Below are 55,969 nucleotides of genomic sequence, written 5' to 3'. Positions count from 1 at the left end.
GCCAAGGTCTCGGACATCATGATGATGCTGACCCCGGACGAGCTGCAGGGCGACATCTATCGCGACGAGCTGCACGCCAACATGAAGGAGGGTGCTGCTCTCCTGTTCGCGCACGGCCTCAACGTCCATTTCAACCTGATCGAGCCGCGCAAGGACCTCGATGTGCTGATGGTCGCCCCGAAGGGCCCCGGCCATACCGTCCGTTCCGAGTACCAGCGCGGCGGCGGCGTGCCGACCCTGATCGCGATCCACCAGGACGCGACCGGCAACGCCCATGACCTCGGCCTGTCCTACGCCTCGGCCAATGGCGGTGGCCGCGCCGGCATCATCGAGACGACCTTCAAGGAAGAGTGCGAGACCGACCTGTTCGGCGAGCAGGTCGTGCTCTGCGGCGGTCTGGTCGAGCTGATCAAGGCCGGCTACGAGACGCTGACCGAGGCTGGCTACGCCCCCGAGATGGCCTATTTCGAGTGCCTCCACGAGGTGAAGCTGATCGTGGACCTGATCTACGAAGGCGGCATCGCCAACATGAACTACTCGATCTCGAACACCGCCGAGTACGGCGAGTACGTCACCGGTCCGCGGATCATCACGGCCGAGACCAAGGCCGAGATGAAGCGCGTCCTGACCGACATCCAATCGGGCAAGTTCACCCGCGACTGGATGCTGGAGAACAAGGTCAACCAGACCTCGTTCAAGGCCACCCGCGCCCGCTACGCCGCTCACCCGATCGAGGAAGTCGGCGCCAAGCTCCGCGACATGATGCCGTGGATCAAGGCCAAGGCCCTGGTCGACAAGACCAAGAACTGAGCTGGCGCAGGCCCGCGCCGGCCATGGCAGGCGCGGACTTCCCGGATTGATTCAAGATGTTGCGGGGCTGATTCCGGAACGTCTCGCAATCGACTGATATCGGTAGATTTTTCCGTTTGCGGGCGGCGGTCGAAAGGCTGCCGCCCGTTTTCGTTGGGCGCCGGTTGGAACCCTCCGAAGGCCCGGGCGTTTTCCTTGCGGTGCATGGCCCGACAAGGCCTGCGAGACCTCAAGGAGACGGTCATGACGGTCGATACCCGACCCAGAGTGCCGGTCGAGGATCTGGACAAGGCCCGCGGCGGCGATGCGATTCCGCCGATGCGCGCGCCTGATCATAGCGATGCCGATCCGGCTGTGGAGACGCCCATCGAGGCACGGCAGGGCTTTCTCGGCCGGCCGGTGCTGATGGTGCTGATCGGCGGGCTCGTGCTCGTGACAGTCGCGTTGTTCGCCGTGGAGAAGCTGGTCTACTGAGTTTTGCGAAACCGTTCGTGTTTGCCCGCCACAGGGGAGGCAGTGATGGAACTCTTACGCATTCTTGAAACGCCGGTGGCGATCCGCGTCGTGATGGCGCTGTCGCTCGCAATGATGCTGGCGGTGATCCTCGGCCTGGCCTGAGGCACCTTCTCGATACGCCTGAAACGATAAAGCCCCCGGCGCCTGGCGCCGGGGGTTTTTTGTATCTGAAGGCCGATCAGAAGGTGATCTTGTCCTTGATCTCGGCCTCGACATTCGCGGGCAGGGTGCCCCGCTTCACGAGGTCGGCGAAATCCTTGAACTTCGCCTTGCCGCGCTCCTCGATGATCTTCTTGGAGCGGGCCTCGCCGATGCCCTTGAGCGTATCGAGCTCGGCGGCGGTCGCGGTGTTGATGTTGATCTTCTTGGCCTGGGTCGCGGCGGGCGTGGCGGCAGCCGGGCTCGCGGGCTTGGCGGCGGGCGCGGCCTGGGCAGCCGGAGCGGCAGGCGCGGTGATGGGCGCGGCGGGCTTGGCCGGGGCGGGGGCCTGCGTCGCGGTCTGGGCGAAGGCCTGGCCGCCCATGGCAGCGAGCGCGACGAGAGGGATCAGGAAACGAGACATCGTCATGACTTAAGACCTCGCGGGTCGGCCCGGATCGTCGCATCCGCCGGGAGCCGGGTCCCTCCGCCGGACGACGCTGGCGGCACGGGGCCGTTCAGCGTGTCGCGCCGGGCTTCACCATCGGGGTGTGCCGCGATGCGACGACGCGAAGAAGCGCCTTTCGGGTTGAACGCTCTCCGAATGGCGCGTTCACCGGGCAGTCAGGTTGCGGGCGCGCTCAGCGAGCGAGGAATTCGCTGAGGCGACCGACGCCGTAGAGCAGGCCGAAACCCCAGGCGAAGGAGGCCAGCCAGTTGGCGAGCTGGAACTGCCAGGCCGGCATCGCGACGATGCCGGCGACGATGGCAATGACGGCGCGCAGCGGCCCGAAGAAATGGCCGATCAGGATGCTGGCGATGCCCCATTTCTCGAAGAAGGCATGGCCGCGATCCAGCAATTGCGGGTTCTTGTTGAAGGGCCAGTAGTCGTGGACTCGCGGTCCGAGATAGATGCCCGCGATATACGACACCCAGAAGCCGCTGCCGGCGCCGAGCGATGCTGCCAGCGCCAATGGCACGAGACTGAGGCCCGAGGCGCCGGCGACGGCGCCGAAGGTGGTGAAGAACACGGTTGCCGGAACCAGCCAGGACAGAATCGCGACGCATTCGGCAAAGGCGACGGCGAAGACGATCGGGACGGCCCATTGTTGATGGGCCTGCATGAAGACGACGAGCGCCTTCATGGCTTGTTCGAGTTCGGCCATGGCGTTCGGCTCGGCTCCTGCGGGGGCGGGTCGGTTCCGCCATATGGCCGCGTCACCGGCGCGATGCAAGCGACGGCCCGCCGCAGGGGCATCGTTGCCTTCCCCGGACGATCGCCTATTAATTCCGCCAACGCGGAAAAGCTGACGGCCTGGCGCCAACGCTGCGCCTGACGGGGAAACGGATTTCATGGAGTTGCAGGATCGCCCGCACCAGGATGCGGGAGCAGGGCCGGGGCCGTCGGGCGATCCGGCGGTCAAGCTCGGCGGCATCGACATCACCTTCCACCTCGCTGATGGTGGCCGTTACCAGGCGGTCAAGGGCATCGACCTCAACGTTCATCCCGGCGAGTTCGTCTCGATCGTCGGGCCGACCGGCTGTGGCAAGTCCACCTTGCTCAATGCCGCGGCCGGCTTGCTCGCGCCCTCGGCCGGCGCGGTCGGCATCTTCGGCAAGCCGCTCTCGGGGCTGAACCGGCGCGCCGGCTATCTCTTCCAGCAGGACGCGCTGATGCCGTGGAAGACGGCGCTGGAGAACGTCAAGGTCGCGCTGGAGCCGATGGGCATTTCGAATCAGGAGGCGGATCAGCGTGCGCGGGAATGGCTCGGCCGCGTGGGCTTGCGGACCTTCGTCGACCGCTATCCGCACATGCTATCGGGCGGGCAGCGCAAGCGCGTCAGCCTCGCCCAGATGCTGATCCGCAATCCCGAGATACTGCTGATGGACGAACCGTTCGGGCCGCTCGACGCGCAGACCCGGCAGATCATGGGCAATCTCCTGCTCGATCTCTGGTCGCGCGACCGCAAGGCGCTGATGTTCGTGACCCATGATCTGGAAGAGGCGATCGCGCTGTCCGACCGGGTCGTGGTGATGTCGGCGGGGCCGGCGGCGGGGATCGTCGCCGACTACAAGGTCGACCTGCCGCGTCCGCGCGACATTGCCGATATCCGGCTGGAGAAGGCGTTCCACGAGATCCATCGCGACATCTGGGCCTCGCTGCGCGTCGAGGTGCAGAAGGCCTATGCGATGGGCGAGGGGCGCGAGCTCGTCGGGGGAGACGCGTCATGAAGCGGATGAAGCTCCTCTCGCTCCAGATCCTGGTGATGCTGGTCTTCCTGCTGGTCTGGCATGTGGTGACCACCACGAGCCTTTTCGGCGACGTGAAGACGATGCAGTTCTTCTTCTCGACGCCATCAGCCGTGCTGGCGCGCACCTTCAAGCAGCTCACCAGCGCGGAGATCTACTACCATCTCGGCATCACGCTGACCGAGACGGTACTCGCCTTCGTCATCGGCTCGCTCGCCGGCATCCTGTTCGGCTTCGCATTCGCGCGGCGCGAGCTGCTCTCGGCGGTGTTCGATCCCTATATCAAGGCGGCGAACGCCCTGCCGCGCGTCGTGCTGGCGCCGATCTTCGCGCTCTGGTTCGGCTTGGGCATCTGGTCGAAGGTGGCGCTCGGCTTCACGCTCGTCTTCTTCATCGTGTTCTTCAACGTCTATCAGGGCGTGCGCGAGGTCTCGCCGACGATCCTGGCCAATGCGCGCATGCTCGGCATGAACGAGCGGCAGCTCTTCAAGCATGTCTATTGGCCCTCGGCCCTGACCTGGATGTTCTCCTCGCTGCATACCTCGGTCGGCTTTGCGCTGGTCGGCGCGGTGGTCGGCGAATACCTCGGCTCCTCGGCGGGGCTCGGCTACAAGATTCAAGAAGCCGAGAGCGTGTTCGACGTCACCGGCGTGTTCGCGGGCATGCTGATCCTGGCGATCTTCGTGATCGCGATCGACTCAGCCGTGACGGTGGTCGAGAAGCGCCTGCTCGTCTGGCGCCCGGGGCAAAGCTCGACCACCACGACCTAACGTCATCTCCGCTTGATCGCCGGGCCGGGCAGGATCATGCTCGGCCCGAGCGCTGGCGGGGGCGGGTCATGGAACTCGACGTCAATGACCGCATCATCAAGGCCGCCAAGCCTGCGGACGTGATCGCGGCCATAGACGGTTATCGCGGCGAGGCCGACTGGTTCGTCAATCTCTCCGATGATGATGGGGATATCGAAGCCTTCGCCAGGGGCGGAGGCCGGTTCCGGCTGACCTATCATGACGGCAAGAGCCGCTTCGAGGCTGCGGACACCGTCGATGCCGCGGCACTGAAGGCGATGCTGCTCGCTTATCTGCGCGGCGAGAAAAGCTGGCGCGATGCGCGCGTCTGGCAGCGCAAGCCGTCCGGCAAGAAAGCCGCGGAGGCGCGGGGCGAGCCGCCGGTCTGGGCGATCGTCGCGGTCGTCGCCTCGATCGCGCTCATCTTCGTCATCTCCGAATTGCCGGATAGCTGGAAGGAGCGCCTGCCTTTCGCGAACTCGACCTTCGGCCCCGTCGTGCTGATCTTCCTGCCGATGGCGGTGATGCTGGTCGCGCTGATCGTCAATGGCGTCCTCAAGGTGCGGCAGGCCAAAGGCTGGGCGCAGGCGCAGGGGCGGATCACCCGCTCGCGCATGGCAAGCCGCAGCCCGCCGGCCGGCAGCACGATCGGCAAGACCGAGAACGTGCCGGATGTGAGCTACAGCTTCTCGGTGCGGGGCCGAAACTATCAGGGCAACCGGGTCAGCCTCGGCAATATCAGCGGCCCCTTCGCCGACGAGGCGCTGAAGCGCTACCCCGTGGGGGCGACGGTCACGGTCTATTACGATCCCGCCGACCCCGACAGCAACGTGCTGGAGCGCGGCGCGCCGAAGGGCATCGTCAAGGGCTGTGGCGGGGTGATCGCGTTCTTCGGCGTGATCGGCGCCGGCATCTACTGGGCGTTCACGCGGGGGCCGGCTGCCTTGCGTTCGGTGGCGCCGGATGCGGATGTACCGGTGACGCTCTTCGCCGCGGGCTTCGGGCTGGCGGCGCTGGTCTTCTTTCTGGCCTATCGGCGCCATCTCAGGCGGGCCAATGCCTGGCCGGTCGTTCCCGGCGAGATCGTCGAGAGCCGTGTCGAGGAGCGCGGATCGCTCGATTCCGGCCCGACGCGCCGTACCTATGTGCCTATCGTGGAGTTTCGCTACGAGGTCGGTGGCCAAAGCTATGCCAGCCGGCAGGTTGCCGTCGGGCTGGCGGTGTCCGGCTCGCGCTCCGTCGCCGACCGGGTGACTGGGCGCTATCCGCTGGGGGCCAAGGTCGAGGTGCATTACGACCCCGCCAACCCTTCCGACGCGGCGCTGGAGAACCCGACGCGGGCGAGCTGGGTTCTGCTGGGGATTGCGGCCGCCTGTTTCGCGGTCGCGCTCTATACCAGCCGCATCCTGCACTGAGGCGCCCGGCCCATACGCAAGGCGGGGTTGGCGGGCCGCCGGCTACTCACTACAACTGCGGGCAACAAGGCTTTCCAAACAAAGCACCGCAGGGAAGGAACACCGATGAATCGCAGACATCTGATGCTGGCGGCCGGCCTCGCGCTGGCGGCCCTGACAGCCCCGGCCTTCGCTCAGAATGCCGAGAAGCCGAAGCTTACGCTCGGCGTCGGCGGCAAGCAGCTCCTCTATTACCTCCCGCTGACCGTTGCGGAGAAGAAGGGCTACTTCAAGGATCAGGGGCTCGATGTCGAGATCAACGATTTCGGCGGCGGCGCCAAGTCTCTGCAGGCACTGGTCGGCGGCTCTGTCGATGTCGTGACGGGTGCCTATGAGCACACGATCCGCATGCAGGCGAAGGGACAGGACATCCGTGCGGTGATCGAGCTCGGGCGCTTCCCGGCCATCACCATCGCCGTGCGCAAGGACCTCGCCGACAAGGTGAAGTCCGCGGCCGATTTCAAGGGCCTCAAGATCGGCGTCACCGCGCCCGGCTCCTCGACGGCGCTGACGGCGCAATATGCGATGGTCAAGGCGGGGCTGAAGGCGACGGATGCCGCGATCATCGGCGTCGGCGCCGGCGCCAGCGCGGTCGCCGCGATCAAGCAGAAGCAGGTCGACCTGATCTCGCATCTCGATCCGGTGACCTCGAAGCTCGAGGCCGATGGCGACATCGTCTCGCTGATCGACACCCGCACCGAGGCCGGCACCAAGGCCCTGTTCGGCGGGTCGAACCCGGCGGCCGTGCTCTATCTCAAGAACGACTTCGCCGAGAAGAACCCGGTCACGACCCAGAAGCTGGTCAATGCGCTGATGAAGTCGCTGAAGTGGCTGGAAACGGCGAAGCCCGAGGATGTCGCGGCGCTGGTGCCGGAAGAATACCTGCTCGGCGACAAGCCGCTCTATCTCCAGGCGGTCAAGAACTCGCAGGAGAGCTATTCGCGCACCGGCATCTCGACGCCCGACGCGATGAAGAGCATGTACGACTCGCTCAAGCTGCTCGATCCGGAGCTGACCAACTCCAATGTCGACCTGACGAAGACCTTCATCGACAGCTTCGCCAAGAAGGCCGCTTCCGGCTCCTGATCGCATGTCCGAGCGCGATGGCTGTCTTTTGACGTCGCGCTCGCTCTGCGTTCCGTGCATGTTGCGCCGGATCGCGCTGGGGGAATCACGTGAGCGGCGAAGACGCCTTTCTGGACGGCGGTGGCGAGATGGCCACTGCCATTCGCGACCATGACTGGGATACGACGTCGCTCGGGCCGATCGCCGGCTGGCCGGCGGCGCTGAAGATCGCCGTCGGCATGATGGTCAATTCGCGCTTCCCCAAATGCATCGTCTGGGGCGCGGACCGGATCACGATCCACAATGACGCCTTCCGGCCGATCCTCGGCGACAAGCCGTATGCGCTCGGCCGCTCGTTCCGCGATGTCTGGACCGAGGTCTGGGACGAGATCGGCCCACTGATCGACAAGGCCTTCGCCGGCGAGGCGACCTTCATCGAGGATTTCCCGCTCACCATCGACCGCTACGGTTATGAGGAGGAGGTCTGGTTCACCTTCTGCTACAGTCCGATCCGCGACGAGGCGGGCCGCGTCCTCGGCGTGATCGACACGGTGATGGAAACCACCGGCAAGATGGAGGCGGAGCGCAACGGACGCCTGCTCAATGCCGAGCTCGCCCATCGCATGAAGAACACGCTGGCGATGATCGCCGCGATCGCCAGCCAGACCTTCCGCTCGGCCGAGACGCTGGAGGAGGCACAGTCGATCCTGAGCGACCGCATCGCGACGCTGGGCGAGGCGCACAGCATCCTGACCCGGTCGAGCTGGAGCAGCGCGCCGATCCGCGCCGTGATCGACGGGGCATTGGCGCCGCATCGCTCGGATATCGGCACGATCCGGATCGAGGGACCGCCGCTGCAATTGGCGGCCGATCAGGCGATGACGCTGGCGCTCGCCGCCAACGAGCTTGCCACGAACGCGGTGAAATACGGCTCGCTATCGGTCGAGAGCGGCGAGGTTTCGATCCGTTGGAGTGTTGGCCGGCCGCAGAGCGAGGATGCCTTCCGCTTCGAGTGGATCGAGAGCGGTGGACCGCCGGTGGTCAAGCCGCGGCGGCAGGGCTTTGGCTCCCGCCTGGTGGAGCGCGTCATGGCGCAGAAATTCCAGGGCGAGGTCGAGCTGGATTATCGGCCAGACGGCCTGCGCTACGTCCTGACCACGACAATGGCGCATGTCGCGCCGCGGGAATAGCGGCCCTGCGCGGGTGATGTAACGCTTCACCGCTTTCGATTTGCGCCTCGTGTGAGAGCGGTTAGGTTCGCGGTCCCACCGCGAACCGGGTATCGCTTCGGACCATGAATATTCTCTCGATCCAGTCCCATGTCGCCTATGGCCATGTGGGCAACGCCTCCGCGACCTTTCCGATGCAGCGGCTCGGTGTCGATGTCTGGCCGATCCATACGGTGCAGTTCTCGAACCATACCGGCTATGGCAACTGGAAAGGCCGTGTCTTCGATGGCGGCATGATCGACGAGGTGATGGAGGGCATCGCCGAGCGCGGCGTGCTCGGCAACTGTGACGGCGTGATCTCCGGCTATATGGGCTCGGCCGATATCGGCCACGCCATTCTTTCGGCGGTCGAGCGAGTGCGCGCCGCCAATCCGAAGGCGCTGTATTGCTGCGATCCGGTGATCGGCGATGTCGGCCGCGGCGTCTTCGTCAGGCCGGGCATTCCCGAATTCATGCGTGAGCAGGCCGTGCCGGCCGCCGATATCGTGACGCCGAACCAGTTCGAGCTGGAATTGCTGACCGATGTCGAGATCAAGACGATCGCCGATGCGCATCGCGCCGTGGAGGCGCTGCGCGATGCCGGCCCGAAGGTGGTGATGGTGACCTCGCTCGTGACGGAAGAGACGCCCGGCGACGCGATCGACCTGATGGCGTCGGACGCCAAGGGGAGCTGGCGGGTGCGCACGCCGAAGCTCGATGTCAGCGTCAATGGCGCGGGCGATGCGATCGCGGCTTTGTTCTTCACGCATTACCTGCGCGAGGAATCGGCGGCGACCGCGCTGTCGAAGGCGGCGTCCTCGATCTACGGTTTGCTGAAGCGGACGAAAGAAGCGGGCTCGCGCGAGATCCTGACGGTGGCGGCACAGGACGAATTCGTCGCGCCCTCGCAGGTCTTCGCGCCGCAGGCGATCTGAGCCGCCAGATGAAACTGCGCGTCGGCACCTTCAATGTCGAGAACCTGCTGACGCGGCATCGCTTCGAGCCGGGTGGGCGCACCGAAACGGCCGCCGCGATGTCGCTGTTTCATTTTCCGCGCGCCGACGAGCGCGATGCGGTGGAGCGCTCGCTCGCGGTGGCGCTGGAGGACGACAAGCGCCAGATGACGGCGCTCGCCATCGCCGAGTCGCAGGCCGACCTCTGGATGCTGCAGGAGGTCGATTCACTCGCCAGCCTGCAGGCCTTTTTCGCCAATTACGTCCATCGCATCGCCGACCACCGCTACGGCCATTTCGCGCTGATCGACGGCAATGACCGCCGCAGCATCGATATCGGCTTCGCCGCGCGGCGCGACCTGTTCGGGCCGGGACAGGTGACGGTGCGTTCGCACAAGGACCTGACCTTCGCGCAGGCCGGGGTGCATGATCGCGAGCTCGCCATGCTCGGCATCGGACCGCAGGCCAAGGTCTTCGCGCGCGATTGCCTGGAGGTCGAGCTGACGGTCGCGGGGCGGCGTCTCAGCCTGTTCGGCTGCCATCTCAAGTCGATGAACAATGGCCGCGAGGACGGGCGCACTGCGACGCTGCCGGTGCGCCGGGCGGAGGCGCGGGCCGTGCGCTGGCTGATCCAGCAGCGCTTCGGCGGCGGCTGGCGCGAGACCAACTGGATCGTGCTGGGCGATCTCAATGGCTATCGCTACGGGCTCGGGCCGCGCGCCGAAGTGGTCGACGAGGGCGCCAGCGGCATCGAGCCCTTACTCGACGATTTCGCTGTCGATCCGATGGAGACGCTGCCGTCGCATGAACGCTGGACGCATTTCCGGCGCTACTGGTCCGAGAGCCGGGAGCGGCTGGTCGACAGCCACATGCCGCTCGATCACATCCTGCTCTCGCCGGCGCTGGCGGCGGCCAATCCCAAGCCGGCCATGCAGATGATCCGGCGTGGCCTGCCTTACCGCGTGCCGCTCGATCCGCGCGAGCCGGACCGCTCGATGGCGAAGCTGGCGACCTGCGCCAACCGCTATCCGCGTGTCGGCTGGGATCGGCCAAAGGCCTCCGACCATTGCCCGCTGACCATCGATCTCGACATCCCCGAAGGCTGATCCGATGAAACGCCGCTTCGTCACGCTCGACGTCTTCACCACGCGCCGCCATGCCGGCAATCCGCTGGCGGTGGTGCTCAAGTCGGAAGGACTGGATACCGAGGCGATGCAGGCCATCGCCAAAGAGTTCAACCTGTCCGAGACGGTCTTCGTCGCGCCGCCGGAAAAGCCCGGGCATCGCGCTGCGATCCGCATCTTCACGCCTGGCAGCGAATTGCCCTTCGCCGGGCATCCGACGGTCGGGACGGCGGTCTGGCTTGCATTGACCGACGAGGCCGAGGGCAAGGCCGCCGACATGCTGGTGCTGGAGGAGAAGGTCGGACCGGTCTCCTGCGCCGTCTCGATCAAAGGCAGCCATGCCGGGCATGCCATTTTCACGCTGCCGCGGCTGCCGGAATGGGTGGGCGAGTCGGCGGAGACGGCAATCCTGGCAGCCGCGCTCGGCCTCAAATCAGACGATATCGGCTTCGAAAGCCATGTCCCGGCGATCTATTCGGCCGGCGTGCCATTCCATTTCGTTCCAGTTGCAACACGCGATGCCGTCAATCGCTCCCGCCCCGACATCGCCCGCTGGCCAGCGGCGTTCGGAGCTGCTGGGGCTTACCTCTACAGTCGCGAGACGGCGGAGATCGGGCATGATTTCCATGTGCGCATGTTCTGGCCGGGAACGGGTATCGGCGAAGATCCGGCTACCGGTGGTGCCGCCGCCGCTTTCGCCGGCGCGATCATGGCCTATGACAAGCCGAAGGATGGCGACCACCGCCTCGTCATCGAGCAGGGCTATGAGATGGGCCGGCCGTCGCAGATCACGCTGGAGCTGAGCGTGCGCGATGGCGCGCTGGTCTCGGCGCGCATCGGCGGTTCGGCGATCGTGGTCAGCGAGGGGGTGCTGTTGTGAGCGATGACGTCGGGAACAGCAGGATCATTCGGCTGTCGCGGGTCGATGCGAGGGTCGAGTCCTACGATTGGGTCTTCGCACGCGACAACGAGGCGTTGATCAAGGCGCATTGGGCGGAGGTCACCGTCGACAAGCCGACGATGTTCAATGGCCGCGTGATGCTCCAGCATCGCGCTGCGATCAACGACGGGGTGTTCGAGGCCGGCTATTTCGAGACCGATTATGCGGCTTTCCTGACCTGGCGCGACTTGGGCCATCCCGGCGCGATCGTTCGCAACGGCTTCGCCATGGCAGCGCTCAGGGCCAATGACGGCGCCTTTCTTTGCGGCAAGATGGGCGACCACACCGCCAATGCCGGCAAGGTCTACTTTGCCGCCGGCACGCCCGACCGCGACGATGCCCGCCCCGACGGCACGCTCGACCTCGCCGGCAGCGTCACCCGCGAGCTCGCTGAGGAGACGGGGCTGCGCGTCGAGGAACTTCAGGTGGGCGAAGGTTGGACGGCGCTGATCGAGCAGGGCCGCATCGCCTTCATGCGCGAGGTCATGATCGATTTGCCGGCCGACGAGGCGCGGGCGCTGATGCTGGAGCGGATGAAGCATCTCGCAGAAGAGGAGCTGTCCGACATCGTCATTGTGCGCGACCTCGCTGATACCGAAAAGCACGACATGCCGCCCTTCATGCGCAGCTATCTCGAACATATCTTCGAGGACACCTGACCCCGCCCGTTCCGCGAAAGTGACCCTATGAGCTCTGTCGAGACCAGCTATCCGGAAGCCTTACCGCTGCCGGCCGAAAATCCTTTCGCCACGCGCTGGGAGACGCCGTTCCGGCTGCCGCCCTTCGCCGCGATCAGGCCGGAGCATATCCGCCCGGCCTTCGAGGCGGCGCTCGCCAAGCACAAGGCCGAGATCGCGGCGATCGTGGCCGACAAGGCGGAGCCCGATTTCGCCAACACGATCGAGGCGCTGGAGCGAGCAGGCCGCGCGCTCAGCCGCGTCGGCGGCGTGTTCTACAACCTGACCGGCGCCGACACGAACGAGGCCTTGCAGGCGATCGAGCGCGAGATGTCGCCAATCACCTCGCGGCACTGGTCGGCGATCATGATGGACGAGGGGCTGTTCGCGCGCGTCGATGCGGTCAATGCCAGGCGCGACGCGCTCGGCCTGAGCCCGGAGCAGGCGCGACTTTTGGAGCGCAGCTACAAGGGCTTCATCCGCTCGGGCGCCAAGCTGAATGCCGAGGACAAGAAACGCCTCGCTGCGATCAACGAGCGGCTGGCGGGGCTCGGCACGCAGTTCAGCCAGAACGTGCTGAAGGACGAATCCTCATACGCGCTCTTCATCGAAGACGCGGCGGGTCTCGCCGGTCTGCCTGATTTCGTGAAGGCGGCGATGGCGCGCGCCGCGGCCGATCGCGGCAAGCCCGGCCAGCATGCGGTGACGTTGTCGCGCTCGATCATCGAGCCGTTCCTGACCTTCTCGACGCGACGTGATCTGCGCGAGGAGGCCTTCATCGCCTGGAGCAAACGCGGCGAGAACGGTGGCGAGAGCGACAATCGCGCGATCGTCGCCGAGATGGTGAAGCTCAGGGCCGAGAAGGCGAAGCTCTTGGGCTATCCCACCTTCGCGCATTTCAAGCTCGACGATGCCATGGCGAAGACGCCGGAGCATGTGCGCGGGCTGCTCGAACTGGTCTGGAAGCCGGCCAAGGCGCGCGCGGCGCGTGAGGCCGCCGATCTTGCGGCGCTGGCGCAGGACGAGGGCGAGAACGGGCCGATCCGGCCCTGGGACTGGCGCCACTATGCCGAGAAGGTCCGGCAGAGGACCTATGCGCTCGATGAAGCCGTGCTGAAGCAATATCTCCAGCTCGATCGCATCCGGCAAGCGGCTTTCGACGTCGCCGGCAAGCTGTTCGGGCTGTCCTTCGCGGAGCGGCCGGAGCTAAAGGGCTATCATCCGGACGTGCGCATCTTCGAGGTGACGGAGACCGCAAGCGGGCGCCATATCGGCCTGTTCGTCGGCGACTATTTCGCGCGCGCCTCGAAGCGTTCCGGCGCCTGGATGAGCGCCTTCCGCGGCCAGCGCAAGCTCGACGGCGAGACCCGGCCGATCATCGTCAATGTCTGCAATTTCGCCAAGCCGGCCGAGGGCAAGCCGGCGCTGCTCTCACTCGACGATGCGCGCACGCTGTTCCACGAGTTCGGCCATGCGCTGCACGGGCTGCTCTCGGATGTGACCTATGGCTCGCTGGCGGGCACGTCGGTCGCGCGCGATTTCGTCGAACTGCCCTCGCAGCTCTACGAGCACTGGTTCCTGACCCGCGAGGTGATGCGCGAATACTGCCACCATGCCGAGACGGCTGAGCCGATTCCCGAGGCGCTGATCGAGAAGATCGAGCAGGCCCAGACCTTCAACCAGGGCTTCGCCACGGTGGAGTACACCTCTTCGGCGCTGGTCGATCTCGCTTTCCACTCGCTGGAGGCGCCGGCCGAAGTCGATCCGCTCGCCTTCGAGGCGGCGGAGCTTGCCCGCATCGGCATGCCCGCCGAGATCACGATGCGGCACCGCACGCCGCATTTCACCCATGTCTTCTCAGGCGATGGCTATTCGGCCGGTTATTACAGCTATCTCTGGTCGGAGGTGATGGATGCCGACGCCTTCAACGCCTTCACCGAGACCGGCGACGTGTTCTCGCCCGCGGTCGCGGAGAAGCTGAAGCGCTACATCTATTCGGCTGGCGATACGCGTGACGCGGCGGAGGCCTACACGCTGTTCCGCGGGCGGTTGCCGACGCCGGATGCGCTGCTGGAGAAGCGGGGATTGGCGGCTTGAGCCGCCACACTCCGTCATGGTCGGACTTGTTCCGACCGTCCACGTCTTCCTTCGGCGAGAGCGATGTTCAAGACGCGGATGCTCGCCACAAGGGCGAGCATGACGGCGCTTCGTTTTAGCTCAGCCCGGATAACCGAACTTCGCCTTGGTCGCGCGGATCTGGCCGGTTGCGCTGGCATCGTTGCCGGCCGAGCAGGTCGAGCGGGCGCGCGAAATCTCACCGCTGACCCGGTCATGCACGCCCTTGGTGGTGTGACCGGTGGCGAGGTCGTTGTCGATCACCGCCTGGAAGCGCTCGACCTCACCGGAGCAGCCGCTGCCCGACGGCATGCGGAAGGTGTTCGGCGTCACGCCGGGCGCGGCCTGCGACGGCGGCGGGGCCGGGGGCGGGCCGCCGGACGGCGTCTGGCAGGCGGAGAGCAGGAGCGCGGCAAAGGCCGGGACAAGGACGGTTGAGGCGCGCATCTGGAAAGCTCCGGCGGATCGTGCGCGAAACATGACCGATTCCTCCGGCGTGGCAAAGCGGTGGCTCAGTCGCGCTCGGGCATGAACACCGCGACGAACGTGAAGAGGGCGGCGGCACCGGCCGCGAACCAGATCGCGTCGAGCCCGATCCGGCCATGGGCGACGGCGCCCGCGATTGCGCCGCTGAGCAGGCCGAGCCAGAGCACGAAATGGCGCAGGAAGGCGAGCTTCGGCCCGCCGAGCAGGGCGCCGGCGATGCGCTGGCCCATCTTCACCAGCGTGCCGGTCATGTAGGTTAGGCCGATCGTGACCTCGCCGTCGCGCTGGAAGACGCTGTTCTCCGCGCCCATCGCCATGGCCAGCACGCCGGCTCCGGCCATGCCGAAGCCGATCGAATCGAGGCCGGCCGAGATCAGCAGGGCGAGCGTGAGAAAGGCCAGCACCGCGGCCTTGCGTTGGCGCCCGGCGACATGGCCGGCAAGCGAGCCGCCGACCACGCCGATCACGAAAAGCCCGAGGATCGTCGCAGCGAGCAGGATTCCGCCGGCGTGGCGGCCGGCGAGTTCGATGGCGAAGCGGGTGGTGTTGCCGCTCATGAAGGAGACAAAGAATCCGCCGAGGCTGAGGAAGCCGAGCGCGTCGACGAAGCCGGCCAGGCCCGACAGGCAGAAGGCGAGGCCGATCACAGGGCGGTCATAGCGCATCATGGCGCGACGCTCCGGTGGTTCAGGCCGGTCCCCAGGTTGGCGCGACCGCCGGCCGAATCGCGCAGCGTCATCTTAATTCACAGAAGTTGCCTGTTCTTATTTCAAATCGGCATGCGACATATGCTTGCGCGGTGCCCCCTGCTTCGGTTACATCCTGTCCTGTCGATTTGAGGAACGCCCGTGGTTTCGACCGCCCGCCATGACCAGACGAAGGACTGCGCCGCTGCGCAGGTCGTCGGCATGCGCGCCCGCGCTCCGTTCTCGCTTCTTGGCCTTCTTCTCCTTAGCTGCCCCTGAGGGCCGGCCGGGCATGCTGCCTGGGCGCTCAGGGGAGTGACGAGAACCGCCGACAGAAAACCTTAGCGCCCGCTTTCCAAGACACTCCGCGGCGCGCCGACACCCGGAAGCAGAACCATGACCAACCCGACCCAGTCCGGCTCCGCCCAGAAGCCTTCGGACAAAGACCGCGTCCTGATCTTCGACACCACCTTGCGCGACGGCGAGCAGTGCCCCGGCGCCACCATGACCTTCGAGGAGAAGCTGGAGATCGCCGAGATGCTGGACGCCATGGGCGTCGACATCATCGAAGCGGGCTTCCCGATCGCGTCCGATGGCGATTTCGAGGCGGTATCCGAGATCGCCCGCCGTCTGAAGCGCGCGACCGTCGCGGGCCTGGCCCGTGCCATCAGCGTCGATATCGCCCGTGCCGGCGAGGCGGTGCGCCATGCCGTGAAGCCGCGCATCCACACCTTCGTCTCGACCTCGCCGATCCATCTGGAGCACCAGATGCGCAAGACGCAGGAGCAGGTGCTGGAGATCATCACCGCGACGGTGACGCAGGCGCGCAATCTGGTCGACGACATCGAATGGTCGGCGATGGACGCCACCCGCACGCCGATCGACTATCTCTGTCGAACGGTCGAGGCCGCGATCAAGGCCGGCGCGACCACGATCAACCTGCCCGATACGGTCGGCTACACCACGCCGGACGAGTATCGCGCCATGTTCAAGGCGGTGCGCGAGCGGGTGCCGAACGCCGACAAGGCGATCTTCTCGGCGCATTGCCATAACGACCTGGGTCTGGCCGTCGCCAATTCGCTGGCGGCGATCGAGGGCGGGGTGCGGCAGGTCGAGTGTACGATCAACGGCATCGGCGAGCGCGCCGGCAATGCTGCGCTGGAGGAGATCGTGATGGCGCTGCGCGTGCGCGGCGACGCGATGCCCTACGATACCGGCATCGACGCGACGATGCTGATGCGCGCCTCCAAGGCCGTCTCCAGCGCCTGCTCGTTCCCGGTGCAGTACAACAAGGCGATCGTCGGGCGGAACGCTTTCGCCCATGAGAGCGGCATCCACCAGGACGGCATGCTGAAGAACAACACCACCTACGAGATCATGACGCCGGAATCGGTCGGCGTGACCAAGACCTCGCTGGTGATGGGCAAGCATTCCGGCCGCGCCGCCTTCCGCTCGAAGCTGAAGGAGATGGGCTACGACCTGGGCGACAACCAGCTCGAGGACGCCTTCACCCGCTTCAAGGCGCTGGCCGACCGCAAGAAGCATGTCTACGACGAGGATATCGAGGCGCTGGTCGACGAGAACATCGCGACCGCCCATGACCGCATCAAGCTGGTCTCTCTGACCGTGATCGCCGGCACGCGCGGCCCGCAGCGCGCCACGATGAAGCTCGATGTCGACGGCAAGCAGGTCACCGAGGAGATCGAGGGCAACGGCCCGATCGACGCGATCTTCAACGCGATCAAGGCGATCGTCCCGCATGAGGTGACGATGGAGCTCTACGACGTCCATGCCGTGACCGAGGGTACCGATGCGCAGGCCGAGGTGTCCGTCAGGCTGTCGCGGGATGGCTCGTCGGTGACCGGCCGTGGCGCCGACCCCGATACGCTGGTCGCCTCGGCCAAGGCCTATCTCGCGGCGTTGAATAAACTGATCGCGCGGGGCGGGCGGCTGCACGCGCAGGCTGCGGAGTAAGGGAGGCGCCTTTCGGGGAAGGGCGCACCTGAGAAAAGGGTGTCATCCCGTGCGCGCCGCAGCGTGAAACGCTGCTGCGCAGACACGGGACCGCGTGCCGCCTGAGGCTCCTTTCCCGCGGCCCGCATAAGGGCGCGTCTTCCTGAGCACGGTCCCGTGTCTGCGCAGCGGCACTCCGCGCCGCAGCGCGCACGGGATGACGGCGCGGCATTGACCAGTTGATCGCGCGGCATATCACCCTTCGATTCCGGTGGATGACGCCGGTGCGATCTGGCGCCGGCTCGCTTTTTGCTCTCATCTGCGCTTCCGGTGCGGTCGCTCCCCCGGCGACCCTGGGGAGCGCGATGCCGATGGGCTATTTTCCGAACTGGACCTTGAAGACTTCCGGCGCGGTGATGCCGGATGAGCGGCTGCCGACCGGCCAGACGGTCGTGGCCGGCCTGCAGCATGTCGTCGCCATGTTCGGCTCGACCGTGCTCGCACCCGTGCTGATGGGCTTCGACCCCAATGTCGCTATCTTCTTCTCAGGGATAGCGACGCTGCTGTTCTTCGTGATCACACGTGGGCAGTTGCCGAGCTATCTCGGCTCCTCCTTCGCCTTCATCGGCGTCGTTATCGCCGCGACGGGCTATGCCGGCTCCGGACCCAATGCGAATATCGGCGTGGCGCTCGGCGGCATCATCGCCTGCGGCGCGGTCTATGCCGTGATCGGCCTGATCGTGCAGGGCGTCGGCACGGCCTGGATCGAGAAGCTGCTACCCCCGGTCGTGACCGGCGCGGTCGTGGCCGCCATCGGCCTCAACCTCACCTCGGTCGCGATCAGCATGATCTCGGCCAGCCCCTACACCAAGTGGATTGCGCTGTTCACGGTCGTTGCCGTCGCATTGGTCGCCGTCTACGGCCGCGGACTGCCGCAGCGCCTGCCTATCCTGATCGGCGGGCTTGCCGCCTATATTCTCTACGCATTGACGGCGTCGAGCTTCGGCGCGCCGGTGATCGACTTCGGCAAGATCGGGGCTGCCGCCTGGTTCGGCCTGCCGAAATTCGTGGCGCCGGTCTTCGACATGAAGGCGATCACCCTGATCGTGCCGGTCGCGATCATCCTGGTCGCCGAGAATCTCGGCCATATCAAAGGCATCTCGGTGATGACCGGGCGCAATTTCGACCGCCTGATCGGCCGCGGTTTCTTCGCCGACGGTCTCGGTACCATAATCGCCGGCTCCGGCGGCGGCACGGGCGTCACCACCTATGCGGAGAACATGGGCGTGATGGCGGTGACGCGGGTCTATTCGACGCTGGTCTTCGTCGCGGCCGGTGTCATCGCGCTGCTGCTCGGCTTCTCGCCCAAGTTCGGCGCGGTGATCGGCACGATCCCGGTGGCGGTGCTCGGCGGCCTCGCGGTCGTGGTCTTTGGCCTCATTGCCGCGACCGCGGGCCGGATCTGGGTCGAGAACAAGGTCGATTTCTCCGAGCCGAAGAATCTGATCACGGTCGCGACAGCGCTGATTCTCGGCGCCGGCGACCTTAAGCTGCCGATCTTCGGCTATGAGCTCGGCGGAATCGGTACCGCAACCTTCGGCGCGATCGTGCTCTATCACCTGCTGAATCGCCGTACGGCCTGACAATCCACAGCGCGGCGAAGCCATTTTCGCCGCGTTTGAAAAATCTGTCACAGATGGGTGGACAGGGGGCGGGGCCTTTGCTACACGCCCCCTGCCTGACGCGGCTGACGCCGCTGAACGGCGGCGCTTCGTGGCGTATGGGTGATTAGCTCAGTTGGTAGAGCAGCTGACTCTTAATCAGCGGGTCGTAGGTTCGAGCCCTACATCACCCACCACGGTTTCTCTTTTTAAATCAGATGACATTATGCCGTGACCAGCGATGGTCACGAGGGCAGGGCGCGACGATCGCGCCCTTTTTTGCCTTGAAGCGACAGATATCCAAGCCATCTTGACCCGCTGATTAAGAGTCAGCTGCTCGCGGCTGATGATCTCGGTTTATTCGCGTGCCTCGGGCAATCGTCGGTGCCGAAGCTATGCCTCCCGAGTGGCCTGGAGCCTTTCGATGGCTCGGGCGTTCCTGTCCGAAAGGACAGGTTTCACATGATGCAACTCGATCAAGGCCTTGCGGCAGCTCCCGGCAACACGCCAGCCATTCCGAACCCACCGCCCGAGGCGCCGCCACTGACGCCGGGCGAGGTTCCGCCGGCCCCTCCCGTCGAATCACCGCTGGACGAGGAGCCGCAGGGCATCCCGGTCGAGCCACCGCCGGAATTGCCGCCGAATGCGCCGCCGGAGGCTCCCCCGGCGACGCCGATCGACCTGCCGCCGGGGCGCGATCCGCGCCAGCCGCAGGAATAGCAGGGGTCAGAGCTTCGGCGCGTTGCCCGAGCCGATATCCCAGTAGAGCCCGGCCATGGCGACGAGGCCTTCGCGAGCGATGGCGGCCGGCAGATGCTCGTCCGGGGCGTGCTGCGAGCAGCCCGGATAGGAATGCGGCACCCAGATCGTGCGCAGCTTCAGGATTTCGGCGAAGATGTCGTTGGGCAGCGAGCCGCCGAGGTTGGGCAGCAAAGCCGGCTTCTTGCCGGTGCTCTGGGCGATCGAATCGATGGTGAAGCGGACCCAGGCATCGTCCGGATCGAGCCGCGTCGCGCCGAAGCGCTCGGTGCCGGGCATGATGATCTCGACCATGTCGAAGCCGTGGCGGTCGAGATGGCGGCGCAGCGCGGGGGCGACGTCGCGCGGATCGATGCCGACGACGAAGCGCAGTGCCACGCGCGCCCAGGCGCTCGGCGGGACGGCATTGACCGGGGTTTCCGGCACGCCGGACTTCATCGCGAGAACGTCGAAGGAGCACCAGCCGAAGACCTGCTCGGCCGGCGAGAGGCCGGGCTCGCCCCAGTTCGGGTCGATGGTCGGGCCGTCCGGTCCGCCGTCGATCTCGCAATCGGCGAGCGCGCGGCGCACGCCATCGGGCAGCTCCTTCGGCACCCATTCATGGATGCGGATCTGGCCGGTCGGCGACGTGATCGAGGCGATGGCATGGGCGAGCTGGATCGCCGGATCGGAGAGGATGCCGCCCCAGTTGCCGGAATGATGGCCCCCGTCGCGCGCCTTGATCTGTAGGTCGAAGGTGATCACGCCGCGAGCGCCCAGGAAGACGGTCGGGCGCTCGGCATTGAGGCGCGGGCCGTCCGAGGCGATCAGGATATCGGCCTTGAGCAGTTCGGCCTCGTCCTCGCAAAGCTCGCGCAGGCCGGGAGAACCGGATTCCTCGCCCATCTCGATCAGGTACTTGGCGTTGAAGCCGAGCTTGCCGCGGGTTTCCAGCACGGCGCGCAGGCCGTTGATGTTGATGAGATGCTGGCCCTTGTTGTCGACGACGCCGCGGCCATACCAGCGGCCGTCGCGTTCGACGAGCTTCCAGGGCGAGAGGCCCTCGCTCCATTGCGCATCGAGGCCACGGATGACGTCGCCATGGCCGTAGCCGATGATGGTCGGCAGGGCGGGATCCTCGATGCGCTCGGCATAGAGGAAGGGGCCGCGCGCCTTGGCATGGGTCAGGATGCGGCAGATGAAGCCGAGCGATTCGAGCAGGGGCTGCATCTCCTTGTCGAGATACTCGCCCAAGACCGGGGCGCGGTCCGGGTTCTGGCTTTCGGTGGGAATCGCGACGAGCCGGCCGAGATCGGTCTTCATCCGGCCTGAATCGAAATAGTCCTGGGCTTTCGCGATCGCCTGCGCGCGGGTCATGGTCTTGTCGTCTCCCAATAAGTGGCCGGCACAGTGCCGGTGGACGGAAGCCGGCGCCAGTGCCAAGAGAGCCGGGCGCGTTATGTCCACGGGGCAGGGCGGGCGCCTCGCAGACCGACCGGGCACTTCCAAACCGCATGACGATGATCCCGCATCCGCATCAGCTCGTCGCGCGTGACGCCATCCTGGTGGCGCGGAAGAAAGGCGCGGCCGGCTTCCTGCTGGGAGACCTCACCGGCCTCGGCAAGACGCTCTCGGCCTGGCTCGCGCTCTCGGCGATGCCGGAGCAGGAGGTGCTGGTCATCTGCCCGAAGGGGGCGATCCCGCAATGGCGCCGGACTATGGCGCTGTCCGGCCTGCCGGCGAAGCGCGTGACGCTGATGAATTTCGAGAAGACGAAACCCCTGCTCGCCCCCGTCGCCGACAGCAAGAAGCGCTCGACGCGGGCGAAGAACAACGAGATCGCCAAGCATGGCCGGCCGAAGCGCGTCTGGCCTCTTGTGGTGATCGACGAGGCGCATCGCATCCGCAATCCCAACTCGCAGCAGGGGCTGGTCTGCCGGCAGATGGCGGAGGCCGCCGATTTCACGATCTACATGAGCGCGACGGCCGGCCAGTCGCCGCATGAACTCTCTTATCTCGCGGGCTTGCTGGCGAAGGCTGCCGGCATGCCCTCGGCCGATCTCGACGGCTTTCGCGTGCTCATGAAGCGTTTGAAGATCGGTCGCGCCAAGGGCCGTTGGAAGAACTGGAGCTGGGAACCGAACGAGGCCGACCGCAAGGTGATGGCTGATCTGCTCTATCGCGGCGCGAACGCGATCGGCCTGCGCCGCCGGCCGGAGGAGATCGCGGGCTGGCCTGAGGTGCAGCGCGAGTTGGTGCCGGTCGCGCTCGATACGGCCGCGCGCAAGCTCTATGACGCGACCTGGCGTGAGTTTCGGAAGGAGTTGGGACTGGCCGGCGGCTCGACCCGCAAGCCGCAGGGCTGGGCCGCCGACCTGCGTTTCCGGCAGAAGGCGAGCCTGCTGCGCATCCCCGGCACCGCCGATTTCTGCGAGGACTTGCTGGGCAATGACGAGCAGGTTGCGATCTCCGTCGCCTTCCTCGAGACCAGCGCTATGCTGGCCGAGACGCTCAGAGGGCGGGGCTGGCGCACCGCCGAGATCAATGGCGAGCGCTCCGGCGTGCAGAACGAGGAAACGCGCATCGCTTTCCAGACCGGGCAGCTCGATGCGGTGATCTTCACCGTGACCGAGTCGATCTCGCTGCATCGCGGCGAGATGCCGGGCGGCGAACGCGAGCGGGCGCTCGTCATCCATGACATGCGCCATAGCGCGATCCAGCTCCAGCAGATCGAGGGGCGATGCCATCGCGACGGCCAGCACGCGACGATCTTCTATGCCTATGCCGAGGATACGGTGGAGGAGGCGATCGCCGGCACGGTGATCCAGCGCATGGCGGCGATGGAAGGGCTCGCCGGCGATGATACGCGGATACTGGAAGCGATCGCCGGGATCGTCGAGGGCCGGGCGGCGGCTTAACGCTCAGTTGCGGGCGCGCTGGCCCAGTTCCTTGGCGCCCTCGACCGATGAGCTGGTCAGCCGCACGATGCTGTTCCAGGCGTCGCGCGTATAAGCGCCCTGATTGACGACGGCGTCGTAGCCGACGACCAGAACGATGATGATCAGAAGCAGGCGGAACACGACCGGAAACCCTCCTCGATAGCGTCGCATCAACGCCGCGATCGTGGGAGGGTTCCGGTTTGCCGTGGGCTCAAGCCGCCGGCAGCAATTCCTTCAGCCGGAACAAGGCGATCTTCTCGACCTCGGCCAGCGCCGTCGCGGTTTCCTGCTCGGGCGTATTCTTCAGTCGCGCGTCGAAGGCGGCCAGGATCTGGGCCTTGGTCGCGCCCTTCACCGCCATGATGAAGGGGATACCGAAGCGGGCCTTGTAGGCCTCGTTCAGCGCGGTGAAGCGGACGCGCTCGTCGCTGGTGAGGCGGTCGAGCCCGGCGCCGGCCTGTTCCTGCGTCGACTCCGGCGTGAGTTCGCCTGCGGCGGCGAGTTTTCCGGCGAGGTCGGGATGAGCGGCAAGCAGGGATTTCTGCTGCTCGGCCGAGCCCTTGCGCATGCTGGAGACCATCGCTGCATGCAGGGTTTCGGCGGTGTCATGGCTCGCGCCGATGCCAGCGTCATGGGTGGCGTTCGCGATCCAGGGCGAGTGCTCCCAGACGCGGCCGAAGACTTCGGTGAAGAGCGCCTTCGGCAGCTTCGACGGGACATAGCCGCCCTGGGGCGGCTGCGTCCTGACCCAGTGGCGGGCGATGTCGAGCCGGGTGGCGACCCAGACCCTGTCATGGCTCTGCACATAGTCGAGGAAGCGGGCGAGCGCGGCGGCGCGGCCCGGCCGGCCGACGAGTCGGCAATGCAGGCCGATCGACATCATCTTCGGCGTGGTCTCGCCCTCGGCATAGAGCGTGTCGAACGAGTCCTTGAGATAGGTGAAGAATTGCTCGCCGGTGTTGAAGCCCTGGGGCGTGGCGAAGCGCATGTCATTGGCGTCGAGCGTGTAGGGCACGGCGAGCTGCGGCCCCTTCGGCCCGGAGAGCCAATAGGGCAATTCGTCGGCATAGACGTCGGCCGTGTAGAGGAAGCCGCCTTCCTCCATCGTCAGGGGAATGGTGTTCTCGGAGGTGCGGCCCTGGTAGCAGCCGAGCGGGCGTTCGCCGGCGAGCTCGGTCTGGATGCGGATGGCCTCCAGGATGTCCGCGCGCTCGCGCTCCTTCGGCGTGTCGCGATAGTCGATCCATTTCAGGCCGTGGGTCGCGATCTCCCAGCCGGCTTCCTGCATCGAGCCGACGATCTCGGGATAGCGGGCAAGCGCCGAGGCGACGGCGAAGACGGTGACCGGCATATTCCGCTCGGTGAACATCCGCCACAGTCGCCAGTAGCCGGCCCGGGAGCCGTATTCGTAGATCGACTCCATGTTCATGTGGCGCTGGCCCGGCCAGGGCGCGGCGCCGACGATCTCGGAAAGGAAGGCCTCGGAAGCCGCATCGCCATGGAGGATGCAGTTCTCGCCGCCTTCCTCGTAATTGACGACGAACTGGACGGCGATGCGCGCCTCGCCCGGCCAATGCGGATGCGGAGCCGCGCGGCCATAGCCCTTCATGTCGCGCGGATAGGTAGTCTGGGTCATGATGGTCTAGCTGCCGCGATAGGTGGAGTAGCTCCAGGGCGAGGCCAGAAGCGGGACATGATAGCGGCCCTCCGGCTCGGCGATGCCGAAGCGGACAGGGACGAGATCGAGGAAGGCGGGTTCGGGCAGGGCGGTGCCGAGGCCACGGAAATAGGCGCCGATCGCGAAGGTCAGTTCATAGCTGCCGGGCACGAGCGTTCCCGAGAGCAGGGCTGAATCGGTGCGGCCGTCGCTATTGGTCACGGCCTCGACCAGCCGCTCGCGCGAGCCATCGGCCTTGACCCTGTCCAGCGTCACCGCGATGCCGGCGCCGGGGCGCCCGTTGACCGTGTCGAGCACATGCGTCGAGAGATGTCCCATGCGGTCTCCTGAAGGCGCGGGTGCCGGATATGACCCGTTTCGGACGAGTGTAAAGCGCCGTACGGCGCGGTGAATATTGGCTTTTGCGATAAGATCATGTTCCCGGATGTCAATCCGCGAGGTCCATCCGGCGATTTCAGCGGCGACGAAAGCAGGCTATTTTGTTCCGGCCGGGACCTCGGGTGCCCGGCCTACCTCCAGCTCTCCCGGAGCGCAGCACGATGCTTGCAGCCTATCTGATGGAATGGGGCGGCATGATGCTGCGCTGGCTCCATGTCATCACGGCGATCGCCTGGATCGGCGCCTCGTTCTTCTTCATCCATCTCGATGCCTCGCTGAAGGCGGCCGACGACATTCCGCCCGGCACCGGCGGGCGCGCCTGGCAGGTGCATGGCGGCGGCTTCTACGAGATGCGCAAATACATGGTCGCGCCGGCCGTGATGCCGGCCGAGCTGACCTGGCACAAATGGCAGAGCTACTGGACCTGGATCTCCGGCTTCTTCCTGCTTGTCTGGGTCTATTACGCCCAGTCGGAACTCTATCTGATCGATCCGGCGGTGATGCAGCTCTCCCCCTTCGCGGCGGGGGCGATCGGCATCGCGGCGCTGGTGATCGGCTGGCTGATCTACGACCTGCTCTGCAAGTCGCCGCTCGGCAAGCATGACGTCCTGCTCGGGCTCGTCGGCTTCGGCTATGTCGTCGCGGCGAGCTGGGCCTTCGCCAATGTCTTCTCCGGACGCGGGGCGCTGATCCATACCGGCGCGCTGATGGCGACGATCATGACCGCCAACGTGTTCTTCAACATCATGCCCGGCCAGCGGAAGGTGATCGCGGCTCTCGTCGCGGGCGAGAAGCCCGATCCGAAATACGGCAAGGCCGCCAAGCAGCGCTCGACACATAACAACTACATCACCCTGCCGGTGCTGTTCCTGATGCTGTCGAACCATTATCCGGTGACCTATGCCAATTCGAGCGTGATCCCGCTCTTGGTGGCGCTGGTGATCGTGGCCGGCGCGCTGATCCGGCATTTCTTCAACATCCGGCACGGCGACCACGCCAAATCGCCCTGGTGGTGTTGGGCTGTGGCGATCCTGGCGCTCTGGCTCGCCTTCTGGGTGGCGATGTCGTCCTCGCCCGGTGGGCGCGAGCAACTCGGCCTCAAGGCGGCCGGGGTGCCGAAACCCGTCCTGCTTGCGGGGATGACGCTTCCCCCGACGGAGGTCTCGAACATCGTGACCGGGCGTTGCGCCATGTGCCACGCGCCGGAGCCGTCCTGGCCCGGCATCCAGATCGCGCCGAAGGGCGTGATGCTGCACGAGCCGGAGCAGATCGCCATCCATGCCCGCGCCATCCGGGCGCAAGCGGTGATGACCCACGCGATGCCGCCGAACAACCTCTCCGGCATGACGCCGGCCGAGCGGAAGGCATTGGCGAGCTGGCTCGCGGCGGCGGCGCGCTGAAACCAGGCCCTCCGCTGGCCAATCCGTCTTTTGCACCTCCCGTTTCCACTTTCTTCAGCCTGTCATCAGCCTCGTTCACGGGGGCGTGATCACGTTCAGATTCGGTTCAGGTACGCAGCGTCATGGTCCGGCCACTGACAGGGCTGGAGACAGGATCCCAGAGCGGGACCGTTCGTGCCGAGGACCGTGGGGGTCCAGTTGAGACGCGTTGATGCAAGGGGCGCCGGCTACCTGCTGGCGGCCATCGGTTTCGTCGTGGCATGGGGCATCCTGTGCTGGCCCTGGCTTTCGGGGGCGGTGACGATTCCGTTCGACGCGAAGGCGCATTTCCAGGCGCAGGTGCAGTTCCTCGCCAACGCGATCCATACCGGCCAGTCGCCCTTCTGGAACCACAACGTCTTCGCCGGCTCGCCGCAGATCGCCGATCCGCAATCGCTGATCTTCTCGCCCGCGATCCTGCTCGCGCTGATCTCGCCGGCGCCGAGCTTCCGCCAGGTCGATGCCTATGTGCTGGCGCATCTGCTCGCCGGTGGGCTCGCCCTCCTGATGTTCTTCCGCGATCGCGGCTGGCATCCGGCCGGCGGCCTGATGGCGGCGCTGGTCTTCGCTTTCGGCGCCTCGGCAGCCTGGCGCATCCAGCATGTCGGGCAGATCGCGAGTTATGCCTTTTTCGCGATCGCCTTCTGGCTGACGGCGCGGATGCTGCAGCGCTCCTCGATCCTGTCCGGCGTCCTCGCCGGCCTTGCGGCCGGCATGATGGTGCTGGAGCCGGACCAGGTCGCGCTGCTCGGCGGCTATGTGCTGGTCGCGATGGTGGTGGCGCACTGGGTCTCCGGCGGCTGGGCCGGCTTCCGGGCGAGCCTCCTGCCGATCGCCGCCGCAAGCGTGGTCGGCATCGCCGTCATCGCGCTGCCGCTGCTCTGGACCTGGCTCTTCGCCGAGGCGACGACGCGGCCCGAGATCGATTTTGCGATCGCGGCGCGCGGCTCGCTGCATCCGATGTCGCTGCTTTCCGCCTTCGTCGGCGATCTGTTCGGCGCCAAGGACCCGGCTGTCGAGTTCTGGGGGCCTTATGGCGATGCGCGGGTGCTCTATCTCTCGCAGAACATGGCGCAGGTCTATTTCGGCGCGCTGCCGCTACTGCTGCTGCTTGCGCCGGGCGTCACGCGCGGCTGGCTCTGGGACAAGTCGGTGCGTCCGCTGACGTTGATGCTTGTCTTCATGGTGCTGTTCGCGCTTGGCCGTTACACGCCGCTGTTCCACCTGACCTACGAATACCTGCCCGGCGTGAAGCAGTTCCGCCGGCCGGCCGACGCGACCTTCCTGATCGGCGGCATCGCGGCGATCCTTTCGGGCTATGTGCTGCATCGCATCCTGACGGCCGAGGCTGGCACCTCGTTCCGGCGCGACATGCTGATCGGAGCGGCGCTGGTCCTAGGGACGATCGTGCTCGCGCTTGGCGTCTCGCGCGGCTGGGGCCATCTCGCCGACGCCTGGAAGCCGGTGGCGATGGCGCTCGGCTGGTTCGCGCTGGCGGGCGGGGCGTTCTTCATCCTGCAGCGCTGGCGCGGCGCGCTCGGCACGGCGGCTGCGGCCGTGCTGGTCACCGGCGTGGTGGCGGCCGATCTCGGCGTCAACAATGGCCCGAACGAATCGACCGCGCTCTCGCCGCAGATGTACGACGTGCTCGATTCCCGCACGAAGAACGACACCATCGCGCTGCTGAAGAAATTGACCTCGCAGCCCGAGGGCTCGCCGCGGCGCGACCGGGTCGAATTGCTCGGCATGGGCTTCGAATGGCCGAATGTCGGCATGGTCCACGGCTTCGACCATACGCTGGGTTACAACCCGCTGCGCCTGGAGGACTTTTCGGAGGCCGTCGGCACGGGGGACGGCATCGCCAAGCCGGCGGATCGCAAGTTCACGCCGCTGTTCCCATCCTATCGCAGCCGGCTCGCGAACCTGCTGGGCCTGCGCTACATCGCCTCGCCAGTCCCGATCGAGCAGGTCGACCGTGCGCTCGGCGAGAACGATCTCACCCTGATCGCCCGGACGAAGCAGGGCTATGTCTACGAGAACCCGCGGGCGCTGCCGCGCGTGCAATTCGTCGGCGGCTGGCAGTTTGCCGATTTCGAGAGCATGAAGCTGTCGGGCCGCTGGCCGGAGACCGACCCGACCCAGGCCGTGCTGCTCGATACCGAGCCGCCCGTCGCGACGCCGGAAGGACCGGTCACGACCCAGGCCGAAGTCAAGCTGACGCGCTATCTCAATGCCCAGGTCGAGATCGAGGTCACAACCCCGGTCGCGGGCTTCGTGGTGCTCAACGACGTCTGGCATCCGTGGTGGAAGGCAGAGGTCGACGGCGTCGAGACCGAGATCCTGCGGGCCAACGTGCTGTTCCGCGCCGTGCAGGTGCCGGCCGGCACGCATAAGGTGCGCTTTAGCTTCCAGCCGCTCTGGGGCGCGCTGGCCGAGCTGAGGGCGCGCATCGAGCCGCAGGAGCCGGACGATACCCTGCCGCCGGCGCCGCGCCATGACGAGCCGCAGATCGTCACCGCACCGGGCGAGATCCCGAAGCTGGCCGGGCCGTCCGAGAGCGTGCGCAATTCGCTGGGCCTGGGCACCCCCCAGGGGCCGGCGACGCGTAACGGCACCGCCGCCGCGCATATCCCCGGCGACGCTGTCGCGCATTGAAAAAGCCGCGGTGGGTGCCGCGGCTTTCAGATCATTGAGATAGCGGTGTCATCCCGTGTGCGCTGCGGCATGTGAATGCCGCCGCACAGACACGGGAGCGTTCCCCGGAGGAGGCGCCCCTTGCAGCGATTGTGAGAAACGGAGCCCCAATCGGCATGCGGTCCCGTGTCTGCGCAGCAGCGTTTCACGCTGCGGCGCGCACGGGATGACACGCTTCATCCAAGAAAGACTCGCTCAGGCGACGCCGAGCTTCTTCTGCAGGCTCGTCGAGGAGGTCGTGTACTGGAAGGTCAGCCGCTTCTCCGGATAGACGTAGCGGTGAACCTTCTGGGCGCAGAGCGCCGCCTCGTGGAAGCCCGAGAGGATGAGCTTGAGCTTGCCCGGATAGGTGTTGATGTCGCCGACGGCGAAGATGCCGGGAACGCTGGTCTCGAACTTCTCGGTATCGACGGGGACGAGGTTCTCGTTGAGGTTCAGACCCCAGTCGGCGATCGGGCCGAGCTTCATCGTCAGCCCGAAGAAGGGCAGCAGCGTATCGCAGGCGACCTCGAAAGGCTCGTTATCGGTGCCGCGGCAGATGACCGCCTCGAGCTTGCCGCCCTCACCCTTGAGCCCGGTGACCTGGCCGAGCTTCATGTCCATCTTGCCCTCGGCGACGAGGCTGCGCATCTGCTCGACCGAATGCGGCGCGGCGCGGAAATCGTCGCGGCGGTGCATCAGCGTGACGCGGTTGGCGATCGGCTGGAGGTTCAGCGTCCAGTCGAGCGCGGAATCGCCGCCGCCGACGATCAGGATGTTGCGGCCGCGGAAGGCTTCCATCTTGCGCACGGCATAGAAGACCGAGCCGCTCTCGTAGCCTTCGATGCCTGGAATCGGCGGCTTCTTGGGCTGGAAGGAGCCGCCGCCGGCGGCGATGATCACGGTCTTGGTGTCGAAGACGGTGCCGGCATCGGTGGTGACGCGGAAGCGCGGCGCCTCGGCGGTGCCGGTCGGCTCGACCGCCTCGATCATCTGGTTGAGATGGAAGGTCGGCCCGAACGGCTTGATCTGTTCGAGCAGGTTGTCGACCAGCGCCTGGCCGGTGACCATCGGGAAGCCGGGGATGTCGTAGATCGGCTTCTCCGGATAGAGTTCCGCGCATTGTCCGCCGACTTTCGGCAGGATGTCGACGAGATGGGCGCGGATATCGAGCAGGCCGAGTTCGAAGACGGCGAAGAGGCCGCAAGGGCCGGCGCCGACGATGACGACGTCGGTGGTGATGACTTCGTTTTCGTTGGCGGCAGCCGCGTCGCTCATGTTTCTACCTTCGAGCCGGTCCAAACTGTCCGATTTAACGAACTCGCGCGCAGGACATGAGGCTTCGAAGGCCGGTTTGCAAGTGCAAAATGCGGAATCGATGGGGCACTCGAGGGCAGGGGAAGAGCGTTCTCTTTCCCCCGCCTGCCGGAGTGGAATCAGGCTCCGGTATCGGCCTTGAGCCCGGCGGCAGCGATGCCGGCGCAGGCGGCGGCCTCGTCATTGTCGGAGGTGTCGCCGGAAATACCGACCGCACCGAGCAGCGTACCCTCGGGGGAGCGGATCAGCACGCCACCGGGAACCGGAACCAGCGAACCGCCGACCGCATGGGTCGCTGCCTCGACGAAATAGGGGCGGTCGAGCGCCATCTTGTGGATCGCCCGCGAGCCGATGCCGAGCGCGACCGCGCCATGCGCCTTGCCGAGCGCGATCTCGCCGCGCTTCAGGCTGGTGCCGTCCTGCGCGGCGAAGGCCTTATGCGCGCCCCGCGCGTCGAGGACGGCGATGGCGAGTGCCTTGAAGCCGTTCGATTCGGCATGGCCGAGCGCGGTCTGGAGAATGGTCTGGGCCTGGGCGAGGGTCAGCATTGGAAAACTCCGCTTTCGTCTGCGACGTTCTTGCCAGCCGTCGGCGGCGCAGGAAAGGCCGTTCGGGCGCGCTTCTTCGCAATCAGTGCTAGCCGGCAAGCAAAACACCTTTTCCATGTCGACTTGCATAGGGCCGCCCGACAGGGCTTGATAGCGCCGCGACACGCGGAGGTTTACTCATGGGTCTGTTCAGTTTCATCAAGGATGCCGGCGCCAAGATTTTCGGCGGCTCGGCCAAGGCGGCGACCGCCGATGATCTCCAGAAGGAGCTCGCAGGGCACGGACTGCCGTCCGACGTCAACATCCAGATCGACGGCGACAAGGTGAAGGTGTCCGGCAAGGCCGTTTCGACGGAAGAGGCGGAGAAGATCATTCTCGCGCTCGGCAACACCACCGGCGTGGCCCAGGTCGAGTCCGACCTCGCCGTGACCAAGGAGGCCGCGGCCGCGGTGTTCTACACGGTGAAGAAGGGCGACACGCTCTGGAAGATCGCCGAGGAGCATTACGGCAAGGGCCAGGGCGCCAAGTACACCGAGATCGTCAAGGCCAACACGCCGCCGGTCAAGAATCCCGACCTGATCCAGCCCGGCTGGGTCCTTCGCATTCCGCCGAAGGCCTGAGGGCTTTCAGCGAGAAGGCAGCCGTGCGCCTCGGGCTCACGGCTGCCTTTCGCTTTTGGCATCTTGAGGCGCTTCCGAACGGTGGCGCCTGCTCGGTTGCCGACCTATCTCAACGGCTCGCCCGGCCGAGCTGGAGTAGCCTGCCCATGATCGTGAACGACCTCGATATCGACGCCGTGAAGGCGGGCCTGGGCGACGGCTCCATCCTGCTGGTCGACGTGCGCGAGCCCCATGAATTTGCTGCCGGCCATATCCCGGGCTCGGTGTCGCGCCCGCTTTCGCAATTCGATCCCGCCGACCTGCCGAACGAGCCGGGCAAGCGCATCGTGCTCTCCTGCGCGGCGGGCGTGCGCTCGCGGCGTGCGCTCGAATTCGCGCAGTCGGCCGGGCTCGACATCGACAGCCACTACGCGGGCGGCTTCAAGGACTGGCTGATGCATGGCGAACCGGTGGCGCAGGATTGAGGGCCTGAAGCCCGATCCACGCCTGGCACCGCCTGCAAGACTAAGGATACGAGACCATGCTGACCCGAGCTTTTTTCCTGAGCGCCGCCTGCGCCGCCGCGCTGCTTATCGCCGCGCCCGGCGCGGGCTGGGCGCAGGGCGTGGCGACCATGCCGGCCGGCAGCGCCAGCAAGGCTGGCGACGACGACCTCCAGGCCGCGATCACCAAGTCGAACGCCTATACCGGGCTGATGAACCGCACGCTGCGGGCGATACAGTCCTGGGAGCGCTATGGCAGTTGGGTCGACATGAAGAAGGGCCCGACCGGCAAGGAGCGCTACATCACCTACGGGCTCTACAGCCTCTATGACGTCAACAGCGAGATCGCGAAGGCCGAAGAGGCGATGGCGCGCGAGCCGAAGCTGCCGGCGATCGACGAGACCATGGGCCGCTACATCAAGGCCTATCAGGATCTGGCGCCGCTGATCACCAGGGCCGAGCGCTATTACGACCGCAAGGACTATCGCGACGACAACCTCGCCGAGGGCCAGAAGCTGCATGGGCTGATGGTGCCGGCCGCCAGGACCTTCCTGGAGGAGCGCTCCAAGCTCGATGCGCTGATGCGCGTCTACAAGCGCGGCCTCGATCAGCGCGAGCTCGCTTCGGTCGAACAGCGCGAGGGCAAGTCGGCACGCTGGCAGGTGCGCAACATCATGATCAATGCGCGCGCCGTGATGGACCTGATGCCGAGCAACGAGAGCCCGATCGTCGATCTCAAGACGTTCAACGCCGCGGTCGCCGATTATGCCGGAGCGGTCCGCGAGATGGACGCGTTCAAGGACAAGGAGCCCAAGGGCGTACCCTTCATCGAGAGCCAGGCCAGCTCCTGGCTCGGCAAGCTGCGCGATTTCAGCGACAAGCTCGCCAAGAGCAAGGGCGACGTCCGGCGCGGCGCGGCCAACGACGCCAACTGGATCGTCAACAACTACAACACCATGGTCTCGCTCTCGGAGACGGCCATCCGCATGTCGCGTTGAGTTCGATGCGTGCCGCGCATTCCCGGCGCGTGAAGCGCCGGGGCTGACGTGGCGCGTTTTATGCTCCAGTCTTTCATCAGACCAAACTGAGGATATGCCTCATGCGTCCCATGAAATTCGGTTTCGGCCAGCCGGTGCGGCGGGTCGAGGATCAGCGCCTGACGACCGGTACCGGCCGCTATACGGACGACATAGCGGCAGATGGCGCGCTGCATGCCTTCGTGCTGCGCTCGCCTTACGCCCATGCCCGGTTCACGGTCGCGGATGTCGAGACCGCGCGGAAGATGAAGGGCGTCAAGCTCGTCCTCACCGGCGCCGATGTCTCCCAGTACGGCGACCTGCCCTGCAAGGGGCATGTGAAGACGATCTCCGGCGAGATGTCGAAATCCCTGCCGGTCCCGGTTCTGCCGACCGATACGGTCCGTCATGTCGGCGAGGCCGTCGCCTTCATCGTCGCGGAAACGCTGGCGCAGGCGCGAGACGCGGCCGAAGCCATCGCCATCGACTGGGACCCGCTCCCGGCTGTGACCGGCATCGCCGAAGCTCTTGAAAGCGACGCACCGCAGGTCTGGCCGGACCGGGCCGGCAATGTCGCCTTCGAGGCCGAGCAGGGCGATCGCGAGAGGACCGAGAAGGCCTTCGCCAAGGCGGCGCGGACCGTCTCGCTCACCGTCGTCAACAACCGGCTCGCCTCCAACTACATGGAGACGCGCGCCTGCATCGCCGAATATGACAAGGCCGACAAGCGCTGGACCCTGACGCTGGGCAGCCAGGGCAGCCATGGCATGCGCGACCTGATCGCGACCTATGTGCTCAAGGTCGATCCCAAGCGCATCCGCGTGGTGACGCCGGATGTCGGCGGCGGCTTCGGCACCAAGATCTTTCTCTATCGCGAATATCCGCTGGCGATGATCGCCGCGGAAAAGCTGAAGCGCCCGGTGCGCTGGGTCGCCGACCGCAACGAGCATTTCCTCGCCGACACGCACGGCCGCGCCAATCTCGCGACGGCGACGATGGCGCTCGACGCCAAGGGCAAGTTCATCGCCCTCAAGGTCGATCTCTCGGCCGAGATGGGCGCCTATCTCTCGCAATATGGGCCTTTCATCCCCTGGGTCGGCACCACGATGACGCCGGGTTGCTACAATATCCCGGCCGTGCATGTCGTGTTCCGGGGCGTGCTGACCCACACGACGCCGGTCGATGCCTATCGCGGCGCAGGCCGCCCCGAAGCGGCCTACCTGATCGAGCGGCTGGTCGATGCGATCGCGCGCGAGACCGGCAAGACACCGGACGCGGTCAGGGCGCAGAACTTCGTCAAGCCGTCCGAGATGCCGCACAAGACGCAGACCGGCCCGGTCTACGATTCCGGCGAGTTCGAGGGTCATATGCGCCGCGCCATGGATGTCGCCGACTGGAAGGGCTTCAAGGCCCGCCAGAAGGCCTCGGCCAAGGCCGGCAAGATCCGCGGCATCGGCATGGCCAGCTATATCGAGGCCTGCGGCGGTGGCGGGCCGGAGAGCTCGACCGTGATCCTGGAGAAGGACGGCACCGTCACCGTGCTGATCGGCACGCAGTCGAACGGGCAGGGGCACGAGACCGCCTATTCGCAACTCGTCTCGCAGCATCTCGACATTCCGATGGATCGCATCCGCGTCGTGCAGGGCGACACCGACCGGGTCGAGACCGGCTCGGGCACCGGCGGCTCGCGCTCGATTCCCGTGGGAGGCGCTGCGCTCGACAAGGCCACGGGCATCCTGACCGACAACCTCAAGCAACTCGCCTCCGAGAAGCTCGAGGCTGCTGTCGGCGATCTCGAGATCGCCGACGGTGCCGTGCGGATCGTCGGCACCGACAAGTCGCTCGACCTTGCCGCGATCGCGGCGCTGCCCGGCGCGACACCGGGCCTGCTCAAGGTCCACCAGAGCTGGCAGCCGCCGGAGGCGACCTATCCGAACGGCACCCATGTCTGCGAGCTGGAGATCGATCCGGGCACCGGCGGCACGGAAATCCTCAACTATGTCGTCGTCGACGATTTCGGGGTGACGCTGAACCCGCTGATGCTGCAGGGCCAGGTTCATGGCGGCTCGGCGCAGGGCATCGGCCAGGCGCTGATGGAGGAGATCCGATTCGATCCGGACGGGCAGATGCTGACCGCGACCTTCATGGATTATGCCCTGCCGCGCGCCGTCGACATCCCGAATTTCCATTTCGAGACGCGCAATGTCCGCTGCCTGACCAATGCCATCGGCGTGAAAGGGGCGGGCGAGGCCGGTGCGATCGGTGCCTGCCCGGCGGTGATGAACGCGGTGGTCGATGCGCTCGACCGGGTCGCCGGCATCAAGGCGATGGACATGCCGGCGACGCCGCTCAAGGTGTTCACGGCGCTGAAAGAAGCTGGCTATCGGCTTTGACGCAAGAATGGGCTTGCGCTGTCGCAAGCCCATTCACGCAAAAGCGACTTGGCTGTAGTGCGATCATGGTTTGATCTGGACAAGTTCAAAACAGTGCCGGATGGCGCGGACTTGTGTAAGAGGGGAACTGAATGATCCGCACTGCTCTCGTTCTTGCCGGCCTCGGGCTCGGCCTCACCGCCGTGATGGCACAGTCGAACCCGATCGCGGAACGCAAGGAGGCGATGAAGGCGGTCGGCGCGGCGACACGCGACGGCGCGGCCATGGCCAAGGGCGACGCGGCCTTCGATGCCACCAAGGCGCAGGCGATTTTCAAGACCTATGCCGATGCGGCCAAGAAGATGCCGACCCTGTTCCCGGATTCCTCCAAGACCGGCGGCGAGACCACCGCTGCCCCGAAAATCTGGGAAGACCAGGCGGGGTTCAAAGCGGCCTTCGCCAAGTTCGAGACCGATGCGGCTGCCGGCGCAAGCGTCGCGAACCTCGACGGTTTCCGCACCGCCTTCGGCGCTGCGACGAAGAATTGCGGGACCTGCCACGAGGCCTATCGCATCAAGAAGTGATCGACCTCGCGGTCGGTTCTGGAAGCGGGCGCCAGCGATGGCCGCCCGCTTTTTCATGGGCGGAGGAGCCTTCGCCGCTCACGGGCGTTGGAAACGGGGCAGTTTGGAATTGCTGCGTTTTCAGGGTTGCCGATGCGAGGCCGGCCCGTCCAATCTGTCGACCTGCCGACGGGAGACCTCGATGCTGTTGCTGCGCCGTCTTTTCGTGACCCTCGTGCTGCTGGCGATCGTGGGCTTCGCGGGCTTCTACGTGCTGACCGATCCGCGCGTGGTCTCGCCCTCGCCGGAAGTCGGGGCGCTGCCGGCGGCGGATGTCGAAAACGGCAAGGTGCTGTTCGCGGCCGGCGGCTGCGCCTCCTGCCACGCCACGCCGGGACAGGACGACAAGTTCCGGCTCGGTGGCGGGCTCGCGCTGGAATCGGCCTTCGGCACTTTCCATGCGCCGAACATCTCGCCGCATACGCGCGACGGCATCGGCAATTGGGGCGTACAGGATTTCGTCGATGCGATGGCGGCCGGCGTCTCGCCCTCCGGGCAGCATCTCTACCCTTCCTTCCCCTATACCTCGTACCGGCTGATGCCGCCGAAGGCGCTGGCCGATCTCTTCGCCTATATCCGTACGCTGCCGCCGGTCGAGGGTAAGGCTGCGCCGCATGATCTGCGCTTCCCGTTCAATATCCGCCGGGTGGTCGGCGGCTGGAAGCTGCTGTTCTTCGAGCGCGCGCCCTTCCGCCCCGATGCGAGCAAGAGCGAGGCCTGGAACCGCGGCGCCTATCTCGTCAACGGCCCCGGCCATTGCGCGGAATGCCATTCGAACCGCAATGCGCTCGGCGCCGTCGTGGCCGCGACCCGCTTCGCCGGTGGACCGGACCCGGAAGGCAAAGGCTGGGTGCCGAACATCACGCAGTCCGAGAAGGGGCTGGCCAAATGGTCGAAGGAGGAGATCGCCGAGCTCTTGAAGACCGGCTTCACGCCGAGCTTCGACAGCGTCGGCGGCTCGATGGCCGCGGTGGTGCGCAATACCGCGCTACTGCCCGAGGCCGACCGCATGGCGATGGCGGAGTACCTGAAGTCGCTGCCGGCGATCGAGGGACCGGCGCGGCCGCAGGCCATGACGCCCTGAGGCAGCGGAGACATGCGCTTCAAGGCCTTGATGGTCGATGTCGACGGCGTCGTGATCGTGCATCCCGATCCGCAGGGGTGGGCCGTGCATCTCGAACGCGATCTCGGCCTGCCGCAGAAGCTGCTGCAATCGGCGTTCTTCCAACCGCATTGGCCAGATATCATCATGGGGCGCGCCGGTTTGCGGGAGAGGCTCGGGCCGGTATTGGCCAGGATCGCGCCGGGGCTCGGCGCCGACCGGCTGATCCGCTACTGGTTCGAGAACGATGCCCATCTCGATCACGGCCTGTTGGCACAGCTCGGGCCGATCCGGGCGAGTGGCGTGAAGCTGTATCTCGCCACCGTGCAGGAGCATGAGCGCGCCCGCTACATCTGGGACGAGCTCGCGCTGAAGCAGCATTTCGACGGCATGCACTACGCAGCCGAGCTCGGCTGCACCAAGCCGGACGGTGCCTTCTACCGCGCCGTCGCGGCGCGGAGCGGCTTGTCCCCCCGGCGAGATCTTCTTCATCGACGACAAGCAGGCGAATGTTGACGCGGCGCGCGCCGAGAGATGGAGCGCGGCTTTGTGGGATGGAACCCGGCCGCTGACCGACCTCATCGCGGAGACGGAAGCGTACAGACCCTAGGCCGCCTTCGCGACCGGCTCGGGCAGCGCGGTTTCGATGCGGTTGCGGCCGAGCGTCTTCGCCCGGTACAGCGCGCGATCCGCCGCAGCCAGAAGCGCGGTGAGGTCGACGTCCCGGCCGCTGGCCTCGGCGAGGCCGATGCTGACGGTCGCGGGGATGCCGGGTCCGTCATGCCGCACGGCGGCTTCCGTGAAGCGGCGGGCGATGTCCTGGCCGATCGCATGGGCTTCCGCTGTCCTTGTATCGGGCAGCAAGATCGTGAATTCTTCGCCGCCGAGCCGTGCGCTCATGCTGTCTGGGCCTGCGGCTTCACGGGCAATCTCGGCAAAGAGTCTGAGGATGCGGTCGCCGGCATCATGGCCGTGGCGGTCGTTGATGGCCTTGAAGTGGTCGAGGTCGAAGGCGAGCAGGGAGTGAGAAGCGTCCTTGGCGGCCCGGCTCAGGTGCCGTGGCGCGAGTTCGAAGAAGCCTTGCCGGTTGTTGAGGCCGGTCAGAAAGTCGGTGCGTGCAGTCGCGAGGAGATGAACGCGATCCTCCTCGCGCACGAGGGCGAGTAGCGACATCGACATCGCGACGGTGAACAGCACCGCCTCGTACATCGTGATCTCCGCCGCGAGCGCGAGGATTTCGTCTCCCTGGATCGAAGCGAGGACCGGCACGACGAAGGCGCGAGCGGCATAGAACAGGGCGTGCAGCGCGAAGACGGCGACCGCGATCGGGCGGGAGCGCAGCGCCTGCGCGGTCCGGCTGCGCAGCAATGCGAGGGCGGTCAGGCCCGAGACGATAGCGATCGGGATCGCGCTGACATGGTTCCAGAGGAGTTCGGCCGTGGCGATGCCGCCCGCGAACCAGGCGCTTCCGATCGCGGCCAGGAGCCCGAGCATCGCGGCGGGATGCAGCCTGCGGCCGTCCAGCAGCAAGGCACCCCTGAGCACCAACAGGTAGCCGAGCATCATCGCAAGGTTGGAGATGGCGTAGCCGGAAACGCCGGGCAGGTCCTTGCGGACCAACGACAGGACGCAGCCCAAAGCAAAGGAAGCATAGGCGGAAGCCCAAAGCCCGAGCTCGTCCGCGCGCTGGCCATGACCTTTCCGCTCCCAGAAGGTCATGATGGCGGCGAGGATCGCCGTTCCCGTCGTCAGATACCAGAGAGTCGCGAGATCCATCGGTATCGCTGTCAGCGGTGCCGGCGTTCGGCTTCAGGCATGATCAACTGCTCCCAACACGCCCAACCTTAAGGCGATCTAGCCGAGAGAAGTTAACTTCAGCTTGTGGCAATGCTCGACGGGCGGCAGCAGAGGGGATAACCGGCCGGAGGTCGTCAGGCGGGCCGGAGCGCCGGCCTACTCCATCACCGCAGCCTTGAGGATGCAGACCATCAGGGCGGTTCCGGGTTCGTTGCCGACGCAGCGGACGACATGTCGACGGTCGCAGCGGTAGCGCAGGGTTTCGCCGGCTTTGGCGCGCTGGACGATATCGCCGACCTCGACCTCGAATTCGCCCGAAGTCACCGAGAGCGATTCGATCGAGCCGCGCTGGTGGCCTTCTGAATCGAGCTCACCGCCGGGCTCGGCGCTGACCTCGTACCATTGCAGCCATTCGACCGTCTTGATCCAGCCGACGATGGCGAGGCGCAGCTTGCCGTCCTCGGAGACGAGGATCGGCGTGTCGGCCCGTGTGGTCTTCTCGATGAAGGGTTCTTCCTCGCCGCTGGAAAGGACGCGCTCGATTGAGATGTCGAGCGCCTGCGACAGCCGCCAGATCGTCGCCAATGTCGGGTTGGTCTCGTTGCGCTCGATCTGGCTGATGATCGACTTGGCGACGCCGGACTGCTCGGCGAGGTCGGAGAGCGAGAAATTGTAGGCCTTGCGCAGGCGCTGGATGGTCTTGCCGAGCTGGCCCGAGATGACCTGAGCCCCGGATTCAAGCTCCCGCCCGCCGCGCTCCTTCGTCTCGATTCCCATGCATCCGGCCCCTTTTCGACTGTGGCGTCGTTTGTAACGGCGGACGATCGTTTGAACAAGCGAACTGTGCCGGACGCAGGACTTTCGGTTCGCTCGTCCTCAGATCATGCGGCTGGGGCCGACCTCGCGCTGCTCGCGACGGGCGAGGCCGAGCTGACGTTCGCGCAGGATCACGTAGATGCCGGAGGCGATGACGATGGTCGCGCCGATCAGGATCGCCAGCGCCGGCCATTCGCCGAACCAGAACCAGCCGATCGCGACGGCCCAGAGCATGGTGGAGTATTCGAAGGGCGCGATCAGCGAGGCGTCGCCATAGCGATAGGCCTGGACGATCAGGATCTGGCCGAGCCCGCCGAGAATGCCGATCAGGACCATCATCGCCGCGTCCTGGAGGTTGGGCATGTTCCAGCCGAGCAGGATGGTCGTGAGGCCGAGCAGGCTGGTCAGCAGCATGAAGTAGAACACGATCGCGCCGGTGCGCTCGGTCGCGGTCAGGAGCCGCACCTCGACCGAGGCGAAGGCCGAGCAGAAGGCGCCGGCGAGACCGAGCATGGCGCCAAGCGCGGCATTGCCACCGACGGGGTGGGCGCCCGCACCCAGATGCGGCGAAAGCATGATGAGCACGCCGACGAAGCCGATCGTCACGGCGCTCCAGCGGTAGATGCGAACCCGTTCCTTGAGCACGAGCGCGGCCAGCACCACCACGGCGAGCGGCGCGGCATAGCCGATGGCGACGGCCTCCGAGAGCGGCAGGAACTGCAGGGCCGCGAAGCCGCAGAACATGCCGGTCGAGCCCATGATGCCGCGCTTGAGATGGCCGCGCAGGTTGCTGGTCTTCAGGGCGTGAGGCAGCTCGGAGCGCCAGGCCAGCCAGATGAGCAGCGGAATCATCGCGAAGAACGAGCGGATGAAGACGATCTCGCCGGTCGGGTAGCGTGTCGAGATCGACTTGATCCCGGCCGACATCAGCGTGAAGGCCAGCGCCGAGACCAGCTTGAGGGTGATGCCGAGGAAAGGGGACAAAGCGCGCGGCCGGGAGCTGGAACGGTTTCGAGCGAAACCGTCGCTCCTTAGAGCATGTCGAGGCCGGGAAGCGAAGCGAGAACTCTGCAACCCGGCCAAGTCATTGATGTGGGAACGGCGTCAGAACGTGCCGCGGAAGGCGCCGCCGTCGATCAGGAAGTTCTGACCGGTGAGGTAGCCGGCATGGGCGCTGGCGACGAAGGCGCAGAGCTTGCCGAATTCGTCGGGCGTGCCGAGGCGGCCGGCAGGAACCGCGGCGAGCCGGTTCTTGGTGGCCTGCTCGATGCTGATGCCCTGCATTTCGGCAACCTTGTTGGTGGCGGTCTTGATCCGGTCGGTGTCGAACACGCCGGGCAGGATGTTGTTGATGGTGACATTGGCATGCGCGACCTCGCGGGCGACGCCCGAGAGGAAGGCGGTGAGGCCGGCGCGCGCGGCCGAGGAGACGTCGAGTCCGGTCAGCGGGGTCACGACGCTCGCCGAGGTGATGTTGATGATCCGGCCGAAGCCGCGCTCGACCATGCCGTCGATGACGCGCTGCACCAGCTCCAGCGGGGTCGCCATGTTCTGGACCACGCCTTCGAGCAGGCCTTCGCGCGTCACCTGGCGGAATGGCTTGGGCGGCGGGCCGCCATTGTTGTTGACGAGAATGTCGGGATTGGGAGCCGCCGCGAGCAGGGCATCCTGGCCGGCCTTGGTCGAGACGTCGGCGACGACGGCGATGACGGTCGCACCCGTCGCGGCGCGGATCGCAGCGGCGGTCGCCTCGAGCGTCTTGGCGTCGCGGCCGTTGATGACGACGGTGCAGCCGGCCTGCGCCAGCGCCTCGGCGCAACCGCGGCCCAGCCCCTTGCTGGAGGCGCAGATGATGGCCGTGCGGCCGGCAATTCCCAGATCCATGATGGTCTCCGATCAGCGTCGAGGTATTCGAGGCCTTTACCCAGATCATGGATTGGCCGCGTCGTCATCAAAGCGCAACGCAAATCAGACACACGGCCCTCGCATCGCAGCAGCAGGGGCTTTCCGGCATGAGCGACGAGGACGATACCAAGCGGGTCCGCAGCATCTTCATCTCGGATCTGCACCTGGGCACCCGCGGGGCCCAGGCCGATCTCGTGCTGGAGTTCCTGCGCGCCTATGATGCGCCGCAGATCTATCTCATCGGCGACATCATCGACGGCTGGCGCCTGAAAAGCGGTTGGTATTTCCCGCAGGCGCATAACGACGTGATCCAGAAGCTGCTGCGCAAGGTGCGCAAGGGCTCGAAGCTGATCTACGTCACCGGCAACCACGACGATTTCCTGCGCGATTTCACCGGCCTGCAGTTCGGCGGCATCACGCTGGTCGACGAGATCATCCACGAGACGGCCGACGGCAAGCGCATGCTCGTCATCCATGGCGACCTGTTCGATCTCGTGGTTCGCAACGCCAAATGGCTCGCGCTGCTCGGCGACTGGGCCTACACGGTGGCGCTCGCACTCAACATGGCGATCAACCGGGTGCGCCGCGTCCTGCGCCTGCCGCATTGGTCGCTCTCGGCCTGGGCCAAGGCCAAGGTCAAGAACGCTGTGAACTATATCGGCGAGTTCGAGACCTGCCTCGCCACCGAGGCGCGCCGCCACAAGGCCGATGGCGTGATCTGCGGCCATATCCACCATGCCGCGCAGCGCGAGATCGACGGCCTGACCTACCTCAATACCGGCGATTGGGTGGAAAGCTGCACCGCCTTCGTCGAACACGAGGATGGCCGCTTCGAATTGATCCGCTGGCCGCAGGGCCGCATGAAGACGATGCCTACCGAGCCGCTAGCGATGCCGGCGCGGCCGGCTCCGGTTCGGGACTTGATCGAGGCGGCGTGATGCGAGTTCTCATCGCGACCGATGCCTGGCGGCCCCAGGTCAACGGCGTGGTGCGCTCGCTGGAGCAGATGATCCAGGCGGCGCCCGGACTCGGGATCACGGCGCAGGCGCTGACGCCGGAGGGTTTCCACCAGGTGGGCCTGCCGAGTTATCCCGATATCCGGTTAGCGCTCGCGACCCGCCGGGCGCTGGCAGCGCGGATCGCCGATTTCGCGCCGGACCATATCCATATCGCGACCGAGGGGCCGATCGGCTGGCTGACGCGGGCCGTCTGCCTCGCCCAGAAGCGGCCGTTCACGACGAGCTATCACACGCGGTTCCCGCAATATATCGCGGCGCGCTGGCCGATACCCGAGAGCTGGAGCTACCGGCTGCTGCGCCGCTTCCATGGTCCGGCCGCTGCCGTGATGGTCTCGACCGCGACGGTGGAGGAGGAACTGCGCCAGCACGGCTTCGAGAAGCTGGTGCGCTGGGGGCGGGGCGTCGATCTCAGCCTGTTCCATCCGCGCCCGCAGAGCCTGCTCGACCTGCCGCGACCGATCTTCCTCTATGTCGGCCGGGTCGCGGTCGAGAAGAATGTCGAGGCCTTCCTGTCGCTCAAGCTGCCGGGCAGCAAGGTCGTGGTCGGTGACGGGCCGGCACGGCCCGATCTCGAACGCACCTTTCCCGAGGCCCGCTTCCTCGGCCTGAAGGAGGGCGAGGAACTGGCCGGGATCTATGCCTCCTCGGACGTCTTCGTCTTTCCAAGCCTGACCGACACGTTCGGCATCGTCCTGCTGGAGGCGGCAGCGAGCGGCTTGCCCGTCGCTGCCTTCCCGGTGCAGGGGCCGCGCGACGTCTTCGCCGGCAGCGGCGCGGCGGTGCTGGACGAGGATCTGCGCAGCGCCGCGATGCAGGCGCTCAGGGTGCCGCGCGAGGCCTGCCTTGAACTGGCGGCGTGCCATAGCTGGGCGGCGAGCGCGGCGCAGTTCTACGGCCATATCCGGCGCGTGGCGCGCGAAGCCGGTTATTTCCCGCGCGAGCCGGAGGCGCCGGCCACCACCACGCTTACAGCCTTCGCGAGCGGGCGTGGCGGGGAAGGGCGCGGGCTGCCGCATCGCCTGCCGGCTTGAGCTGGGCGCGGAAGCCGTCGCGCCGCTCGTGAACCGAGGCGATGACGAGACCCATCGGCACGCCGAGGCCGACCAGCGCCGCTTCCGACAATTGCAGGCTGGCCTCGATGGTTTCGGGAACCGCGTCGTTGACGCCGATCTCGTAGAGGTGGCGGGCATGAGTCGCATCGCGGGCACGGGCGACGATGACGATGTCCGGCCGCAGCGAGCGCGCCGCGAGGACGATGGCGTCGACCGCGCGGGGATTATCGATCGTCACGATCAGAGCCGTCGCTTCCTCCAGGCCGCAGAGGCGCAGGAACTCGGGCTTGGTCGCGTCGCCGTAATAGGCGGGGCGGCCGGCGCGCCTTTGTGCGGTGATCAGCGAAGCATCGGCGTCGATGACGATATGGGACTTGCCGTGCTCGTCCAGCATCGAGCCGACGAGACGGCCGACGCGGCCGCCGCCGACGACGATCGCACGGGGTGCATGGTCGTCCGGCGGCAGGACCGCGGCTTCATCGGGCAGCATGACCGGCGTCGCCAGCTTCTGCGCGAGATTGCGGGCGATGCGGGCCAGCAGCGGCAGCGCGACCATGGTCAGCGAGACGGCGGCCAGCACGATGCTGGTGGCGCCGGGATCGATCAGCTTGGCGCCGGTCGCGGCATTGAGCAGCACGAAGGCGAATTCCCCGCCGGGCGCGACCAGCATCGCCGTTTCGAGCGCAGTCGCCGTTGCCAGCCGGAAGCGGCGGGCCAGCACGAAGATGATGCTGCCCTTGAGCAGGACGAGCCCGGCCGCGCCGCCGAGGATCGCAAAGGGATGGGCCGCGATATCGGCCGGGTTCACGCCCATGCCGACCGTGAGGAAGAAGACGCCGATCAGCAGCGACTTGAACGGGTCGATCGTGACCTCGATCGCGCGGCGGAACTCCGTCTCGGCGAGCAGCAGCCCCGCGATGAAGGCCCCTAGTCCCATGGAGAGGCCAGCGGCTGCCGCGATCAGGCCGGTGCCGAGCGCGGTCAGTAGCGTCGCGGCCATGAAGCTTTCGGTCGAATCGGTCGAGGCGACCAGCCGGAACAGCGGACGCAAAGCCAGCCGGCCGATGACGACGATGACGGCGATGGCGACGAAGGCCTGGATGAAAGCCTGGGCCAGGCCGGCGAGCAGAGAGCCCGAGCCGTTCTGGGCGTCGAGCACGCTGATCAGGAACAACAGCGGGATGACCGCGAGATCCTGGCAGAGCAGGATGGCGAAGCTGGAGCGGCCGGCCGATGTCGTCATCCGCTTTTTGGCGGCCAATAGTTCGACGACCATCGCGGTCGAGGACAAAGCGAGGCCGAAGCCGATGATCAGCGCCGCTGCCGCGGGCTGGCCGAGCGCATAGGCGAAGAAGCCGATCGCGGCGGCACAGAGCCCGACCTGGCCGAGCCCGAGGCCGAAGACGAGGCGCTTCATCGTCATCAGGCGCTCGAAGGAGAGTTCCAGCCCGATGACGAAGAGCAGGAAGGCGACGCCGAGCTCGGCCGGTCCGGCCAGCGCTTCCGCGTTCGAGACCGTGATCGTGCTCAGCAGCGGAAGCCTGGCTGCGAGGCCTCCGAGACCGTAGGGGCCGAGCAGGGCGCCGCAAGCGACGAAGGCGATGATCGAGTTGACCCTGAGGCTCTTGGCCAGCGGCACGACCACGCCGGCCGTCGCGAGTACGACGACGGCGTCCTTGTAGACGGAGGGGTCGACTGTTCCGGCCAAAAGGGCTGACCTTGCGATTCGAGGGCTTGCGGGCTGCGCCGGCAACTCTTGCGGTTTGCGGCGTCGCAGCACAACCTTGGAATCGTCATGGCGGGCAGAAATTCGCGTTACGGCGCGAGCCTTTAGGTAGGGATGCTCAGGTGCCTCGGGCGAAAAAGCGGTTTCCGCGCCCGCAATGGATGGGCTAGCGTCCGGCCAATCGTTCAGAAGGACTGCCCATGCGTTTTGCCGGCACTGAAAACTACGTCGCGACGGAGGATCTCACCGTCGCCGTCAATGCCGCGATCCGGCTGGAACGTCCGCTGCTGGTGAAGGGCGAGCCCGGCACGGGCAAGACGGTGCTGGCCGAGGAGGTCGCCGCCGCGCTCGGCGCGCCGCTCATCACCTGGCACATCAAGTCGACGACCAAGGCGCAGCAGGGCCTCTACGAATACGATGCGGTGAGCCGCTTGCGCGACAGCCAGCTCGGCGACCCCCGCGTCTCCGAGATCGGCAATTACATCAAGCGCGGCAAGCTCTGGGAGGCTTTCGTCGCGCCGGTCCGGCCGGTGCTATTGATCGACGAGATCGACAAGGCCGATATCGAATTCCCCAACGACCTGCTGCTCGAGCTCGATCGCATGGAATTCCATGTCTACGAGACCGGCGAGACGATCAAGGCGGCGCAGCGGCCGGTGATGATCATCACCTCGAACAACGAGAAGGAATTGCCCGACGCGTTCCTGCGCCGCTGCTTCTTCCACTATATCCGCTTCCCCGACGCGGAGACGATGCAGGCGATCGTCGAGGTGCATTTTCCCGGTATCAAGAAGCGCCTGATGGAAGAGGCGCTGCGCCTGTTCTTCGAGGTGCGTGAGGTGCCCGGCATCAAGAAGAAGCCCTCGACCTCCGAACTGCTCGACTGGCTCAAGCTCCTCGTCGCCGAGGATATCGGGCCGGAGGTGCTGCGCGAGCGCGATCCGCGCAAGCTGATCCCGCCGCTGCACGGGGCGCTGCTCAAGAACGAGCAGGATGTCTCGCTGTTCGAGAAGCTCGCCTTCATGGCCCGGCGCGAGAGCCGGTGAGGCTACCCCTCGCAAATCGGCTCCGGCATCGCTAGGTTCTTCCCATGCGACGCCTCATGCTACTGCGCCACGCCAAGTCCCACTGGCCCACGGGTGTGGCCGACCGCGACCGACCGCTCGCGGTGCGCGGGCGCGAGGCCGCTCCGGTGATGGGGCGCTATCTCGCCGACGAATTGCTGCTCCCCGATCTCGTGCTGATCTCGCCGGCCAAGCGCACGGCCGAGACCTGGGAGATGGTCGCGCCGATGCTGCCCGAGAAGCCGGCGACGCAGTACGAGCCGCGCATCTACGAGGCCAAGGTCGAGCGCCTGCTCGAGGTCGTGCAGGAGGTCGAGGGCGATGTCCGGACCCTCCTGCTGATCGGCCATAATCCCGGCTTCGAGGAGCTGGCGCATCTGCTGACCGGCCATGGCGATCGCTATGCCTCGGCGCGGATGAGCCAGAAATATCCGACCTGCGGGCTCGCCGTAATCGATTTCGCCACCGAGCACTGGTACGCGGTCGCGGCGCGCGAGGGCAGGCTCGACCGCTTCGTGACCCCGGGATCGCTGGGCGAAGGGCCCGACGAATGATCGCCGCGGCATCGTGAGCGACACCTCCTATATCGACAGCGCCCGCAATGCGGCTCTCGCCTTCGGCGACAGCATGCTCGGGCTTGCGCGCCCGCGGCTGCGGATCGGCATCACCGGCCTGTCGCGCTCGGGCAAGACGGTCTTCACCACCGCCCTGATCCAGAATCTGATCGAAGGCGCGAAGCTGCCGGTGCTGAAGGCTTCGTCCGAGGGTCGCATCGCCCGTGTGCGGCTGGTGCCGCAACCTGATCCGGACGTGCCGCGCTTTCCCTATGAGGCGCATCGTGCCGCCATGAACGGCGAGGATCGGCGTTGGCCGGAATCGACCCGGCGCATCTCCGAGCTCAGGGTCGAGATCGACTACGAGCGCGCGGCCGGCTGGTTCAAGGGGCCGGCGACGCTGACGCTCGACATCGTCGACTATCCCGGCGAATGGCTGCTCGACCTCGCCTTGATCGGGCAGGACTACAAGGCGTGGTCGGCGCAGGCCGTGGCCGATGCCCGCAAGGCACATCGGCGCGAGGCCGCAGCGGAGTGGCTGGCGGACCTGCCGGGACGCGATCCGGACGGGGCGCCGGACGAGCTTGCGGCGGAAGCGGCGAGCGATCTGTTCAAGGGCTATCTCGCCCGGCTGCGGGCCGATCCCGAGGCGGTCGCGGTGACGCCGCCCGGGCGCTTCCTGATGCCGGGTGATCTCGAAGGCTCGCCGGCGCTGACCTTCGCGCCGCTCGATCTCGGCCATGACCGCGACGTGCGTCCGGGCACGCTCGCGGCGCTGATGGCGGAGCGGTTCGAGGCCTATAAGCGCGTCGTGGTGACGCCGTTCTTCCGCGATCATTTCGCCAGGCTCGACCGCCAGATCGTGCTGGTCGACGTGCTCGCCGCACTCGACGCCGGGGCGCCGGCTCTGGCCGATCTCGAAACTGCCTTGGGGCAGGCACTCGCGGCCTTCTCGGTCGGGCGCAATTCCTGGCTGTCGAGCCTGTTCGCGCCGCGGATCGAGCGCGTGCTCTTCGCTGCGACCAAGGCCGACCATATCCACCATGCGAGCCATGACCGGCTGGCGGCGGTGATGTCGCATCTGGTCGGGCGGGCGCTGTCGCGGGCGCAAGGCGCAGGCGCGCGGGTCGAGGCCATGGCGCTGGCGGCCGTGCGGGCAACCCATGAGGTCCGGATCAAGGAAGGGCGCGAGGAGTTGCCGGCCATCGCCGGGGTGCCGGAGGCGGGCGAGACGATCGACGGGCAGGTCTTCGACGGCACCGCGGAAGCGGCCATCTTCCCCGGCGAGTTGCCCGAGCGGCCCGAAGCGATCTTCGATCCCAAGGCACATTGGCAGGTCAGGGCGCCGCGCTTCCGGCCGCCATTGGTCGGGCCGGATGCGGGCGGGCGCCTGAAGCCACCGCCGCAGATCCGCCTTGACCGTGCGCTGGAATTCCTGATTGGCGACAAGCTGGCATGAACGGGGTTTCGCGATGAGCAAGGCACCGCGCGCGATCCGCCTCGATACTTCCCAGCCGGGCGGGTCAATCGCCGAGGCCCCGCTGCGGCAGGGCGATCTCGCCATCCTGCCGGAGAGCGAGCCGATCGATGCCGCCGTGCCCGTCGCGCCCGTGAAAGCCAGGCGGGGTTTCTCCTGGGGCTCGCTGTTCGTGGCCGGCCTGTCCGGCTTCCTGGCGCTGGCAGCCGGCGTCTGGGTCGAGAACACCATCCGCTCGCTGATGAGCCAGAACCCGGCGCTCGGCTATGCCGCGCTGGTCTGTGCGGCTGTCGCGACGCTGGCGCTTCTGGTCATGCTCGGGCGGGTGCTGCGCGACATCCTGCGCGAGCGCAAGGTCGAGGCTTTGCGCGACCGCGCCGTGGCGGTACTGGCCGGCGGCACGCCCGATGAAGGCCGGGCGATCGCCGGCGAGCTCGTCGCGCTCTACAAGGGGCGGGCGCAGACGGCGCAGGGCCGCGCCGCCCTGCAGGAGGCGCTGCCGCAGCTCTTCGCGGCGCGCGACATGCTGACGGTGGCGGAACGCAGCCTGCTCGCGCCGCTCGATGCGCTGGCGACCGCGCAGATCGCGCAGGCGGCGCGGCGCGTCTCGCTGGTCACGGCAGTCAGTCCGCGGGCGCTGGTCGATGTCGTCTTCGTACTGGTCGCCTGTGCGCGATTGCTGCGCTCCATCGCCGGCATCTATGCCGGGCGGCCCGGCACTCTCGGTCTGCTCCGGCTGGCGCGGCAGGTGATGAACCATCTCGTCCTGACCGGCGGCATGGCGGCGGGCGATGCCGTGATCCAGCAAGTGGTTGGGCAGGGGCTCGCGGCGCGGCTTTCGGCCAAGCTCGGCGAGGGCGTCATCAACGGAATGCTGACCGCCCGGATCGGACTGGCGGCGCTTGCAGTCTGCCGGCCCTTACCCTTCGTAGAAGCCACCTCGCCGACGCTGTCGGATGTCGCGGGCGATCTCGGCGGCTGGCGCGGCGAGAAGGACGGGGACGCCTGAACCCGGCAGAATCTGCCGGTGAGGGCGATTCTGCCCGGTTCCGAATGCCGTTTAATGTTCCGTAAACGATCCAACTCCTTGAAATAGCACGATGCCGCGCGTGGCACGCCCCGTGCAGAACCTCGCCTCGAAAGTTGTGGGCCGCCCTTGGGGGCTGCCGGTCGAGGTGAGGGTTCCATGGGTGTTTTCAGCGCGCTGACCACGGCGGTTTCCGGAATGACGGCGCAGTCCTATGCGCTCGAGAACATCTCCGGAAACATCGCCAACTCGCGGACGGCGGGCTACAAGCGCGTCGATACCGCCTTCGCCGATCTCGTGCCGGATGCGGCGTTGCGACGGCAGGTCGCCGGTTCGGTCCAGGCCTTCAGCCAGGCGACGAACTCGATCCAGGGCGATCTCAACCCGACCCGCATCGACACCAATATCGCGATCAACGGCGACGGCTTCTTCGTGGTCGACCAGCGCCAGAGCGGCGTCGGCGCCAATACGCAGTTCGCCAACACCAACCTCTACACCCGCCGCGGCGATTTCGACTTCGACGCCAACGGCTATCTGGTCAACGGCGCGGGCTACTATCTCAAGGGCCTGAAGATCGACCAGGTGACCGGCCAGCTCATCGGCACGCAGCCGGACGTGCTGCGCATCACCAAGGAACAGTTCCCGGCCAAGGCGACGACCTCGATCGAGTACCGCGCCAATATCCCGGCCGTGCCGGCGACGACGCAGAAGACTCAAGGCGGCACGGAATTCCTCAACCCCGCCTCTGTCACGGCGGCTGGCGCGGCACCGAACCCCTATGCCGGCAACGCGGCCGTCATGGGCAACAGTATCAGCAGCTTCCTGGCGACCTCGATCCCGGGCGGGTCGGTCACCGTCTATGACACGCTCGGCAAGGCCACCAGCGTCGAGATGCGCTGGGCCAAGATCGACAACGGCAACCCGGCCGCGGTTCCGCCGACGACCGGCACCTGGGGCCTGTTCGTGGCGCAGGATACCAGCGCGACGGGCGCCGGCCAGGTCGCCTATGTTCAGGCCGGCCAGAACGTCACCTTCGGCACCACCGGGCAGATGGTGACCCCGGCGACCGGCGACATCACGCTGCCGACCATGACGATCAACGGCACCACCATCACCGGCATCAACCTGACGACCGGCGGCAATGGCGTGACCCAGAACGGCGATGTCAGCGGCCAGATCGATGCGCGCAGCATCCGTCAGGACGGCTACACCGCGGGCACGCTCGACCGCGTCTCGGTCTCAGCCGAAGGCCAGGTGATCGGCACCTTCAGCAACGGCCAGGTCGTGGCGCTCGCCCAGGTCTCGGTTGCCCGCTTCAACGCCGACAACTCGCTGAAGCGCCTCGATGGCGGCGCTTTCGAGGAGACGATCGAATCCGGTCCCCCGATCATCGGTCTCGGCACTTCGCAGATGGTCGGTGGCAGCGTCGAGCAGTCGAACACCGATATCGCCGACGAATTCTCCAAGATGATCGTCACCCAGCAGGCCTACTCGGCCAACACCAAGGTCATCACCACCGCCCAGGAGATGCTGAGCGCGGTGTTCAACATCATCCGCTGAACGACATAGCTGCCTAAGCCGCGGCCCAGAAGGGCCGCGTCTCGCAACAGGAGTTGACGATGGGCCTGAGCACTTCCCTCAACACGGCGATCGGCGGCCTCAACGCCGCGCAGGTCGGCATCGGCGTCGTTTCGCAGAACGTCGCCAATGCGGGGACGACGGGCTATGTCCGGCGCACGGTTTCGACCGCCGACAGCCTCTCCGGGCTGACGGTCGGCGTGCAGAGCACGCAGGTCCAACGGCTGCTCGACAAGATCGTCCAGCACCAGCTCTGGCAGGAGGCCTCGGGCGCCGCCTATACGTCGACCCGCGCGAGTTCGCTGTCCAATCTCGACAAGCTCTATGGGGCGCCGGGCAGCGCCACCGCGCTGGACACGATCTTCAACAAGTTCACCGGGGCGCTGCAGTCGCTCCAGAACGACCCCTCGTCCTACAGCCTGCGCTCGCAGGTGCTCGACAATGCGACGCAGCTCGCACGCCAGCTCAACACGCTGTCCAACGGCGTGCAGGCCCTGCGCGGCCAGGCGGAAGCCGGCATCGCCAGCGCCGTCACCAAGGTCAACGACCTGCTGGGCGCGCTCTCCAAGGTCAATACCCGCATCGTCGGCAGCCCGAACGACAGTGCGACCGCTGCCCTGAAGGACCAGCGCGACCTGATCCTGTCCGAGCTGTCGCAATACGTCGACATCAAGACGACGGAGGATGCGCGCGGCTCGGTCAGCGTCGTCACCGGCTCGGGCACGCAGCTCTTCGACGGTACCGCGGCCGTCACCTTCAAGTTCGACGAGCATCCCGGCCTCGGGCCGGACGACCAGTGGAATATCGACCCGGCCAGGCGCGGGGTCGGCACGATCAAGATCGTCGATGCGTCCGGGAACGCCTCGGATGCGGTCGCGAACCGGATCTTCCGCTCGGGCGAGATCGCGGCCAATCTCGAACTGCGCGACAAGACGCTGGTCCAGGCCCAGGCGCAGCTCGACGAGATCGCCGCGCAGATGTCGAAGGCGCTGTCGGACCGCGAGATCGCCGGCACGCCGGTCACGGCTGGCGCCGCGACGGGCTTCGATGTCGATCTCGCGGGCCTGCAATCCGGCAATTCGGTCACGCTGGACTACAAGGTCACGCCCGGCGGGCAGACCCAGCGCTTTACTTTCGTGCGCGTCGATTCCGCGGCGTCGTTGCCCCTGCCGGCTTCGGCGAGCGGCGACGCCAATAACCGCGTCATCGGCATTGATTTCTCGGGCGGGCCCGCTTCCGTCGCGGCGCAGATCCAGGCGGCGGTCGGCACCGGCTTCACGGTATCGAACACGGGCACGACGCTGCGCATCGTCGATGACGGTGCCGCCGGGACGCGGGATGTCGTCGGGCTGACGGCCCGGCCGACGAACTCCGTTCTCGCTTCCGTGGGTGGCGCGGTCGAATTACCCTTCTTCGTAGACGGCTCTTCCGGGAACGTCTTCACCGGCTCCTATGACGGTGGGTCCCAGGCCACGGGCTTTGCCGCCCGGATCGCCGTCAACCCGGCCCTGATCGCCGATCGCTCGCTGCTGGTCGCCTACAACACCTCGCCGGCGACGGCGCAAGGCGACGCAACCCGGCCGAAGCTGATGCTGGATCGGCTGACGCAGAGCCAGCGCGCCATCACCAATGCATCCGGGCTCGACGGCAACAGCGCCAGCTCGAGCACGACGGTGGCGAATTTCGTCCAGCGCGTCGTGTCCTCGCAGGGGCAGGCGGTCGAGGCGGCAAAGCGGCTCGACGAAGGCCAGCAGGTGGCGCTCGCCTCGATCCAGAGTCGTTTTCAGCAGACATCCCAGGTCAATGTCGACCAGGAGATGTCGATGCTGATCGAACTCCAGACCGCCTATGCCGCCAATGCCCGCATCATCTCCACGATGAAGGAGATGATGGACGTGCTGATGAGAGTGTGAGGCCGCAATGACCATCACCAGCTACGGCACCGGCGCCTATCGCGCGGCCAAGCCCAACGAGTTCGTCTCGACCCGGGCCCAGTTCGACGATCTCCAGCGCCAGCTCGACACCAAGCAGCGCAGCACCAGCTACGGCGATCTCGGCATCGACAGGCGCGTCAGCCTCGATCTCAACAGCAAGGTCGCGCAGATCGATTCCTGGCTGAGCGGCATCGAGCTGACCAGCGTCAATCTCAAGCTGCAGACCGCCTCGGTCGAGAACTTCACCAAGCTCACCAACGAGACGCGTAACGATACGCGCTCCAACAGCTACATGCCGAGCGCCAGCGGCCGCTCGTCGCCGCAGGTGCTGGCGGAGGAGAAGTTCAAGCAGACGCTCGACCTGCTGAACATCGCCGTGAACGGCCGCTACCTGTTCTCCGGGAAGACCTCCGACACGCAGCCGACCGCCGGCTTCGGCGAGATCGTCAATGGTGATGGCGCCGGCAAGGCCGGCCTGAAGCAGTTGATCGACGAGCGCCGGCAGGCCGATCTCGGCTCCGGCCAGGGCCGGCTGACCGTGGGTGGCGCCGGCACGACGGCGACGATCGGCGAAGAGGCGACGGTCCACCCCTACGGCTTCAAGATCGGGGGCATCACCGGCAGCTCGGCCGCGCTCGCAACGACCTTCAATCCCGGCCCTCCGGCCGATGTCGCCGTCAATGTCGCCACGCAGCCCGTGGCCGGCGACACCGTGCGCATCGCGCTCAACCTGCCGGACGGAACGCAGGAGGAGGTGGTGCTGACCGCGCGCGCCGCCGGCACCACGGGTTCGGACACCGACAGTTTCGAGATCGGCGTCGATGCCAACGCGACGGCCGCCAACCTGCGGACCGCGATCGGCGCCGCGCTCGGCAAGGAGGCGAAGACCACGCTCTCGGCCGCCTCCTCGCAGGTCGCGGCGCAGGATTTCTTCGCCGGAAGCCTGAACAACCCGCCGAAGCGGGTTCCGGGACCGCCCTTCGCCAGCGCGACGCTGCCGCCGACCAATGCCGGCGCGGCCGCGACCACGGTGATCTGGTATCGCGGCGACGACGGCGCTGACCCGGCACGCAATACGTCCACCGTCCAGGTCGACCAGGGCCAGACCGTCGGTACGGGCGCGCGGGCGAACGAGGAGACGTTCCGCGTCGGCCTCGCCCAGTTCGCGATCATGGCCATCGAGAATTTCCCGGCCGGCGATACCAATTCGCAGACTCGCTACGAGGCGATGACCGCGCGGGTCAGTGAGAAGCTCGGCTTCGGCGGCAGCACGCAGAAGCCGGCCGAGATCATCACCGAGCTGGGCTCGGCCCAGTCGGCGCTGACCAGCGCAAAAGAGCGCCACCAGAGCACCAAGGGCTACCTCAACACGACGCTGGCCGGCGTCGAGAACGTCACCACCGAGGAGGTCGCGACGCAGATCCTGTCCCTGCAGACGCAGTTGCAGGCGAGCTACCAGGTGACCTCGATGCTCTCCAAGCTGTCGCTGACGAACTATCTTTGAGCGCGGTCCGGATCGCCACGCACTCCAAACGAAAACGCCGCCCCGAAAGGGCGGCGTTTTCGTTTGTCCGGTGCTGCGGCGACGCGGTCAGCGCCCGCGCAGGCCGGCGGCGATGTCGCGGTTGATGTTGACCAGGACACCCAGAGATTGCGGCTGCGGATCGGCCGAGATCTTGAAGGTCTGGTTGAAGATGAAATTGGCGAGGCTGACGATATTGGTCTTGATGCCGACCGGGAGGGGATTGTCCTCGGCGATCACGGCGGAGACCAGCAGGGTCCACAGGCGGCGATTATAGGTCAGCGCCTCGTCCAGCTCGCGTTCGCGCAGGTTCCAGTCGTCGGCGACGGCCTGGAGCCGCGTGGCGGCCTTGATCAGGAGGGAGGCTTCGAGTTCGCGAGGCGAAACGACGGATTGGGCAGTCTTGGCCGCAGCAGCGTAGGCGTTAAACCCGTTTTGCATTCTCGATCAATTCCGCTTCATAGACGATCAGCTTTCTGGCCGCCTTGAGAGCTTTATAGAGGTCGTCGCTTAAGATGCGGTTATTGATCTCGTGAACATGCGGCAGAGCGCTGGGCGCCGCATTGATGAAATCGCGCACGAGCTGGAAATAGGTCTCGTGCTCATGCGTCGGATCCTGCGCCAGGTACATGAGCTGGATCGCGAGATAGATCTTCTTCGCCGGTGTGTCGGCGGTGGCGGCGGTCAGGATGTCCTTCTCGCGCAGGATGGGTGCGTCGCCCTCGATGAAGAAGCGCGTGCGTTGCTCGTCGTTGCGGATCACCACCTGGCCGATGATGATGCGCTCGCGCGGCTTGAGTTCGACCTTGAGGGCCATGGCGGTCCTGCCTTCTGGCTGGAGGGGAGGGCGGGCGGCGTCTTCGGCGTCAGCCGAAGAGCCGGAGCACGCCCTGGTCGGCCTGGTTGGCCAGCGACAGCGCCGTCTGCGAAAGCTGCTGGCGGGTGTTGAGGGCCAGCAGGCTCGCGCCTTCCTCGTTCGGATCGGCCAGGACGAGGTTGCCGGCGCCGGTGGTCAGAACGTTGGCCAGTTCCTTGGTGAAGTCCTGGCGGGTCTGGGCGACCGAGAGATTGGAGCCCAGCGTCGAGGCGAGCGATTTCAGCGAGGTCAGGGCGCCGGTCAGCGAGGCGGTCGCCTTGTCGAGATCGGCATCGTTCTGGAAATTGACGAAGCCGGTCAGCTGCGTGTTGATCGCGCGCGAGATGCCGAGATTGTCGGCTGTCAGATTCGAGCCCTGGATATCAAGCTTGGTCTGGTTCTTGCCGGTCTTCTCGTTGAAGGTGATCGAGAGACGGTCGCCGGCGAGCAGGTTGATGCCGTTGAAGCTCGAGTCCTTGGCGAGATCGTCGATCTTGTCGCGCAGGTCGTTGAACTGGTCGATCAGGTTGGAGCGGACCGAAGAGGTGATGCTCTGCCCCCTGATCGCGGTCGCGAGCACAGCGTCGCCGGGGACGAAGCCCAGGACGGCGTTGCTGGTGCCGGTTCCGGCTGCGGTGATCGCGGCGGCATCGGCGAGCGCAACGTCCGCGGCGGAGGCCGAAGCCGGGTCGGCCTTGCCGAAGCCGAATTCGAGCGGCTCCGAGCCGTTGCCCTTGACGTTGAGCTGGCCCTTCTCGTCGACGAAGGCGGTGCCGATGCCGGACTTGTTGATCTGATTGACGATGTCACGCATCGTCACGTTCTGGCTGTCGAATGCAGCCGTGTAAGTGTTGGAGCCGGACTTCAGCGAGATCGCGAAGCGGGTGCCGTTC

At 66.5% G+C, this 55,969-nt stretch carries 52 protein-coding genes and 1 tRNA gene (1 of these 53 cut by a window edge); 35 read left to right on the top strand and 18 right to left on the bottom strand.

The annotated features are described in order from the left end of the window. Both ilvC and Q9235_RS00260 read left to right on the top strand, forming a co-directional pair. On the top strand, positions 1–810 hold the 3' portion of the coding sequence (ilvC, locus tag Q9235_RS00265; RefSeq protein ID WP_100963369.1) for a ketol-acid reductoisomerase. The gene continues 210 nt to the left of window position 1, outside the view; the window shows 810 of its 1,020 coding nt (coding positions 211–1,020); its start codon lies beyond the left edge, outside the window; its stop codon occupies positions 808–810. Between the two features lie 243 nt (positions 811–1,053). Next, positions 1,054–1,284 carry a hypothetical protein gene (locus Q9235_RS00260; protein WP_306224770.1) on the top strand — a complete coding sequence of 77 codons (231 nt, stop codon included), beginning with the start codon at positions 1,054–1,056 and terminating at the stop codon, positions 1,282–1,284. Between the two features lie 220 nt (positions 1,285–1,504). On the opposite strand, the gene Q9235_RS00255 is transcribed toward Q9235_RS00260, so the two are convergent. Together Q9235_RS00255 and Q9235_RS00250 are read right to left on the bottom strand one after the other, a co-directional pair. Then, on the bottom strand, positions 1,505–1,894 hold the full coding sequence (locus Q9235_RS00255) for a ComEA family DNA-binding protein (protein ID WP_306224769.1): 390 nt from the start codon (positions 1,892–1,894) through the stop codon (positions 1,505–1,507). A 211-nt stretch (positions 1,895–2,105) separates the two neighbouring features. Beyond that, positions 2,106–2,630, bottom strand: a complete 525-nt coding sequence (locus Q9235_RS00250; protein WP_306224768.1) for a DedA family protein — start codon at positions 2,628–2,630, stop codon at positions 2,106–2,108. A 187-nt stretch (positions 2,631–2,817) separates the two neighbouring features. Here Q9235_RS00250 and Q9235_RS00245 point away from each other — a divergent pair, with 187 nt between their 5' ends. The 10 genes from Q9235_RS00245 to Q9235_RS00200 all read left to right on the top strand — a co-directional run bounded on the left by Q9235_RS00245 (position 2,818) and on the right by Q9235_RS00200 (position 14,020). After that, positions 2,818–3,696 (top strand): ABC transporter ATP-binding protein, encoded by an 879-nt coding sequence (locus Q9235_RS00245; RefSeq protein ID WP_306224767.1) that lies wholly within the window; start codon positions 2,818–2,820, stop codon positions 3,694–3,696. Then, positions 3,693–4,484, top strand: coding sequence for an ABC transporter permease (locus Q9235_RS00240; RefSeq protein WP_306224766.1), 792 nt, complete (start codon positions 3,693–3,695; stop codon positions 4,482–4,484). Before Q9235_RS00245 ends, Q9235_RS00240 begins: the two co-directional genes overlap by 4 nt. A 68-nt stretch (positions 4,485–4,552) precedes the next feature. Continuing rightward, positions 4,553–5,917: a DUF3592 domain-containing protein gene (locus tag Q9235_RS00235; RefSeq protein ID WP_306224765.1), complete on the top strand. Its 1,365-nt coding sequence runs from the start codon at positions 4,553–4,555 to the stop codon at positions 5,915–5,917. A 105-nt stretch (positions 5,918–6,022) separates the two neighbouring features. Continuing rightward, positions 6,023–7,042 (top strand): ABC transporter substrate-binding protein, encoded by a 1,020-nt coding sequence (locus Q9235_RS00230; RefSeq protein WP_306224764.1) that lies wholly within the window; start codon positions 6,023–6,025, stop codon positions 7,040–7,042. A gap of 89 nt (positions 7,043–7,131) precedes the next feature. After that, positions 7,132–8,211: a sensor histidine kinase gene (locus Q9235_RS00225; RefSeq protein WP_306224763.1), complete on the top strand. Its 1,080-nt coding sequence runs from the start codon at positions 7,132–7,134 to the stop codon at positions 8,209–8,211. A gap of 104 nt (positions 8,212–8,315) precedes the next feature. Next, positions 8,316–9,164 (top strand): pyridoxal kinase PdxY, encoded by an 849-nt coding sequence (gene pdxY / locus Q9235_RS00220; protein WP_306224762.1) that lies wholly within the window; start codon positions 8,316–8,318, stop codon positions 9,162–9,164. A gap of 8 nt (positions 9,165–9,172) precedes the next feature. Further along, entirely contained in the window at positions 9,173–10,288 is a 1,116-nt protein-coding gene (locus Q9235_RS00215) for an endonuclease/exonuclease/phosphatase family protein (RefSeq protein ID WP_306224761.1), read from the top strand. A gap of 4 nt (positions 10,289–10,292) precedes the next feature. Beyond that, the gene (locus Q9235_RS00210) at positions 10,293–11,186 is read left to right on the top strand and encodes a PhzF family phenazine biosynthesis protein (RefSeq protein WP_306224760.1); all 894 of its coding nucleotides are present in this window, start codon (positions 10,293–10,295) and stop codon (positions 11,184–11,186) included. Beyond that, complete coding sequence (locus Q9235_RS00205; RefSeq protein ID WP_306224759.1) at positions 11,183–11,905, top strand: NUDIX hydrolase; 723 nt, start codon at positions 11,183–11,185, stop codon at positions 11,903–11,905. The genes Q9235_RS00210 and Q9235_RS00205 overlap by 4 nt, the downstream gene beginning before the upstream one ends. Before the next feature lie 27 nt (positions 11,906–11,932). After that, entirely contained in the window at positions 11,933–14,020 is a 2,088-nt protein-coding gene (locus Q9235_RS00200; RefSeq protein WP_306224758.1) for a M3 family metallopeptidase, read from the top strand. Between the two features lie 120 nt (positions 14,021–14,140). Here the strand turns inward: Q9235_RS00200 and Q9235_RS00195 are convergent, their stop codons facing one another. Beyond that, positions 14,141–14,485, bottom strand: coding sequence for a hypothetical protein (locus tag Q9235_RS00195; protein WP_306224757.1), 345 nt, complete (start codon positions 14,483–14,485; stop codon positions 14,141–14,143). 65 nt (positions 14,486–14,550) lie between these two features. Beyond that, complete coding sequence (locus tag Q9235_RS00190; protein WP_306224756.1) at positions 14,551–15,192, bottom strand: YoaK family protein; 642 nt, start codon at positions 15,190–15,192, stop codon at positions 14,551–14,553. A gap of 414 nt (positions 15,193–15,606) precedes the next feature. On the opposite strand from Q9235_RS00190, the gene Q9235_RS00185 reads away from it, so the two are divergent. The 4 genes from Q9235_RS00185 (at position 15,607) to Q9235_RS00170 (ending at position 19,544) form a co-directional block, all read left to right on the top strand. Then, the gene (locus tag Q9235_RS00185; protein WP_306224755.1) at positions 15,607–17,184 is read left to right on the top strand and encodes a 2-isopropylmalate synthase; all 1,578 of its coding nucleotides are present in this window, start codon (positions 15,607–15,609) and stop codon (positions 17,182–17,184) included. Between the two features lie 344 nt (positions 17,185–17,528). Then, positions 17,529–18,806, top strand: a complete 1,278-nt coding sequence (locus tag Q9235_RS00180) for a solute carrier family 23 protein (protein ID WP_422678250.1) — start codon at positions 17,529–17,531, stop codon at positions 18,804–18,806. A gap of 139 nt (positions 18,807–18,945) precedes the next feature. Then, positions 18,946–19,021 (top strand) — tRNA-Lys (locus Q9235_RS00175). Positions 19,022–19,286: 265 nt separating this feature from the next. After that, positions 19,287–19,544 (top strand): hypothetical protein, encoded by a 258-nt coding sequence (locus Q9235_RS00170; protein ID WP_306224753.1) that lies wholly within the window; start codon positions 19,287–19,289, stop codon positions 19,542–19,544. Between the two features lie 6 nt (positions 19,545–19,550). Here Q9235_RS00170 and Q9235_RS00165 read toward each other — a convergent pair whose 3' ends face one another. Continuing rightward, complete coding sequence (locus tag Q9235_RS00165) at positions 19,551–20,939, bottom strand: M20 family metallopeptidase (RefSeq protein ID WP_306224752.1); 1,389 nt, start codon at positions 20,937–20,939, stop codon at positions 19,551–19,553. 137 nt (positions 20,940–21,076) lie between these two features. On the opposite strand from Q9235_RS00165, the gene Q9235_RS00160 reads away from it, so the two are divergent. After that, complete coding sequence (locus tag Q9235_RS00160) at positions 21,077–22,480, top strand: SNF2-related protein (RefSeq protein WP_306224751.1); 1,404 nt, start codon at positions 21,077–21,079, stop codon at positions 22,478–22,480. 3 nt (positions 22,481–22,483) lie between these two features. On the opposite strand, the gene Q9235_RS00155 is transcribed toward Q9235_RS00160, so the two are convergent. The 3 genes from Q9235_RS00155 to uraH form a co-directional block, all read right to left on the bottom strand. Then, complete coding sequence (locus tag Q9235_RS00155; protein WP_306224750.1) at positions 22,484–22,642, bottom strand: hypothetical protein; 159 nt, start codon at positions 22,640–22,642, stop codon at positions 22,484–22,486. Between the two features lie 70 nt (positions 22,643–22,712). Beyond that, positions 22,713–24,137 (bottom strand): allantoinase PuuE, encoded by a 1,425-nt coding sequence (puuE, locus tag Q9235_RS00150; RefSeq protein WP_306224749.1) that lies wholly within the window; start codon positions 24,135–24,137, stop codon positions 22,713–22,715. A gap of 6 nt (positions 24,138–24,143) precedes the next feature. After that, positions 24,144–24,497 carry a hydroxyisourate hydrolase gene (uraH, locus tag Q9235_RS00145; protein ID WP_306224748.1) on the bottom strand — a complete coding sequence of 118 codons (354 nt, stop codon included), beginning with the start codon at positions 24,495–24,497 and terminating at the stop codon, positions 24,144–24,146. A gap of 221 nt (positions 24,498–24,718) precedes the next feature. Between uraH and Q9235_RS00140 the strand changes: the two genes are divergently transcribed. Both Q9235_RS00140 and Q9235_RS00135 read left to right on the top strand, forming a co-directional pair. Beyond that, positions 24,719–25,957: a urate hydroxylase PuuD gene (locus Q9235_RS00140; RefSeq protein WP_306224747.1), complete on the top strand. Its 1,239-nt coding sequence runs from the start codon at positions 24,719–24,721 to the stop codon at positions 25,955–25,957. A gap of 198 nt (positions 25,958–26,155) precedes the next feature. Next, positions 26,156–28,651 carry a hypothetical protein gene (locus tag Q9235_RS00135; protein ID WP_306224746.1) on the top strand — a complete coding sequence of 832 codons (2,496 nt, stop codon included), beginning with the start codon at positions 26,156–26,158 and terminating at the stop codon, positions 28,649–28,651. Positions 28,652–28,885: 234 nt separating this feature from the next. On the opposite strand, the gene Q9235_RS00130 is transcribed toward Q9235_RS00135, so the two are convergent. Both Q9235_RS00130 and Q9235_RS00125 read right to left on the bottom strand, forming a co-directional pair. Then, positions 28,886–29,947, bottom strand: a complete 1,062-nt coding sequence (locus Q9235_RS00130) for an NAD(P)/FAD-dependent oxidoreductase (RefSeq protein WP_306224745.1) — start codon at positions 29,945–29,947, stop codon at positions 28,886–28,888. Between the two features lie 158 nt (positions 29,948–30,105). Then, positions 30,106–30,534, bottom strand: coding sequence for a GlcG/HbpS family heme-binding protein (locus tag Q9235_RS00125; RefSeq protein WP_306224744.1), 429 nt, complete (start codon positions 30,532–30,534; stop codon positions 30,106–30,108). Between the two features lie 179 nt (positions 30,535–30,713). On the opposite strand from Q9235_RS00125, the gene lysM reads away from it, so the two are divergent. The 7 genes from lysM to Q9235_RS00090 all read left to right on the top strand — a co-directional run bounded on the left by lysM (position 30,714) and on the right by Q9235_RS00090 (position 37,265). Then, positions 30,714–31,154 (top strand): peptidoglycan-binding protein LysM, encoded by a 441-nt coding sequence (lysM, locus tag Q9235_RS00120; RefSeq protein ID WP_257732329.1) that lies wholly within the window; start codon positions 30,714–30,716, stop codon positions 31,152–31,154. Between the two features lie 146 nt (positions 31,155–31,300). Then, positions 31,301–31,618 carry a rhodanese-like domain-containing protein gene (locus tag Q9235_RS00115; RefSeq protein ID WP_306224743.1) on the top strand — a complete coding sequence of 106 codons (318 nt, stop codon included), beginning with the start codon at positions 31,301–31,303 and terminating at the stop codon, positions 31,616–31,618. Positions 31,619–31,674: 56 nt separating this feature from the next. Beyond that, a complete protein-coding gene (locus Q9235_RS00110) occupies positions 31,675–32,634 on the top strand; it encodes a YiiG family protein (RefSeq protein ID WP_306224742.1) in 960 nt (319 codons plus the stop codon). 101 nt (positions 32,635–32,735) lie between these two features. Next, on the top strand, positions 32,736–35,045 hold the full coding sequence (locus Q9235_RS00105) for a xanthine dehydrogenase family protein molybdopterin-binding subunit (protein ID WP_306224741.1): 2,310 nt from the start codon (positions 32,736–32,738) through the stop codon (positions 35,043–35,045). A 131-nt stretch (positions 35,046–35,176) separates the two neighbouring features. After that, entirely contained in the window at positions 35,177–35,608 is a 432-nt protein-coding gene (locus Q9235_RS00100) for a c-type cytochrome (RefSeq protein ID WP_306224740.1), read from the top strand. 187 nt (positions 35,609–35,795) lie between these two features. Then, positions 35,796–36,731, top strand: a complete 936-nt coding sequence (locus tag Q9235_RS00095; protein ID WP_422678412.1) for a c-type cytochrome — start codon at positions 35,796–35,798, stop codon at positions 36,729–36,731. 12 nt (positions 36,732–36,743) lie between these two features. Then, positions 36,744–37,265 carry an HAD family hydrolase gene (locus tag Q9235_RS00090; protein WP_306224738.1) on the top strand — a complete coding sequence of 174 codons (522 nt, stop codon included), beginning with the start codon at positions 36,744–36,746 and terminating at the stop codon, positions 37,263–37,265. A 90-nt stretch (positions 37,266–37,355) separates the two neighbouring features. Here the strand turns inward: Q9235_RS00090 and Q9235_RS00085 are convergent, their stop codons facing one another. The 4 genes from Q9235_RS00085 to Q9235_RS00070 form a co-directional block, all read right to left on the bottom strand. Further along, a complete protein-coding gene (locus Q9235_RS00085; protein WP_306224737.1) occupies positions 37,356–38,525 on the bottom strand; it encodes a GGDEF domain-containing protein in 1,170 nt (389 codons plus the stop codon). 177 nt (positions 38,526–38,702) lie between these two features. Continuing rightward, entirely contained in the window at positions 38,703–39,323 is a 621-nt protein-coding gene (locus Q9235_RS00080) for a helix-turn-helix domain-containing protein (protein WP_199091747.1), read from the bottom strand. 99 nt (positions 39,324–39,422) lie between these two features. After that, on the bottom strand, positions 39,423–40,346 hold the full coding sequence (locus tag Q9235_RS00075; RefSeq protein ID WP_306224736.1) for a DMT family transporter: 924 nt from the start codon (positions 40,344–40,346) through the stop codon (positions 39,423–39,425). 120 nt (positions 40,347–40,466) lie between these two features. Continuing rightward, positions 40,467–41,246, bottom strand: a complete 780-nt coding sequence (locus tag Q9235_RS00070; RefSeq protein ID WP_306224735.1) for an SDR family oxidoreductase — start codon at positions 41,244–41,246, stop codon at positions 40,467–40,469. Positions 41,247–41,374: 128 nt separating this feature from the next. Here Q9235_RS00070 and Q9235_RS00065 point away from each other — a divergent pair, with 128 nt between their 5' ends. Then, complete coding sequence (locus Q9235_RS00065; RefSeq protein ID WP_306224734.1) at positions 41,375–42,205, top strand: UDP-2,3-diacylglucosamine diphosphatase; 831 nt, start codon at positions 41,375–41,377, stop codon at positions 42,203–42,205. Continuing rightward, positions 42,205–43,317: a glycosyltransferase family 4 protein gene (locus Q9235_RS00060; RefSeq protein WP_306224733.1), complete on the top strand. Its 1,113-nt coding sequence runs from the start codon at positions 42,205–42,207 to the stop codon at positions 43,315–43,317. The genes Q9235_RS00065 and Q9235_RS00060 overlap by 1 nt, the downstream gene beginning before the upstream one ends. Here the strand turns inward: Q9235_RS00060 and Q9235_RS00055 are convergent. Further along, the gene (locus Q9235_RS00055) at positions 43,253–45,046 is read right to left on the bottom strand and encodes a cation:proton antiporter domain-containing protein (protein ID WP_306224732.1); all 1,794 of its coding nucleotides are present in this window, start codon (positions 45,044–45,046) and stop codon (positions 43,253–43,255) included. The two genes, Q9235_RS00060 and Q9235_RS00055, sit on opposite strands and share 65 nt — an antisense overlap. A gap of 218 nt (positions 45,047–45,264) precedes the next feature. On the opposite strand from Q9235_RS00055, the gene Q9235_RS00050 reads away from it, so the two are divergent. The 7 genes from Q9235_RS00050 (at position 45,265) to Q9235_RS00020 (ending at position 54,202) form a co-directional block, all read left to right on the top strand. Continuing rightward, complete coding sequence (locus tag Q9235_RS00050) at positions 45,265–46,110, top strand: AAA family ATPase (RefSeq protein ID WP_306224731.1); 846 nt, start codon at positions 45,265–45,267, stop codon at positions 46,108–46,110. Between the two features lie 44 nt (positions 46,111–46,154). Continuing rightward, on the top strand, positions 46,155–46,682 hold the full coding sequence (locus tag Q9235_RS00045; protein WP_306224730.1) for a SixA phosphatase family protein: 528 nt from the start codon (positions 46,155–46,157) through the stop codon (positions 46,680–46,682). Positions 46,683–46,755: 73 nt separating this feature from the next. Further along, complete coding sequence (locus Q9235_RS00040; RefSeq protein ID WP_306228473.1) at positions 46,756–48,141, top strand: YcjX family GTP-binding protein; 1,386 nt, start codon at positions 46,756–46,758, stop codon at positions 48,139–48,141. A gap of 13 nt (positions 48,142–48,154) precedes the next feature. Next, positions 48,155–49,168, top strand: a complete 1,014-nt coding sequence (locus tag Q9235_RS00035; protein ID WP_306224729.1) for a YcjF family protein — start codon at positions 48,155–48,157, stop codon at positions 49,166–49,168. A 177-nt stretch (positions 49,169–49,345) separates the two neighbouring features. Beyond that, a complete protein-coding gene (locus Q9235_RS00030; RefSeq protein WP_306224728.1) occupies positions 49,346–50,746 on the top strand; it encodes a flagellar hook protein FlgE in 1,401 nt (466 codons plus the stop codon). A 59-nt stretch (positions 50,747–50,805) separates the two neighbouring features. Further along, the gene (flgK, locus tag Q9235_RS00025; RefSeq protein ID WP_306224727.1) at positions 50,806–52,677 is read left to right on the top strand and encodes a flagellar hook-associated protein FlgK; all 1,872 of its coding nucleotides are present in this window, start codon (positions 50,806–50,808) and stop codon (positions 52,675–52,677) included. Between the two features lie 7 nt (positions 52,678–52,684). Further along, on the top strand, positions 52,685–54,202 hold the full coding sequence (locus Q9235_RS00020; protein ID WP_306224726.1) for a flagellin: 1,518 nt from the start codon (positions 52,685–52,687) through the stop codon (positions 54,200–54,202). Between the two features lie 87 nt (positions 54,203–54,289). On the opposite strand, the gene flaF is transcribed toward Q9235_RS00020, so the two are convergent. From flaF to Q9235_RS00005, 3 genes are read right to left on the bottom strand one after another with little or no spacing between them, the layout of a single operon-like run. Then, positions 54,290–54,661, bottom strand: a complete 372-nt coding sequence (gene flaF, locus Q9235_RS00015) for a flagellar biosynthesis regulator FlaF (RefSeq protein WP_306224725.1) — start codon at positions 54,659–54,661, stop codon at positions 54,290–54,292. After that, positions 54,645–55,037, bottom strand: a complete 393-nt coding sequence (gene flbT, locus Q9235_RS00010) for a flagellar biosynthesis repressor FlbT (RefSeq protein ID WP_306224724.1) — start codon at positions 55,035–55,037, stop codon at positions 54,645–54,647. The genes flaF and flbT overlap by 17 nt, the downstream gene beginning before the upstream one ends. A 49-nt stretch (positions 55,038–55,086) precedes the next feature. After that, complete coding sequence (locus tag Q9235_RS00005; protein WP_306224723.1) at positions 55,087–55,890, bottom strand: flagellin; 804 nt, start codon at positions 55,888–55,890, stop codon at positions 55,087–55,089. Positions 55,891–55,969: the final 79 nt, after the last annotated feature.

It is taken from the genome of Bosea beijingensis (genome assembly GCF_030758975.1).
GTDB lineage: Bacteria > Pseudomonadota > Alphaproteobacteria > Rhizobiales > Beijerinckiaceae > Allobosea > Allobosea beijingensis.
This window is presented reverse-complemented; position numbering and strand designations above follow the sequence as displayed.

Excerpts from the sequence above, each read along its gene's own strand:
- Q9235_RS00260 (WP_306224770.1), top strand. The coding sequence starts at position 1,054 with ATGACGGTCGATACCCGACCCAGAGTGCCGGTCGAGGATCTGGACAAG.
- Q9235_RS00255 (WP_306224769.1), bottom strand. The coding sequence starts at position 1,894 with ATGACGATGTCTCGTTTCCTGATCCCTCTCGTCGCGCTCGCTGCCATG.
- Q9235_RS00250 (WP_306224768.1), bottom strand. The coding sequence starts at position 2,630 with ATGGCCGAACTCGAACAAGCCATGAAGGCGCTCGTCGTCTTCATGCAG.
- Q9235_RS00245 (WP_306224767.1), top strand. The coding sequence starts at position 2,818 with ATGGAGTTGCAGGATCGCCCGCACCAGGATGCGGGAGCAGGGCCGGGG.
- Q9235_RS00240 (WP_306224766.1), top strand. The coding sequence starts at position 3,693 with ATGAAGCGGATGAAGCTCCTCTCGCTCCAGATCCTGGTGATGCTGGTC.
- Q9235_RS00235 (WP_306224765.1), top strand. The coding sequence starts at position 4,553 with ATGGAACTCGACGTCAATGACCGCATCATCAAGGCCGCCAAGCCTGCG.
- Q9235_RS00230 (WP_306224764.1), top strand. The coding sequence starts at position 6,023 with ATGAATCGCAGACATCTGATGCTGGCGGCCGGCCTCGCGCTGGCGGCC.
- pdxY (WP_306224762.1), top strand. The coding sequence starts at position 8,316 with ATGAATATTCTCTCGATCCAGTCCCATGTCGCCTATGGCCATGTGGGC.
- Q9235_RS00215 (WP_306224761.1), top strand. The coding sequence starts at position 9,173 with ATGAAACTGCGCGTCGGCACCTTCAATGTCGAGAACCTGCTGACGCGG.
- Q9235_RS00210 (WP_306224760.1), top strand. The coding sequence starts at position 10,293 with ATGAAACGCCGCTTCGTCACGCTCGACGTCTTCACCACGCGCCGCCAT.
- Q9235_RS00200 (WP_306224758.1), top strand. The coding sequence starts at position 11,933 with ATGAGCTCTGTCGAGACCAGCTATCCGGAAGCCTTACCGCTGCCGGCC.
- Q9235_RS00195 (WP_306224757.1), bottom strand. The coding sequence starts at position 14,485 with ATGCGCGCCTCAACCGTCCTTGTCCCGGCCTTTGCCGCGCTCCTGCTC.
- Q9235_RS00190 (WP_306224756.1), bottom strand. The coding sequence starts at position 15,192 with ATGATGCGCTATGACCGCCCTGTGATCGGCCTCGCCTTCTGCCTGTCG.
- Q9235_RS00185 (WP_306224755.1), top strand. The coding sequence starts at position 15,607 with ATGACCAACCCGACCCAGTCCGGCTCCGCCCAGAAGCCTTCGGACAAA.
- Q9235_RS00180 (WP_422678250.1), top strand. The coding sequence starts at position 17,529 with ATGCCGATGGGCTATTTTCCGAACTGGACCTTGAAGACTTCCGGCGCG.
- Q9235_RS00170 (WP_306224753.1), top strand. The coding sequence starts at position 19,287 with ATGATGCAACTCGATCAAGGCCTTGCGGCAGCTCCCGGCAACACGCCA.
- Q9235_RS00165 (WP_306224752.1), bottom strand. The coding sequence starts at position 20,939 with ATGACCCGCGCGCAGGCGATCGCGAAAGCCCAGGACTATTTCGATTCA.
- Q9235_RS00160 (WP_306224751.1), top strand. The coding sequence starts at position 21,077 with ATGACGATGATCCCGCATCCGCATCAGCTCGTCGCGCGTGACGCCATC.
- puuE (WP_306224749.1), bottom strand. The coding sequence starts at position 24,137 with ATGACCCAGACTACCTATCCGCGCGACATGAAGGGCTATGGCCGCGCG.
- uraH (WP_306224748.1), bottom strand. The coding sequence starts at position 24,497 with ATGGGACATCTCTCGACGCATGTGCTCGACACGGTCAACGGGCGCCCC.
- Q9235_RS00140 (WP_306224747.1), top strand. The coding sequence starts at position 24,719 with ATGCTTGCAGCCTATCTGATGGAATGGGGCGGCATGATGCTGCGCTGG.
- Q9235_RS00130 (WP_306224745.1), bottom strand. The coding sequence starts at position 29,947 with ATGAGCGACGCGGCTGCCGCCAACGAAAACGAAGTCATCACCACCGAC.
- Q9235_RS00125 (WP_306224744.1), bottom strand. The coding sequence starts at position 30,534 with ATGCTGACCCTCGCCCAGGCCCAGACCATTCTCCAGACCGCGCTCGGC.
- lysM (WP_257732329.1), top strand. The coding sequence starts at position 30,714 with ATGGGTCTGTTCAGTTTCATCAAGGATGCCGGCGCCAAGATTTTCGGC.
- Q9235_RS00115 (WP_306224743.1), top strand. The coding sequence starts at position 31,301 with ATGATCGTGAACGACCTCGATATCGACGCCGTGAAGGCGGGCCTGGGC.
- Q9235_RS00110 (WP_306224742.1), top strand. The coding sequence starts at position 31,675 with ATGCTGACCCGAGCTTTTTTCCTGAGCGCCGCCTGCGCCGCCGCGCTG.
- Q9235_RS00105 (WP_306224741.1), top strand. The coding sequence starts at position 32,736 with ATGCGTCCCATGAAATTCGGTTTCGGCCAGCCGGTGCGGCGGGTCGAG.
- Q9235_RS00100 (WP_306224740.1), top strand. The coding sequence starts at position 35,177 with ATGATCCGCACTGCTCTCGTTCTTGCCGGCCTCGGGCTCGGCCTCACC.
- Q9235_RS00090 (WP_306224738.1), top strand. The coding sequence starts at position 36,744 with ATGCGCTTCAAGGCCTTGATGGTCGATGTCGACGGCGTCGTGATCGTG.
- Q9235_RS00085 (WP_306224737.1), bottom strand. The coding sequence starts at position 38,525 with ATGGATCTCGCGACTCTCTGGTATCTGACGACGGGAACGGCGATCCTC.
- Q9235_RS00080 (WP_199091747.1), bottom strand. The coding sequence starts at position 39,323 with ATGGGAATCGAGACGAAGGAGCGCGGCGGGCGGGAGCTTGAATCCGGG.
- Q9235_RS00070 (WP_306224735.1), bottom strand. The coding sequence starts at position 41,246 with ATGGATCTGGGAATTGCCGGCCGCACGGCCATCATCTGCGCCTCCAGC.
- Q9235_RS00065 (WP_306224734.1), top strand. The coding sequence starts at position 41,375 with ATGAGCGACGAGGACGATACCAAGCGGGTCCGCAGCATCTTCATCTCG.
- Q9235_RS00060 (WP_306224733.1), top strand. The coding sequence starts at position 42,205 with ATGCGAGTTCTCATCGCGACCGATGCCTGGCGGCCCCAGGTCAACGGC.
- Q9235_RS00050 (WP_306224731.1), top strand. The coding sequence starts at position 45,265 with ATGCGTTTTGCCGGCACTGAAAACTACGTCGCGACGGAGGATCTCACC.
- Q9235_RS00045 (WP_306224730.1), top strand. The coding sequence starts at position 46,155 with ATGCGACGCCTCATGCTACTGCGCCACGCCAAGTCCCACTGGCCCACG.
- Q9235_RS00040 (WP_306228473.1), top strand. The coding sequence starts at position 46,756 with ATGCTCGGGCTTGCGCGCCCGCGGCTGCGGATCGGCATCACCGGCCTG.
- Q9235_RS00035 (WP_306224729.1), top strand. The coding sequence starts at position 48,155 with ATGAGCAAGGCACCGCGCGCGATCCGCCTCGATACTTCCCAGCCGGGC.
- Q9235_RS00030 (WP_306224728.1), top strand. The coding sequence starts at position 49,346 with ATGGGTGTTTTCAGCGCGCTGACCACGGCGGTTTCCGGAATGACGGCG.
- flgK (WP_306224727.1), top strand. The coding sequence starts at position 50,806 with ATGGGCCTGAGCACTTCCCTCAACACGGCGATCGGCGGCCTCAACGCC.
- Q9235_RS00020 (WP_306224726.1), top strand. The coding sequence starts at position 52,685 with ATGACCATCACCAGCTACGGCACCGGCGCCTATCGCGCGGCCAAGCCC.
- flaF (WP_306224725.1), bottom strand. The coding sequence starts at position 54,661 with ATGCAAAACGGGTTTAACGCCTACGCTGCTGCGGCCAAGACTGCCCAA.
- flbT (WP_306224724.1), bottom strand. The coding sequence starts at position 55,037 with ATGGCCCTCAAGGTCGAACTCAAGCCGCGCGAGCGCATCATCATCGGC.
- Q9235_RS00005 (WP_306224723.1), bottom strand. The coding sequence starts at position 55,890 with ATGCGTGACATCGTCAATCAGATCAACAAGTCCGGCATCGGCACCGCC.